This window comes from Streptomyces sp. x-19, assembly GCF_046549115.1.
Taxonomy (GTDB): Bacteria; Actinomycetota; Actinomycetes; order Streptomycetales; family Streptomycetaceae; genus Streptomyces; species Streptomyces albulus_C.
The window spans coordinates 112508-169484 of record NZ_JAJPWK010000012.1 but is presented as its reverse complement, the minus strand read 5'-3'; the positions used below and the strand labels follow the sequence as shown (position 1 = coordinate 169484).

Below are 56977 nucleotides of genomic sequence, written 5' to 3'. Positions count from 1 at the left end.
CGGACTGGGGATCGCGGTGGTGGTTCCGCTGGCGTTCGCGGCGGCCGGGCACAGTGGCCCGGCCCCCAGCCAGGCCATCGCCGGGGTGGCCACGATCACCTACACCTCGGGGCTGATCGCCCCCTCCGCGATCGGCGGAATCGCCCAGGCGACGTCCCTGACGGGCTCGTTCGCCCTGGTGGCGGTGTTGACCTGCGGCCTGGTGGCGGGGGCCCGGGTGCTGCGGGTACCGGCCCGGACGGCGTCGACGGGCGGGCCGGCACCCGCCGACCGCGGCAGCGGCCTGGAACGCTCCTGACCGCCGCCGCTCAGGCCGCGGCGGCCTCGTCGTCCGCCTGCTCCGGCCGGAGCAGGTCCGCGGCGATCGTCCGGGCCCGGTCCGACCACGGGGTGGGGCGCAGGGACTGCGGGTCGACGCGGACCAGCACGCGGTGGCCCTGGGCGTGGGTGTCGGTGCCGTCGGCGGAGCAGAGCCGGAAGCCGTAGGTCAGGCTGGTGCGGCCGAGGCGTTCGACCCACAGGTGCGCGGCGTAGTGGCCGGCGCGGGTGACCGGGCGCTCGTAGGAGACCTTCATCTCCTTGATGACGTTGCACATGTCGCCCGCGGTCGCCCAGTCACCGTCGAAGCCGAAGCCGAGGCCGTGCCAGTACTCCGCCCAGGCACGTTCGGCGAGCAGCGGGTAGCGGGAGTTGTGGAGCATGCCGAGCGCGTCGAGGTCGTCGAAGTGGACCGTGACGGGGACCAGTTGCCCGTAGGGGACGGGGGCGGCGGCCTGGAGGGGTTCAACGGTCACGGGTGGTGCTCCTGGGAAATCCGAGTGGGTGGTCCGGTGCGGGCGGCGCCGGCGGTCCGGCGCGACGAGCCCGAGCCATAGTAAGCGGCTGCTTAGAATGCTTTGCGTCCACCCGTGCACGACGGTCCCCGACGAGGCCCCGCCCGCGCCGCCGCACCGCCCGCGCCCGGCCCCTCAGGCGGCCACGGTCTCGACGAGCCAGGCCAGCCCTCCCACCAGCGCCCCGTAGCCGGGGACGGCCAGGAGCGGCCAGGGAACGGGGCGGGGGACCAGCACCTTGGCGTGGAAGGCGAGGTCACGGTATTCCGGCATGCCCTCGGTGCCGGGGAGCACCATGAAGCGCGGCCGCACGGTGCAGAACAGCAGCCAGTCGATGACCAGCAGGTCGAACAGGGTCAGGGCGAGGAAGCCGGTGGTCCCCAGGACGAACGGCGGCAGGAAGCCCAGGCGTCCCTCGGTCCGGCCGTGCAGGTCCAGCACGCCGACCACCGGAACGGCGATGAACAGCGCGAGGTTCAGCAGGCCGGCCACCGCCGCGGTCCGCCGGCCGCGTGCGCTCTGCGTCCCGTACCGCTCCCTGATCGCGGGCGGGTAGTCGGAGAGCAGGGCGTCCCGTGCCACGAACAGGGAGCCGATGACTATCAGGGTGAAGAGGGACACCAGGACGAGGGCATAGCCCATGCTGACGCGAGCGATCACTGTGAAGCCCATGGAATCGGAGCCTAACGAGTCCGTTGCCGCTCTCGACGCGGCGTCTGCGGCCTCCCGGATCGGTACGAACGCCGCGCCCGTACGTTTAGTGATCGTTTATTGCCGATCGACAGGATGTGCAGGGTCGAGAAGGATCGTTCACAGGGGACGGCATGGCCAAGCTGTATCTGGAGAAGCTCACGTGCGTCACGACTGAGGGCTGGGGCGGCTTCGACGAGCAGCGGCTCGTCGTCCAGGACCGCGGCACCGTCTGGAACGGAACGGTGCTGGGAGACCGGATGTACACCGTGAAGTACGACTGCGACTTCACGGGGACGATCGCCGTCTCCCTCGGGGAGACCGGCACCCCGGGCGGGGACGGCGGGCTCGGGGAGCAGTGGATCACGGACACGCCCGGCGAGCGCAGTCTGCGCTTCCGCGCGGACGGGGCGGAGTACCGGCTCCTGTACGCGGTGGAGTAGTAGACCGACGGCCCGGCGGGGCGACGCCCGCCGGGCCGAGGTCCCGCCGATCCGGCCCTGACCCGTCGGACACGCCCTAGTCCCGCCCGCCCGCGCGCGGCCAGCGCGCGGTCTCCTCGTCGCGCGCCACCGCATACGTCACGGTGAAGCGATCGGCGGACATCCGGGTGCGGTTCACCTCCACGACCTGCTCCCCGACCCGGGACACCCGCGTGATCACCAGGACCGGCAGGCCGGCCCCGATCCGCAGGAGCCGCTGCTCGCGGTCGTCGGCGGGCCGGGCGGCCACCGTCTCCTCCCAGGAGAGCGCGGCGCCGAAGTGCTCTTCGATCCGGTCGTAGATGCCCCCGGGCCCGGTCTCGTCCGCACCGAGGACCGGGAGCCGGTCGACGAGCGTCATCGGGAGGTAGGACGTCGCCAGTTGCCAGGGGTGGGAGGCGTCCGGCGGGCCGATGGCGCGGTCCCTGATCAGCACGGGTTCGCCCGCGGCGACGCCGAGCAGCTCCGCCGCGTCGGCCGGCGGCGGGCCCACTTCCTGGGTCGGAGTGCCGACGCCGCGCCAATCCGCCGCGTTCGGGCCGAAGAAGTAGCCCCGCGCGTCGCGGCGGACGTGCCGGTCCCGGGCCACCGTCCGCGCGGGGGCCGCGGGGCGGATGAACGTGCCGCGGCGCCCCTCGCTGTACAGCAGCCCCTCCGACACCAGGTGCTGGACCGCGCGGTTGGCCGTCTGGCGGGCCACTTCGTAGCGGTCCTTCAGCCGGTCGATGCCGGGGATCGGCCGGCCGGTCGGCCAGACGCCGGCCTCCACGTCGGCGCGGATGCGCGCCGCGACCTCCCGGTAACCGGTCCGGTCCGACTCCACGCGGGTCATCGTCCGTCTCCTATCGATCGTTGCGGTCGGCAGAACTGTCGTAGTCGCTGGTCCCCGCGTCCAGCAGGGGCATGCGGCCCTGGCCGGCCGCCTGGGAAAGCCAGCGCAGCCCGTGATAGCCGGTCAGCACGATGAGCGTGCCCAGTGCGATGCCACCGAGTTCGAAGTGCTCCGTGAACTTCAGCGAGACGCCGCCGATCGCGATGATGATGCCGGCCGCGGCGGGAATGAGGTTCAGCGGAACCGTGAAGTCGACCTTGTTCCGGATCCAGATCTGCGCGCCCAGCAAGCCGATCATGCCGTAGAGGATGACCGTGATGCCGCCGAGCACCCCGCCGGGGATCGCGGCGACCACCGCGCCGAACTTCGGGCACAGGCCGAAGAGGACGGCGAAGCCGGCCGCCGCCCAGTAGGCCGCGGTGGAGTAGACCCGGGTCGCCGCCATCACCCCGATGTTCTCGGCGTACGTCGTCGTGGCGGGACCGCCGACCGCCGTCGACAGGACCGTTGCCGTGCCGTCGGCGACGATGGCCAGCCCCATCTTGTCGTCCAGGGCGTCACCGGTCATCTCCCCGACCGCCTTGACGTGCCCGGTGTTCTCCGCGACGAGGGCCACCAGGACCGGGAGTGCCACCAACACGGCGGAGGCCGAGAAGTTCGGTGCGTGGAACGTCGGCAGCCCGATCCAGTCGGCCTTCTGGACACCGGAGAAGTCGATGCGCCAGTGGTCGGTCACCTTCCCCGCGCCGTTGGCCGCATGGATCATTCCGGTGGTGCGGTCGAGGATCCACGACAGCACGTAGCCGAAGACCAGGCCGAGGAAGATCGCGACCCGTGACCAGAAACCCCGGAGCACGACCAGGGCGAGGCCGGTGAACATCATGGTCGCCAGGGCCGTCCACTGGTCCTGCGGCCAGTAGGTCGAGGCCGTCACCGGTGCCAGGTTGAAGCCGATCAGCATCACGACGGCACCCGTCACGACGGGCGGGAGGACCGCATGGATCACCCGGGCCCCGAGGACGTGGATGACGATGCCGCAGCCCGCCAGACAGGCGCCGACGACGAGCATGGCGCCCGTCAGGGTGCCGGCGTCCCCGCCCTGACCGGCGATCACCGCGGACACGCCGACGAAGGAGAGCGACGACCCCAGGTAGCTCGGGATGCGCCCGCGCGTCACCACCAGGAAGAGCACGGTGGCGACGCCCGAGGCCATGAGGGCCAGGCTCGGGTCCAACCCCATGAGGACCGGGGCGACGAAGCACGCGCCGATCATCGAGACGACGTGCTGCGCGCCCAGCGCGATCGTGCGTCCCCACGTCAGGCGCTCCCCCGGCTTGACGACCTCCCCCGGCTTCAGGTGCCGCCCGTCCCCGTGAACCTTCCACCGCAAGCCGACCATGAACGCTCTCCACTTCTGCGACGCCCTGCACGTCACAGAGCCGAGGGGATTCATAACCGAACCGCGGCTTCAGGACAAACTCGACCGCGATCGGCCGGCGACCCGCGGCGCTGACCGCTTCCACCACGATGTCCGCCGTGCGGCGGACCCGGGGGCGCGGTGGGGCGGCCGGCCGCGCCCCCGGAGCGTCGCCGGGGTTACTTTCCGAGTTTCTTGACGGCCTGGTAATACGTCCAGGCAAGTCCGTTGCAGGACGTCTTCTGCGCGCCGGAATAACCGGCGCAGACCCGCTTCACATCCTCGTACAGGGCACGGTCCAGGCGGGTCTTGTTGGCGGCGAACGTGCCCGCCTTCTTGTAGTTGCGGTAACCGAAGTCGTGCCGGGCACAGGAGAGCTTGAAAGGGAAGCCGAAGGGGTTGTCCGGCGACTTGGAGCAATAGTCGGTGGACCAGTCGAAGGCGTAGACGGCCCATTTTCCCTGAGCGTCGCGGGCGGCCAGCCAGTTGCCGTAACTGGCCGCGCTGGTCTGCGTGAAGCCCGCCATCACCTGCGGCCTGTCGGCGGGGACGGCGTGGGCCGGAGCGGCGGCCGCGGTCAGCACCGAGACCGCGAGCAGCGGCGTGACCAGCGCGGCGGCACGTCTTCGGGACACGGATCAACCTCCGGAATTCCGCGCCGCGGTCATGCGGCGTTTCCTGGGATGCCGAGTGGATATTGTTTTCTCAAGGGACGCCGGATGCGCGGGAGGTACCGGGGAAGTACCTCAGGACGGCGCGCCGATTATTACGCCGATCCGGTCAACTCGCCATGTTCTTGGCCGTATTCGAGGTCGCGCCGATGTCACGCTGAGCGGATGACGACCCTTCAGCAGCACGGCGGCAACGGCCCGCAGCACACCGCCGCAGGACCCGCCGACGGCGCCGCGGGCCCCACCGGACCCGCGGAGCAGGCGGGGGTGGCGCACGTACTGGCCCGGATGCGGGCGCTGGACGGGGCACTGCCCGCCGACGACGGGGTGGCCGTGTTCAACCGGGTCTACTTGACCGTCACCGAGGCCGTCGCCCAACGGGTGGGGGGCGGTGCCTTCGAGGACCCGGTGGCCGCCGGCGAGTTGGACGTCCAGTTCGCCCGTCGCTACTTCACCGCGGTGGACGCCGACGCCACCGGGCGGCGACCGCCGGCCTGTTGGCGGCCGCTGTTCCAGCTGCGCGGGCATCCCCGGGTCCGTCCGCTGCAGTTCGCGCTGGCCGGCATCAACGCCCACATCGGGCACGACCTCGCACTGGCCGTCGTGGACACCTGTCGGGCGCTGGACTGCGAACCCCCCTCCCTGGAAGGCGACTTCGACCGCATCGGCACGATCCTGACCGGCCTGGAGGAGGGCATCCGGGAGACCCTGATGCCCGGCCCCGACCTCCTGGACGTCGCCGATCCGCTCACCCACCTGATCGGCTCCTGGAGCCTGGACCGGGCCCGTGACGGCGCCTGGGCCGCGGCCCGCATGATGTGGGGCGTCCGCCGGCTGCCGGACGTGGTGGAGGAGTTCGCCGACCGGCTGGACGCGAGCGTCGGGCTGATCGGCCGCTGCCTGCTGACCCCGCTGGGCTAGCCGGCGGGTCCGGTGCGGCGTCGGGAGCGGGCCCGCCACGTCCGGCGTCGGCTTCGTTCCGCCGCCGGGCAGCGCGTCGTAAGGTGCGCCCCATGACGTTACGACTGGGACTGGGGCTGCCCCAGATGCCGCAGTACGACCCGCGGCGCGCGGTGCGGGACGTGGCCCGCGCCGCGGAGGAGATCGGCTTCGACAGCGTCTGGGTCTTCGAGCGGACGGTGTTCCCGCGCGCGCCGCTCGACGGGCTCTACGGCGTGCCGGACCTTCCCTGGCCCGACTTCTACCAACGGTGCGCCGACCCGCTGGTGGCCCTCGCGCTGGCCGCCGCCGTCACCGACCGGGTCAGGTTGGGCAGCAGCGTGCTGGTCTCCGGGCTGCACGCGCCGTTCCCGCTCGCCCGGACGCTGGCGTCGCTGGACGCGGCCAGTGGCGGACGGGTGCTGGCGGGGCTGGGAACGGGCTGGTCGCAGGACGAGTACCGGGCCGCCGGGATCACCCCGTACGCCGACCGCGGCGCCCAGTTGGACGAGTTGTTGGACGTCTGCGCCGCCGTCTGGGGCCCCGATCCGGTCGCCTACCGGGGGCGCTGGACGGAGATCGCCCCGGCCTCGGTCGGACCCAAACCGGCCCGCCCGATCCCCGTCTACCTCGCCGGGGGCGGCGGCCGGGCCCTGGACCGGGTGGCGCGGCGCGCCGACGGCTGGCTCCCGGCCCACCTGACGGGCGAGCGGCTGGCCCCGCTCCTGGCCCGGCTGGCCGGCGCCGCCGAACGCCACGGCCGGGACGCGGCGGAGCTGGACGTCGTGCTGCGAGTCGGGGTCGAGCTGACCGACGCGCCGCTGCCGAAGGCCGGGCGCCCGCCGTACACCGGCAGTCACGAGCAGGTGCTGGCGGACCTGGCCGGTGCCGCGGACGCCGGGGCGCGGGAGGTGCTGGTGGACCTCCAGGTGCACTGCCGCGACGGCGCGGAGCTGGCCGACCGGGCCGCCGAACTCCACGGCCGCATCCGCGCGGCCGGCTTGTGACGGCGGTGGGTGGGCGCGCGTCGTGCGGGCCCACCCACCGGTACGGGGCTCAGTCCTCCGGGAGCTCCACCGGCGCGATCGCGTCGTAGACGTCGCCCGGGCCGGGGTTGGCCGCGTCGGTGCCGCCGCCGAGGTGGTGCATCACGCCCCACACCGCGTTCAGCGCGGTCTGGATGGCGCCCTCGGCCCAGCCGGCCGTCCAGGAGATGTCGTCGCCGGCGAGGAAGATGCCGCGCTTGTCCTCCGGGAGCAGCTCCTGCATGAAGTGGGTGAACAGGCGCCGCTGGTAGCGGTAGTGGCCGGGCAGGTTGGCCTTGAACGCACCCATGAAGTAGGGCTCGTTCTCCCAGGACACGGTCACCGGGTTGCCGATGATGTGCTTCCGGATGTCGACCTTCGGGTAGATCTCGCCGAGCGACTTGAGCATGACCTCCATGCGCTCGTTCGCCGACAGCGGCAGCCACTTCAGGCTGTCGTCGCACCAGGTGTAGGAGAGGCAGATGACGGCCGGCTGGTCCGGGCCGTTGTCGAGGAGGTACGTCCCGCGCGTCATGCGGTCGGTGAGGGTCATCGACATCACGTCGCGGCCCGTCTCGTTGCCCTCGTCGTCGACGGCCTTGTCCAGCCAGAACGGCCGGTCCACGGGCACGAAGAGCTTGCTGGACTCCATGTAGTGGGTGCGCTCGATCGCCGTCCAGTGGTCGATCGGGAACAGGTCGTCGTCGCAGTCGATCTTCGACAGCAGCATCCAGCTCTGCGCGGTGAAGACCACGGCCTTGTACGAGCGGATGTCGCCGGAGGCGTCGGTGACGGTGACGTGGTTGCCGGCGGTGCGGTGCAGCCGGGTGACGGCCGGCCGGGGGGCGCCGCCGTGCAGCGACGACAGCGAGGTGCCCGGGGCCCAGTGCACGATCTTGGCCGGCTCGCGCTCCCACAGGCGCAGCGGCAGCTGCTGGGAGCCGCCGACGATGCCGCGGTGGTGGTCGTCGGCCTCGGTGTAGACGACCCGCAGGATCTCCAGGATGGAGTTGGGGAAGTCGGTGTCCCAGCCGCCGGTGCCGAAGCCGACCTGGCCGAAGATCTCGCGGTGCCGGAAGGAGGTGAACGCCTCGGAGTCGCAGAGGAAGCCGTAGAAGGTCTGGTTGTCGAGCTTCTCGACGAGCTTCGCCCAGATCTCGCGGATGCGCGGCACGTCGCGCTCGCGCATCGCCTGGTTCATGTCGGAGAAGTCGGCGCCCTCCTCCAGGCAGGCGTTCCACGCCTCGGCGACCTGGCGGTAGACCGGGGGCAGGTCGTCGACGGTCTCCGCGTAGTGGGACTCGCCCTTGAGGTCGACGACGGTGGAGGGGGTGGACTCGGCGAGCGGGTTGGGGAACGGCGTGGTCGTCAGGCCCACCAGGTCGATGTAGTGCTGGAGCGCCGTCGAGGACGGCGGAAAGCGCATCGCGCCCAGCTCGCAGTTGAGCACGCTCTCGTCGGCCGCGGCGGAGCAGCCGTCGAAGCCGACGGTGCGCAGCCGGCCGCCTATCTGGTCCGCCTCGTAGACGACGGGCTTGAGGCCCATCTTCATGAGCTCGTACGCGGTGACGATGCCGGAGAGGCCGCCGCCGACGATGGCGACCTCGGTGCCGTGCTCGGTCGCCGGGATCTGGCCGAGGCCCGCCGGGTGGGCGAGGAAGTCGTCGTACGCGTAGGGGAAGTCCGGGCCGAACATGGTGATCGGCGGCTGCGCGGTGGTGTGCGGGACGGCGGGGGGCACCGTGGACGTCATCGGGGCGGACTCCTTGCGGGCAGGGCGGGCGTATCGGGGCGTATCGGGCACGGTCGGGCGTGCCGGGGCGCGGGCGTGCGCGGTGGGGCGGTCCGGGGCGCGACGGCGCCCGTCGCCACGGGGCGGGCGGGGCCGTCGAAGGCGGCGGGCGCCGGTCAGACGAGGTCGGTGTAGAGCTCCGGCCTCCGGTCGTGCAGGTAGGGGTTGTTCTCCCGGGCTTCCTTCAGGAAGGCCGGGTCGACCGCGGCCTGCACCAGTTGCTCGGAGCGTCCGGCGCGGGTGCGCACGACGCCGTCCGGTCCGGCCAGGCAGCTGAGGCCGACGAACTCGAACTCACCCTCCGCGCCGACCCGGTTGACGTAGGCGACGTACATCTGGTTCTCGAAGGCACGCACCGGGATCACCTGCTCCGGCACGATCTGGAAGGGGTGCATCTGCGCGGTGGGCACCAGCAGCAGGTCGGTCCCGGCCAGCGCGTGCGCCCGGACGTTCTCCGGGAACTCCACGTCGTAGCAGATCAACAGGCCGATCCGGATCCCGTCCAGTTCGGCCTGGACGACCGTGCGCTCCCCCGGGGTGAACCACTCGCGCTCGAAGCAGCCGAAGAGGTGGGTCTTGCGGTAGTTGGCGAGCGCCGTGCCGTCGGGGCCGATGAGCTGGGCCGCGTTGTAGACCGTGCCGGCCGCTTCGGGGTCGCGCTCGGGGTAGCCGTAGAGCACCGCGATGCCGTGTTCGGCGGCGATCCGGCCCACCGCCCGGGCGCTGTCGCCGTCGGCCGGCTCGGCGAGGCGGTGCACGTCGCCGCCGATCGCGTAGCCGGTGAGGAAGAGCTCGGGGCAGGCGAGCAGCCGGGCGCCGGTCGCGGCTGCCGTGCGGGCCGCGTCGGCGAGCACCCGCAGGTTGTGCGCGACGTCGCCGGGCCGTCCCGAACTCTGGAGCAGGGCGGTGTGCAGCGGCGACATGGGACCCCTCGGCGGTGGCGGTTCGGGTGGGACGCAATGACGGTACGGTCCGCTGCCAATTCCGGACAAGGCGCCACCGTTGCGTGCCGAGGAACGATTCGTTGCGCGTTCAAGGGCCATCGCGGCGATTCGTTGCACGGGGCATCCGGCCAGGTCGGGTGGGTCCCGACGGGGTGATTCAGGCCACCCCGGCGGCCAGCGTCGCGCGCACCAGGCCGCGCAGCCACCGGTGGCCCGGGTCGGCGTCCTGGCGCGGGTGCCAGGCCATCGCCATCGGCATCGGCGGCAGGTCCAACGGGATGGGCAGCGCACTCAGGCCCAGATCGCGGACCAGCGAGGCCGCGGTCCGCGCCGGCACCATGCCCACCACGTCGCTGTCGCGCACCATCATCAGCGCCGCCGTCACGGTCGGCACGGTGGTGACCACCCGGCGGCGCAGCCCGTGTTCGGCCAGCGCGGTGTCGATGGGGCCGGTCAGCCGGCCGCGCCGGGAGAAGTTGAGGTGCGGGGCGGCGGCGAACCGGCGGGCGGTCAGGGTCTGGTCGGTCAGCGGGTGGCCCGCGCGGACGACCGCGATCGCGTGGTCGTCGTAGAGCCGGGCCGTGCGGATCTCCGGCTCGCGGCTGTCGATCACGCCCAGTTCCAGGTCGGCCGCCCCGTCCCGGAGGACGGGCACGTCGACGTGGCTCTCGCCGAGGAAGCGCAGCACCACCCCGGGCGCCTCGCGGGCGACCCGGGCGACCAGTGCGGGCCCGAGGGCGGTGACGAACAGGTCGCCGGTGTGCAGCGCGAAGACCCGGGTGAGCTGCGCCGGATCGGCCGGGGCGGACGGGGCGAGCACCCCCTGCGCCGCCTCGACCAGCCGGCGCACCTCGGCCTTGATCTCCAGTGCGCGGGGCGTCGGCACCATGTGACGGCCGGCCCGGACCAGGACCGGGTCGCCGATGGTCCGGCGGATCCGGCCCAGCGCCCGGCTCATGGCCGGTCCGGAGAGCCCGAGCCGGTCGGCGGCGGCGGTGACGCTCTCCTCTTCCAGGAGCGCGTCCAGGGCGGTCAACAGGTTGAAGTCGATGTTTGCGTTTCGCGCAATCACGGAGTGCACACCTTGCATTTGAGATCAACTGAACGGCACCCTAGCGTCCCCGGCATGACCACGTCAGCACCGCCGCCGCCCGGCGGCCCCTCGCCCCGAGGCGCCGGTCGGCGCTCCGTCACCGCCGCGATGTGCGCCGGCGTCCTGGTGGCCCAGTCCCTGGTGGCCGCGATGAACCTGGCCATCCCGAAGATCGCCGCGAGCGCCCTGCACCCCACCCCCGCCCAACTCCTCTGGGTCGTCGACACCTACGTCCTGGTCTTCGCCGGGCTGCTGATCCCGGCCGGCGCGCTCGGCGACCGGTTCGGCCGCAGGGGCACCCTGCTCACCGGCCTCGCCGTCTTCGGCACCGGCGCGCTGCTGAGCGCACTCGCGCCGACCCTCCCCGTCCTGCTGGCGGGCCGCGCCGTCTCCGGGGCCGGCGCCGCGCTCCTGGTGCCGGCCACCATGTCGGTGCTGCTGTACGCGTCCCCGCCCGACCGGAAGGCCACCGCGATCGCGGCGTGGAGCACGGCGATGGGCGTCGGCGGGATGGCCGGCAACGCGGGCGGCGCACTGATCCTCCAATTCCTGCCCTGGCAGGGGCTGTTCTGGGGGTACGTGCCGCTGGCGCTGATCCTGTTCGGCTGGGTGGCGCGGTCCGCGCCACGGGTGCCACGACAGACCGCGGCGCTGGACCTGCCGGGCTCGGCGTTGCTGGTCGTGGGCTCCTTCGCGCTGCTCTTCGGCATCATCGAGGGCCCCGGGCTGGGCTGGGCCTCGGCCCCGGTGCTCGGTTCCTTCGCGCTGGCGCTGGTGCTCCTCGCGGTCTTCGTGCGCCACGGCCTCAGGTCCGCGCACCCGGTGCTGGACCCCCGGCTGTTCCGGCTGCCGCGGCTGCGCGCCGGCAGCGCCGGGATCGCCGTCGGCTTCTTCGGGATGTTCGCGCTGTTCTACGTCAACGCGCAGTTCCTGCAGTACGTGAAGGGCTACTCGCCGCTGCGGACGGGCTTCGCGCTCGTGCCGATGGCGTTCGGGATGATGGTGCTGACCCGGTACGGCATGCGCCTGGCCCGGCGGATCGGCGAGGCCCGGACCGCCGGCGCGGCGCTGGTGCTGATAGCCGCCGGCCTGCTGCTGCTAGCCACCTCCGACGCCGGCACCCCCTACCCGCGCTACTTGGCGTACCTGCTGGTGCTGGCGGCCGGCGCGGGCCTGGCGATGCCGACGCTGTCGCACGCGATCGTGGCGTCCGTGCCGGCCCACCAGGCGGGCATGGGCTCCGGACTCCAGGGCGCGGCACGGGAGTTGGGCGCGGCACTGGGCATCGCCGTGGTGGGCACCGCACTGTCGGTGCGCTACGCGACGGGCACTGCGCACGGGTCGTCAGCGGCGGTCGCGTTCGCCGACGCCGCGGCGCTGGGCTACCGGATCGCGGCCGTCGTGGTGCTGGTCGTGGGCGCCGCCGTGACGGTCGGGCTCCGGGCCCGGCGGCCCGCCGCCGGCATCCCGTCGAACGCGCCCGAAGTGCCCGCCTCGCCACCCCTTGACCTCAAGTCCACTTGAGGTCGCAGGATCGTCGCATGATCCCTAACGAGGCCACCACCGATCCGACCGCCGAGTCCACCGCGCTCCGCACGGCACGACAGCTCCAGCACCTCACCGACCGCGCCGACATCACCGACCTGTTGGACCGCTACCTGCGCTCGCTCGACGAGGGGGTCTTCGACGAGGCGTGGGGACGCGCCTTCTACACCGAGGACGCCACCGCCGAGATGCCCATCGGCACCGTCCGGGGACGGGACGCGGTGGTGCGGCGGATCCGGGAGGGGATGGCACTGTTCGACCGCACCGTGCACCTGGGCGGCAACCCCGTCATCGACATCGACGGGGACCGGGCCACCGTCCACGGAGCCCAACTGAGCACCCACGTCCTGGCGGACGGCTCCGGGGCCCTCTTCCTCTCGGGCGGTCGCGCCGACAACACCCTGGTGCGGACCCCGGAGGGCTGGCGGATCGCCACGTCCGCGCTGCGCGTCGCGTGGACGCAGGGCACCCCGCCGCACCTGCCGCCGGACCGGGGCCCGGTGGCGGCCGCCTAGGGCCACGGTGCCCGGCCTCCGGGCCGCCCGGCACAGCGGCAGCGGTCACGGCCGACTCACAGGAGCCGTCCCTAGCTCGGCGCGCCCGCCCCGTAGCGGCGCAGCAGCGGGGAGAGGACCAGGACGGACTTGGTGCGTTCGACGAACGGTTCGCCGGCGATCCGTTCCAGTACCCGCTCGAAGTGCCGCATGTCGGACGCGAAGACCTGCACGAGGGCGTCCGCCTCACCGGTCACGGTGGAGGCGGACGCCACTTCGGGATAGCGCGACAGACCGCGGTGGATCGCGTCGGGCGAGGTGTTGCGGCGGCAGAAGATCTCGATGAACCCCTCGGTCTCCCAGCCGAGGGCGGCGGGGTCGACGCGCACCGTGAATCCGGTGATCGCGCCGTCCGACCGCAGTCGGTCCACCCGGCGCTTGACCGCCGGGGCGGACAGCCCGACCTCCTGGCCGATGTCCGCGTAACTGCGGCGGGCGTCCTCGGCGAGGGCGTGGACGATGCGTTCGTCGAGATCGTTCAGTCGCACTGCGGGTGGGTCACTTCTCTGCGGTGGCCAATCGGGAGCGGCGCATGCCGTATCCGAAGTAGATCACAAGGCCGACCGCCATCCAGACACCGAAGACCACCCAGGTCACCGGGCCGAGGCTGCCCATCATGTAGAGGCAGAGCAGGAAGCCGATCGCCGGGAAGACCGGCGCGAACGGCGTGCGGAAGGCCCGCGGCATGTCCGGCCGGGTCCGACGCAGCACGATCACGGCCACGTTGACCAGCGCGAACGCGAAGAGCGTACCGATGCTGGTGGCGTCGGCGAGCTCGCCGAGCGGCACCGCGGCGGCCAGCACACCGCAGAAGAGGGAGACGAGGACGGTGTTCACCCGGGGGACGCCGCTCTTGGGGTGAACCTTGGAGAACACCTTGGGCACCAGGCGGTCCCGGGACATCGCGAACAGGATCCGGGTCTGGCCGTAGAGCACGGTCAGCACCACACTCGCGATGGCGACGACGGCGCCGAAGGCCAGCAGCACCGACCAGTAGCCCTGACCGGTGACGGTCTTGAGGATCCCGGCCAGCGCCGCCTCCGAGCCCTTGAACTCCTGCCACGGCAGGGCGCCCACCGCGATGGCCGCGACCAGGCAGTACAGGGTGGTGACGATGATCAGCGACAGCATGATCGCGCGGGGCAGGTCGCGCTGCGGGTTCTTGGCCTCCTCCCCCGCCGTGGAGGCGGCGTCGAAGCCGATGTAGGAGAAGAACAGCGTGGCGCCGGCGGCGCTGACCCCCGCCATGCCCATCGGCATGAAGTTGGCGTAGTTGCCGGACTTCACGCCCTGGATCGCGACGCCGCAGAAGAGCAGCAGCGTGAGGATCTTGACGATCACCATGATGGTGTTGGCCCGGGCGCTCTCCCTGGCGCCGCCCAGCAGGAACACCATCGCCAGCAGCACGACCAGGAGCGCCGGCAGGTTGAAGTAGCCGCCCTGGCCCGGCGGCGCGGAGAGCGCGGCGGGGATGGTGACGCCCACCGTGCCGTTGAGGAACTCGTTGAGGTACTGGCCCCAGCCGACCGCGACGGCGGCCACCGAGACGCCGTACTCCAGGATCAGGCACCAGCCGCAGACCCAGGCGATCAGCTCGCCGAGGGTGGCGTAGGCGTAGGAGTAGGACGAGCCGGAAACCGGGATGGTGCCGGCCAGCTCCGCGTAGGAGAGCGCGGAGAACAGGGCCGTGATGCCGGCGATGACGAACGAGAGCACGACCGCCGGGCCGGCGTCGGGCACGGCCTGGCCGAGGACCACGAAGATGCCGGTGCCGAGCGTGGCACCGATGCTGATCATGGTCAGCTGCCAGACGCCCATCGAGCGGCGGAGCGTTCCCCCCTCGCCCTGGCCGCCCTCGGCGACCAGCCGCTCGACCGGCTTGCGGCGCATCAACCGAGCGCCGAGTCCGCCGGCGGGCGGCGGGGAAGAGCTGCCTCCTGAGGGTGGGACGGCGCCGTTCTCCAACACTGGGGGCTCCTTCATCACTGCCGGTCAGACTGGCACATTCCGGCACATTCTGGTGAGAAGACCGCAGCGGTCGGGCAGGCAGGACGAACCACCCTGCAGCAGGAGACCGCCGAGCAGGCGGTCTCCGCCACTCCACGTACAGCGCATGACACTACGGCCCCTCGTTGACCTGCCGTAATGCAGGATCCTTGCGCAACCACGGTGGTTCGTTGCGCACGGCGGCGAAGGGCGGCGGAATGTTGCGCTCCGCTGCAGTCAATCACGCCGTTCGCCGTAGAACGCCACCGGCCCCGCACCAGGTCGGTGCGGGGCCGGTGAGCGGCGCGGGCGAAGCCGGAAGCCGGCTCGGCGGTCAGTTCCAGCTGTCGTGCAGCGGCTTGCCCTCGGCGTAGCCGGCGGCGCTCTGGACGCCGACCACGGCCTTCTCGGCGAACTCCGCCAGGGAGCCGGCGCCGGCGTAGGTGCAGGAGCTGCGGACGCCGGCGATGATCGAGTCGATCAGGTCCTCGACGCCCGGACGGGCCTGGTCGACGAACATCCGGGAGGTGGAGATGCCCTCCTCGAACAGCGCCTTGCGGGCTCGGTCGTAGGACGACTCCTCGCTGGTGCGGTTGCGCACCGCACGCGCCGAGGCCATCCCGAAGCTCTCCTTGTACGGCCGGCCGTCGGCGGTGTGCTGGAGGTCGCCCGGCGACTCCAGGGTGCCCGCGAACCACGAACCGATCATGACGTTGGACGCCCCCGCGGCCAGCGCCATGGCCACGTCGCGCGGGTGCCGGACGCCACCGTCGGCCCAGACGTGCTTGCCGTACTTACGGGCCTCGGCGGCGCACTCCAGCACCGCGGAGAACTGCGGACGACCGACACCGGTCATCATCCGGGTGGTGCACATCGCGCCGGGACCGACACCGACCTTGATGATGTCCGCGCCGGCCTCGATGAGGTCGCGCACGCCGGAGGCGGCGACGATGTTGCCCGCGACGATCGGGACCTGCGGGTCCAGCGCCCGGACCGCCTTGACCGCGCTGATCATCGATTCCTGGTGACCGTGCGCGGTGTCCACGACGAGGGTGTCCACACCGGCCTCCAGCAGCGCCTTGGCCTTGCCGGCCACGTCGCCGTTGATGCCCACGGCGGCCGCGATGCGCAGCTTGCCGGCGTCGTCGGTGGCGGGGCTGTAGAGGGTCGCGCGCAGCGCGCCCTTGCGGGTCAGGATGCCGACGAGCCTGCCGTCCGCGTCGACCGCCGGGGCCAGCTTGCGGTGGGCGGCGTCGAGGCGGTTGAACGCCTCGCGGGGGTCGATGTCGGCGTCCAGGACCAGCAGGTCCTTGGACATGACCTCGGACACCTGGGTGAAGCGGTCCACGCCGGCCAGGTCGTGCTCGGTGACGACGCCGATCGGGCGGCCGCCCTCGACGACGATGCCCGCGCCGTGCGCCCGCTTCGGCAGCAGCGACAGCGCATCCGCCACGGTCGAGACCGGGGACAGCACGATCGGCGTGTCCAGCACCAGGTGGCGCTGCTTGACCCAGGTGACGACGTCGGTGACGACGTCGATCGGGATGTCCTGGGGGATGACGACCAGACCACCGCGGCGGGCCACGGTCTCGGCCATGCGACGGCCGGCGATCGCCGTCATGTTGGCGACCACGAGCGGGATGGTCGTGCCGGAGCCGTCGCGCGAGGCGAGGTCCACGGCCTGGCGGGAGCCCACCGACGAGCGGCTGGGCACCATGAACACATCGTCGTAGGTCAGGTCGTAGGGCACCGAAGAACTCTCTTCGAGGGCGCCGTTCTTCGGGTTGAGGAATCGCATACCGCCAGGATACGGGCCCTGACCAGGACTCATGTGATGGTCCTACGACCGCGCGAGCCGTGTGTGCGATCCGCCAATCCGCCGTCCACCCACCGGACCGCCACCTCACGCGACGCACGCGTACCGTCGCAGAGCGCCGCCTCCAGGGGCGGCGCTCGTCCTACGCCCCCTGTCGTCCCCGCCCGCCGGCCATGATCACCGCGAGGCCGGTGTCGGTGTCCCGCCAGTGCCCGACGGCGTCCGCGAGCACCCCCTCCACCACGCTCCAGTCCTCCGGCGCGGCGGCCGCGTACCCCTGCCAGCCGGTGATGACCAGCAGCCGGCCGCGCGCCGGCGGGCACCAGGACAGATCGGAGAGGCAGTCGGCCAGCGCGTCCCAGTTGTGGCCGAAGTACGCGGGGAAGTCCAGGGCCGCCGCGCACCGCTGGAGGAAGTCGGCCTTGTCCGCGACGCCGGTGAGGTCGAGTGCGGCACCGGTCCACCCCGCGTCGCGGGCCGCGGCCAGGGCGTCCGCGATCGGGCGGTCCGCGGGCCAGGGCAGCACCCCCGCGGGCGTCCGCCCGTCGAGCACCGCGGCCAGCGCCCGGGGCACCTCGGCGCTCACCGCAGCACCGCCTTGAAGCTCTTGTAGTGGTCGTCGGTGTAGAAGAACTCGTGGTGCTTGCCGGTGATCAGGCGCCGGGCACCGCGGTTGCGGGCACCCGGGGTGTCGACCGTGTACTCGTGGTAGTAGCCGCGCGGTTCCTTGGGCAGCTGCTTCTCGTAGTTGCCGAAGACGGTGCCGTCCTTGGGGTACGGGAACGGCCCCCCTGCGTCGATCAGCTTCAGGGTGTGCTGCGCCTCGGCGGGCAGCCGGCCCGCCGGCACGGTCGGCAGGCCCTTCGCCCAGCCCGGTGCGGCGCCGTCGCCGGACGACCGGCCGCCGGCCGTGTTCGTCGCGGACGGCCGGTGCGTGCCGGCCGAACTCCCTTTGCCGTCACCGCCGGTGGAACAACCGGTCAGGACGAGCAGCAGCCCGGCGAGCAGCGCGCCGAGAACGGCGGCGGCCCGGCGCGGGGCGGTGTGGATCAGCATGCGCCGATGCTGTCACAGCCGCGCGCCGGCTGCCCGCCGACGAACGCGCCGGGCCCGCTCACTTGCCGTCGGGGTCCGCCCGGTCCAGGGCCGGCCGCGGACCGGGGCCGGTCTCCAGCAGCAGGTGGTCGGCGGCGGCGGTGTCGGTCACCAGGCTCGTCACCAGTCCGGAGCGCAGCACCGCGCCGATGGCCGCGGCCTTGCGGCGGCCGCCGGCGATCGCCACCACCTCCGGGATGCGGCGCAGCCGGTCCGCCTCGACGGTGATGCACCGCTCGCCCAGGTCCCGGCCGATCCGCCGGCCCTCGGCGTCGAAGAGGTGCGCGGACATCTCGGCGGCCGCGCCCAGCGAGGCGTAGTGCTCGCGCTCCTCCTCGGACAGCATGTCGTAGACGGTCGATACGCCCGGCTCCCACGAGCCGATGGAGACGCAGGCGACGGTGACCTTGTCGAAGTACTCGAAGGCGCGGGCGATGCCGGTCTGGCCGCGCAGCGCGGCGGCGGTCGCCGAGTCGGGCAGCAGCATCGGCGCGTAGATCGGGTGCGCCTCGCCGCCGGAGACGTCGGCCGCGCGACGGACCGCCTCGACCGAACCGCGGTCGGCGGTGCCGGCGTCGTAGACCCCGGTCAACTGCACGACGGTGCACGGCGGAAGCTGGTGCAGGGCGGCGGCCATGTGGATCGTCGAGCGGCCCCAGGCCAGGCCCAGCACGTCGCCCTCGGCGACGAGTTCGCCGAGCAGGTCGGCGGCCACCTCGCCGAGGTTCTCCGGGTCGGCGGCGTCCTCGGAGGCGTCCGCGGGCGATTCGACGACGACCGCGTGCCGCAGGCCGTAGCGGGCACGCAGGGCGTCGGAGCGCTCAGCGTCGAGTTCGGAGGGCACCCGGATCTCGATCCGTACGAGATCACGCTCCAGGGCCGTCTCCAGGACGCGGGCGACCTTGAAGCGGCTGACGCCGAACTCCTCCGCGATCTGGATCTTGGACTTGCCCTCAAGATAGAAGCGGCGGGCCATGGCCGCAGCCTGCACCAGCTCGGCGGGGCCCATTCCGGACTGCGGGCGGCTGGCTACCACGAAATTCTCCCCTTTTGCGCATCTGATCGAGTCTTTGCTCATCCTTTCAGAAACCCGAGGTGTACGGGGACCACGAGCGGCACGCCGGGCGTGAACGCTCGGTGGCCGCCAGGTCAACCAAGGGCACGGGGCACAGCGGACGCACTGCTTCCGGTCCCCGTACGGAGCGGGCCGCCCCGCTCAGTGGGCGCAGCCCCAACTCCCGGCCGTCGCCGCCTCGGCCTTCTCCCGCAGGTCACGGACGGCCTTGGCCGGATCGTCGGCGCCGTAGACCGCGGAACCCGCCACGAACACGTCGGCGCCAGCCTCCGCGCACCGCTCGATGGTCTCCGCCGAGACGCCGCCGTCCACCTGGAGCCACATCTGCAGGCCGTGCCGCGAGATCAGCTCACGGGTGCGACGGATCTTCGGGAGCATGATGTCCAGGAACGCCTGACCGCCGAAGCCGGGCTCGACGGTCATGATCAGCACCATGTCGAGCTCGGGCAACAGGTCCTCGAACGGCTCGATCGGGGTGGCCGGCTTGAGCGCCATCGACGCCCGCGCGCCCTTGGCCCGGATCTCCCGCGCCAGCCTCACCGGCGCCCCGGCCGCCTCCGCGTGGAAGGTGACCGAACCGGCCCCGGCCTCCACGTACTGCGGCGCCCAGCGGTCCGGGTCCTCGATCATCAGGTGCAGGTCGAGGGGGGTGTCCGTCGCCTTGCTCAGCGACTCGACGATCGGCACGCCGAGGGTGAGGTTGGGGACGAAGTGGTTGTCCATCACGTCGACGTGGAGCCAGTCGGCGCCCTCGACGGCCTTCGCCTCCTCGGCGAGGCGGGCGAAGTCGGCGGACAGGATGCTGGGGTTGATCAAGGCCATGCCCCCAGTATGGCGGTCCGTGCCCGGACCGACCGCGCCCGGGCGGGGAGAGCCCCGTCACCCGGCCCGCGGGCGCGCACCGGACCGCCCCGGCCGGACGCGCGGCCCGGCCGGGGCGGACGAGGTGCCAGAGCCGTCGCTCAGCCCTTGAGGGCCGCGAGCGCCTGGTTCAGCGTCTTCGACGGACGCATCACCGCGGACGCCTTGGCCGCGTCGGGGCGGTAGTAGCCACCGATGTCGGCCGGGGAGCCCTGCACCGCGATCAGCTCGTCGACGATGACCTGCTCCTGCTCGGCCAGCGTCTTGGCCAGCGGCCCGAACGCCTCCGCGAGCTGCGCGTCGTCGGTCTGCTTGGCCAGCTCCTGGGCCCAGTACAGCGCCAGGTAGAAGTGGCTGCCGCGGTTGTCGATGCCACCCAGCTTGCGGCTCGGCGACTTGTTCTCGTTCAGGAACGAGCCGGTCGCGCGGTCCAGGGTGTCGGCGAGGACCTGGGCGCGGGCGTTGCCCGTGGTCGTCGCCAGGTGCTCGAAGCTCACCGCGAGCGCGAGGAACTCGCCGAGGCTGTCCCAGCGCAGGTAGTTCTCCTTGACCAGCTGCTGGACGTGCTTGGGCGCGGAGCCGCCGGCGCCGGTCTCGAACAGGCCACCGCCGTTCATCAGCGGGACGACCGAGAGCATCTTGGCGCTGGTGCCCAGCTCCAGGATCGGGAACAGGTCCGTCAGGTAGTCGCGCAGGACGTTGCCGGTCACCGAGATGGTGTCCTCGCCGCGGCGGATGCGCTCCAGCGAGAAGGTGATCGCCTCGACCGGGGCGAGGATCTTGATCTCCAGGCCCTCGGTGTCGTGCTCCGGCAGGTACGCCGTGACCTTCTCGATCAGCTGGGCGTCGTGCGCGCGGGTCGCATCGAGCCAGAACACCGCCGGGTCACCGGTGGCGCGGGCGCGGGTGACGGCGAGCTTGACCCAGTCCCTGATCGGCGCGTCCTTGGTCTGGCACATCCGGAAGATGTCGCCGGCGCCCACGGTCTGCTCCAGGACGGCGTTGCCCGCACCGTCGAGGACCCGCACCGTGCCGGTGACCGGGATCTCGAAGGTCTTGTCGTGGCTGCCGTACTCCTCGGCCTTCTGCGCCATCAGGCCGACGTTCGGCACCGAGCCCATGGTGGCCGGGTCGAACGCGCCGTGCGCCCGGCAGTCGTCGATGACGGCCTGGTAGATGCCGGCGTAGCTGCTGTCGGGGAGCACCGCGAGGGTGTCGGCCTCCTCGCCGTCCGGGCCCCACATGTGGCCGGAGGTGCGGATCATGGCCGGCATCGACGCGTCGACGATGACGTCGCTGGGGACGTGCAGGTTGGTGATGCCGCGGTCGGAGTCGACCATCGCCAGCTCCGGGCCCGCAGCCAGCTCTGCGTCGAAGGACGCCTTGATCTCGGCGCCGTTCGGCAGGGCCTCCAGGCCCTTGTAGATGCCGCCGAGGCCGTCGTTCGGGGTCAGCCCGGCGGTCGCCAGCGCCTCGCCGTACTGCGCGAAGGTCTTCGGGAAGAAGGCGCGCACGACGTGGCCGAAGACGATCGGGTCGGAGACCTTCATCATCGTGGCCTTCAGGTGCACGGAGAACAGCACGCCCTCGGCCTTGGCCTTCGCGACCTGCGCGGCCAGGAACTCGCGCAGCGGACCGACCCGCATCACGGAGGCGTCCACGACCTCACCGGCCAGGACCGGCACCGACTCGCGCAGCACGGTGGTGCTGCCGTCGTCGCCGGCCAGCTCGATGCGGACCGCACCGTCCGCGGCGATCACCGCGGACTTCTCGGTGGAGCGGAAGTCGTCGGCGCCCATGGTCGCGACGTTGGTCTTGGAGTCGGCGGACCAGGCACCCATGCGGTGCGGGTGCGCCTTGGCGTAGTTCTTGACCGACGCGGGCGCGCGGCGGTCCGAGTTGCCCTCGCGCAGCACGGGGTTGACGGCGCTGCCCTTGACCTTGTCGTAGCGGGCGCGGATGTCGCGCTCCTCGTCGGTCTTCGGGTCGTCCGGGTAGTCCGGGAGCGCGTAGCCCTGCTCCTGGAGCTCGGCGATGGCCGCCTTCAGCTGCGGGATGGAGGCCGAGATGTTCGGCAGTTTGATGATGTTCGCGCCGGGCGTCTTGGCCAGCTCGCCGAGCTCCGCGAGGGCGTCGGCGATCCGCTGGTCCTCCTTCAGGCGCTCCGGGAAGCTGGCGATGATCCGGCCGGACAGCGAGATGTCGCGGGTCTCCAGCGTCACCCCGGCCGTCGAGGCGTACGCCTCCACCACCGGCAGGAACGAGTACGTCGCCAGGGCCGGGGCCTCGTCAGTGTGGGTGTAAATGATGGTCGAGTCAGTCACCGGGTACTCCGCTCCATCCACGTCGCAAATATTGCTCGACATCAAGATATCAACATTGCTCGACATCAAGATATCTCGTGCACCGGCCCGCTCCCCGGGCGGTCCGGCCCTCCTATCACGAGAACCGGCCACCGCGCGCCGGGCACGACTCGTGGACTTCTCGGACGCAGGCGAAGCGGTCCGCCCCGGTGGTCGCCGGGGCGGACGTCGACTCAGAAGAACGTCTTGTCCCACTCGCCCTCGACGAGCGCCCGGATCGCGGCGTCGAAGCCGTGGGCGACCCGCTGGATTCCGGCGTCGCCGGCCAGGTAGACGTCGCCGTCCTCGGCCAGCAGGACCGCCTCCTGCGTGTCGGTGGCCGTGCCGACGAGCAGGACCGGAGCACCGATCCGCTTGCCGAAGATCCCCACGCTCCGCGGCAGCGAGTGCGCCGAGTCCATCGTCTCCTCGACCGAGGTCGTCAGGAACGTCTCGCCGAAGCGGTAGGACCAGGTGACGGTGAACTCGCCGTAGGTCTCCAGGAATTCCCGGAGGCCGGCGGTGAACTCGAAGCCCTCCTCCTCGTACCGCTGCCGCGCCTGCTCGATGTCCGACGGGTGGATCTCGAAGCGCGCCCGGCCCGCGAGGGAGCTGCGCAGTTCGTCGAGTCCCCGCCGTTCGGTGTTCCCGCTCACCCCGTGATGACCTCTCCGCCGAAGTCGGGCACCCACGTCTGGCAGTTGGCGCACATCTTGAACTTCTTTCCCTTGGGGTTGACGGTCACCAGGTCGACGTTCTTGGGATCGGCGCCGTCCTTGATCGCATTGGTGAACATCCGCGGCTCGGCGCACACCCCCGGCGGCCGGCCGGACGGGTGGTGCGACTCCTTGGGCATCGCGTCGGTCACCGCCTGTTCGTGGCCGGTTTCGGGACCGCTGTCGCCGTAGTAGATCTTACCGGTGGTGCGGTCCTTGCCCACGGCGTAGGCGCCGGGCGCCTCCTCCCCCTCGCCCAGGCCCGCACCCACGTGCTGGACCCGCTTCTTCCCCAGGTCCATCAGCTCCTTCTTGAGCCCGTCGTTCCCGGCCGGCATGAGGCCGAGCGGGTCGCACCACGTGTGGGGGTTGTGGACGTAGGCGTCGGGGTTCGGAGCGGGGCTGAGGCCGAGCGGGTCGGGGGTGACGTAGCGGGCGGTCTCGGGGTCGTAGTAGCGGTTGAGGTTGTAGTGCAGGCCCGTCTCGGGGTCGAAGTACTGGCCGGGGAAGCGCAGCGGGGTGCTGGTGGTGCTGTCGGCCGCCCAACTGGTGTTGCCCCACAAGGTGGGCACGGTCCGCCAGGCGATCGCGTCGGTGGCCGTGTCGACGAGTTCGGTCGGAGTGCCGACGAGGTCGGTGACGATGGCGAAGAACCGGCGGTCGATCTCGTCCTGCGGCGCCTCGGCCGTCGCGGTGCGCGTGACGGTCTCGGTCTGGGCGAGCGGGTGCAGCCCCCGGTGGTCCCAGCTCATGGTGTACGGGCCGGGCAGGGAGGGCGCGTACGTCGTCTGTTCGGCGAGGTTCGGGCCGTCCCACGTGAAGTGGGTCCGCTCCTCCACGGTGCTGCCGTCCGCGCCCAGCCGCTCCTTGGCGGTGCGCCGGCCGAACGGGTCGTAGTGGTACCGCCAGTGGGCGCCGTCGGGGGTGGTGACGTGGACGAGGCGGTCCTCGGCGTCCCAGGCGTAGCGCCACGTGGCCGGCTTCTTCGACAGGCGCGTGACCTGGCGGAGCGTGGTGCGCCCGGCGGCGTCGTACTCGTAGCGGACCCGGCCGGCCGAGGTGAGCTGCGTGCCCTCGTATGTCCGGGTGCCGACGGCCGCGTCGCGGGAGCCGGACGCGGGCCAGTTCGCCTCGGTGAGGTTGCCCGCGGGGTCGTAGGCGTAGCGCTCGGTCCACTCGGCGGCCTGTACGGAGGTGACGCGGCCGCCCGGGTCGACGTCGAAGGAGCGGGCTCCGTTGAGCTGGTCGTCGACGCCGGTGAGGATGCCGTCGGCGCGGTAGGTGTAGCTGCGGCGCTGGAGCACCGACCCCGGGGACCGGACGACCTGGCCGGTGAGACGGTGCTCGGCGTCCCAGGAGTTGGCCAGCGTCAGGCGGTCGCCCAACGTGCGCTCGACCTCGCGGCCGGCGGCGTCGTAGGCGAACTCCAACCGACCGGCCGAGGTGGTCAAGGACGTGCGGCGATCGGCCCGGTCGTAGGTCCAGGAACTGGTGTGGCCGCCGGGGGTCGTCCGCCCGGTGCGTCGGCCGAGGCCGTCGCGGGTGTGGGTGAGGGTGCGGCCGTTGACGGTCTCGCTGACCAGGTTGCCGAGGGCGTCGACGGTGCGGAGCAGTTCCACGTCGGGGCTGCTGGCGCGGTGCAGGTGGCCGGCGGGGTCGTAGGCGTAGCTGGTGACGGCCCCCGCGGCGTCCTTCTCCACCAACTGGCCGAGGACGTCGTAGCGGAACGCGACCTCTTCGCCCAGCGGGTTGGTCCGTGCGATCAACTGACCTGCGGCGTCCAGCCGGTAGTGGACGCTGCGACCGTGGAAGTCGGTCTCGGCTGTCAGCTGGCCGGCGGCGTCGTAGACGTACTTCCAGGTCTGACCGAGCGTGTTGGTGACGCCGACGAGTTGCATGTTGGCGTCGTAGCTGAAGGTCAGACGGGTGCCGTCGGGCTCGGTGCGGGCCGCGAGGGTCTCGAACGGCGTGTACGCGAAGGTGGTGCGCCGGCCCAGCGGATCGGTGTGCGCGAGGAGGTTGCCCTCGTCGTCGTAGGCCCACGACTCGGTGCTCCCGTCAGGAGCCGCGTACGAGGTGAGGCTTCCCTCGACGCTCCAGGTCAGCCGGGTGACGCCGCCCACCTGGTCGGTGATGGCGGTGACGCGGCCGAAGGCGTCGCGCTCGTAGCGGCTGGTGGCGCCGGCCCGGTCGGTGACCTCGACGGGCAGGCCGGCGGCGTTGCAGCGGATGCGGGTGGAGTGGCCGAGGGCGTCGGTGACGGACGCTAGGTGTCCCGACGCGTCGTAGCCGTAGCGCGTGGTGGTGCCGTTGGGGTCAGTGAGCGAGGTGCGTCGCCCCGCCTCGTCGAAGGTCTGCCGCCAGGTCACCCCGCCCGGCCTGGTGATCAGCGTCGGGAGGCTCGCCGCGCCGAAGTAGCTGGCGGTGGACCGCTCGCCGTCCGGGCGGGTGACGGCGACGGGACTGCCCGTGTCGTCGTACTCGAAACGGGTCGTGCGCCCGAGCGGGTCGGTCCGGGAGACCAGGTTGTCGAACGCGTCCCGCTCGAAGCGCGTGGTGTTGCCGAGCGGGTCGGTCTCGGCGACGACCTGGGCGTGCTCGTTGATCTCGTAGCGGGTGGTGTGGCCGAGCGCGTCCGTCTCGGAGTGGACCTTGAGGCCGGTGACCGGGTCGGGCTCGCCGTACGCGAAGCGGAACCTGAGCGAACCGTCCGCCCCGCCCTCCTCCACGACCCGGTCGAGCGCGTCGTAGGTGTAGAGGTAGCGGGTGCCGTTGCGGTCGGTCCAGGACAGGATGCGGCCCTGGGCGTCGTTGGCGAACACCAGCGGCCGGCCGGAGGAGTTGTAGACCTCGGTCAGGTGGCCGTCGGCGTAGCCGTAGCGGGTCAGCAGGACGTCCTGGCCGTCCTCGCCCGCCCCGGCCAGGTGCAGGGCGGTGATCCGGCCCGCATCGGTGGTGACCAGGAGGCGGTAGCCGCAGGAGTGGGTCATGCTCGACGGCGTGCCGTCGGCGTCGTAGGCGAAGTCGACGCGGTGGTCCGCCTGGTCGCGGATCGCGGTCAGCAGGGCCGTTTCGCCGTCGGGCCGGCGGGTGAACTCGCGGACCAGGCCGGTGGTGACGTCCGTCAGGCAGTAGTCGCCGGTCAGCTCGTCGACGTCGAGGTCGAGGCGGGCACCGGCCGACGCCTGGGTGGGTTCGTCGGCGGTCGGGTGCGGGTACACCTGCGCCGTACGGTCGGCGCTCAGGTGGACCACGCCGTCCTCGTCGATCTCCAGCCGCTCGTCGAAGGTGCAGGCCCAGTGCGGACCCATCCACCGTCCGGCCTGGTAGCCCGACTCGAAGGAGCGCGTGAACAGCAGGGCCAGCGCGCCGGGGAGCGAGACGTCCGTCTGCTCGATGAACATCCGGCCCGTCGCCATGTCGACCGGCTCGCCGCCCTGGCACACGGAGTCCTTCGGGCGACCGGCCTCGCGCGGGTTGTCCGCCTGCGCACGGCCGCGGCCGCGACCCCCGGACGACTTGGGGCCGCCGGAACGGCCGCCGCCGCCCGTGGTGTGCGGGGCGCGCGGCATGTCCTCCTTGCCGCCCTTGAGGAGCTTGTCGAGTTCGGAGGCGTGCTTGGCGTCGTTCTCGGCGTGGTTGGTGGCGACCTTCTTCAGCCGGTCCCCCGCCCCGTGATACAGATCCTGAACAGCCTTGCTCGCATCCTTCGCGATGGTCTTGCCCAGCTTCTCGGCGCCGCCCTCCAGCGCCTTGACGATCCGATTGCTCACTCGAAACTCACCCCCGCAGCCTTCGACTCGAAATCGGCGGCGTGCGACGCCACCGTCCGCGCATGCCCACGCAACACCTCGGCGCGCTTGTGCAACTCCTCCGGGTGAATGGAGAAGCCCTCCCCCGTACCACCCCCGCCGCCCCCACCGGAGACACCCAGCGCGGACTCGGCAGCCTGGAAGACCATCCCGCTCACCGCCTTGCCCACCACCTCCACCAAGGGATTGATCGCCGCCTCGATGACCTGCCCGATGACGTACTGCTCCAACTGGTCCTCAAGGAAAGTGATCAGCTTCTTGCCCGCCGCGATGACCAGAGCCTCCGCCGCCTCCGCGATCCCGAACGTGACCACCGCAGCCGCCTGATCCGCCACGAACGTGATCGCCAACACGATCAGCTCGGCAATCGCCTCGACCTTCATCGCCACGATCGTGTCCGCCGCGAGGTCCAACGCGGTCGCCACCGTCTGACACGCATTGACCAGCTCGGTCATGTGCCCGTCCGACAACTGCCCCCACTTGGCCAACAACGCCTCGTACGACGCCCCCTGATACACCTCGGCCAACTGGTGGATCGTCGACGTAGAGTCCTTGTGCGTCTCATCCAGCTTCTGCGCGAAATCCCTCACGTGGGACGCGAATTCACGGACCTTGTCCTCATTGACGCTCGGCCAGTTCACCCCGACGAACTGAAGGAACGTCACCACCTCGTCCGGCAGCTCGATCGCCATGCGCATTCCCCCTGGTCATATCTGCGACAGCTCATCAGAGTCTCCTCAAGGGGCAGCAACGAACGGGCAAAAGCGCGTCCAGGGAACCGTCATGAATGCCCCCAGTCGTCAGGATCACGACCGTCGGATCTCCGCCGGCTCGCCACCGTCGGGCCGGAGCGCGAGCACGAGGGCCCGGACGACCACGTTCCGTCGACCGCACGGGAACGCCAGGTCATCCGGCGCGCACTGGCGAACCCCCACGGCGAACGGGACACCCGGCCCGCCCCTGCCACGAGGAAGCAGGTCCGTCATCCGGGCCCGAGGACGAACCACCAAAGCGGAAAAGGAATTTCACCCCTGCCGCAACGGATGCCACGACCAACGGCCGGCGATCCGGTCGCCGTCTCCACCGCTCCACGACAGCGCAGTTGACCAAACTTGACGCGGCTTTCGCGCACGGCGCCCGCAATTCGTTGACCTCCCTTCCACGTCCTCTTCCAAGCCTTCGGCACGTCATTGCCCCCTGGCGGCCCGTTCCGGCCAGGCTGACGCCGCCCGGCCCGCCCGACGATCGCGGGTGGGGAAATCCCCCTGCCGAAAAGGGTGTTCGCCCCCATGCGCCGGGCCTGCCGGGAACGACAGAGTGCCGGCATGAACGTTTCCCGGCTCCGCAAGAGATCGACCAAGCCCGTCGCCCTCGCCCTCGTGTGCGCCGTTGCCATGCTGACGGCGGCAGGGTGCGGCGACGGCCGTCAGCGCTCCGCCTCCCCCGCCGCACCGACCGGGTCCCGGCCGCCCGCGGCACGCGGCGCGGTGCTCTCCGCGACCCCCGTGGCGGACCTCGACGCCCAACAGGTCGTGGCGCGCCTGACGAAGGCCGGCATCGACCCGGCACGGGCCCGCTACGGCGTGCGCGCCCACCGGATCGTGTACCGCACCCTGGACGGCACGGGAAAACCCACCACGGCCAGCGAGTTGGTCGCGATGCCGAAGAGCGGCGACCGCGACCTCACGGCGGTGTCCTGGCTGCACGGCACGGAGGTGTACCGGGGAGAGGTCGCCTCGGTGAACGACGCGTCGCCCGACCGGACCACGGCGTTGCTCTTCGCCTCCACCGGCCGCGCGGTCTCCGCACCGGACTACCTCGGTCTCGGAAAGGGCCCCGGGATCCATCCCTACGGGGACCCGGAGGCCACCGTCAACGCTTCGCTGGACGCGCTGCGGGCGGCCCGCGCCTTCGCCCGGCGGAACGGTCGCGACCTCGACGAGCGCGTGCTGGTCAGCGGGTTCTCCCAGGGCGGGCCCGCCACGATGCTGGTCGGTCGGGCCCTGCAACAGGGCGTTGACCCGCATTTTCGTCCCGGTGCCCTGGCCCCGATCGCCGGCCCGTTCGACCTGAGCCGTTTCGAAGCCGCCGCGGCAGCCGACGAGGTCGCCCGGTCGTCGCTCTACCTCGCCTACTTCGTCACCGCGTGGAACCGGATGTACGGCCTGTACGCCACGACCGACCAGGCGTTCCGTGCGCCCTACGCCACGTCAGTGGAGACGCTCTTCGACGGCGACCACCAGGCGTCGCAGATCGCGGCCGCGCTGCCCCCGACCTCCAAGCGCCTGTTCACCGAGGCGTTCCTCCAGCAGGTGCGCCACCCCACGGGGACGCTGCGACGGAAACTGCGGGTGATGGACAACACCTGTGACTGGCGGCCCGACGTCCCGGTCCGCCTCTTCCACGCCAAGGGCGACAAGGACGTCGCCTTCGCCAACTCCCTGCACTGCCAACGTCAACTGACGGCCCACGGCGCGGACCAGCGACTCACCGACGTCGGGCGGCTCGACCACTCCGCGACGGTCCTCAAGGCCCTGCCGCAGGTGGTGCGTGCCTTCGACTCCACCCGCTGAGCCGACACGCTCGGCCGCCGGCCACGGCACGAAGGGACGGGACGGGACGGCAGGAGCGGCGTCAGCCGCGCAGCGTCCGTTGCGCCACGGCCAGCGTCACCTCGATGTCGTCGCTCCAGGAGCAGACCTCCAGCCACGACAGGTAGCCGGCCTGGGCGAAGAGCACCACCTCGCCGGGAAACCCGCCGGATTCGGTGCGGATCGTGGCCGAGGCCACCACCTTCGTGCCCGGCCCGGACGGCGCCGCCCCGACCGCGGTGTCGTCGACGCCGAAGTAGGCCGTGCCGCACCCGCACTCACAGCGCCCGTACACGCGCAGATGCGGCACCTGGTCGCGGAGCGCCACGTGAACGGGGTCGTCGCCACCGAGCAGCACACCGAGCACCTCGGCCACGTCGGCGGGCAGGGGATCTCTCATTCCCGCACCGTATCCGGGCCGCGTTTCCTCAACGAACCGGATTTTTCCGCCGCGGGGAACCGCCCGAGGGGCGGCCTCCCGCGCACGCCGCCGGTGTCCCCGGGCGTCCGCCCCCTACGTGCGAGGGTCCCCCGCACCGGGACGGCCGCCCGGCCGCCGACCGTCAGGCGGTCCGGCGCAGCAGCGCCAGGTACATCGCGTCGGTCCCGTGCAGATGCGGCCACAGCTGGACGTCCGGCCCGTCGCCGAGCTCCGGCACGCCCGCCATCAGCGGTCGCGCGTCGATCCACTCGGCCTCGGCCGCCGGACCCCCGCGGCCCTTCAGAACGTCCTCCACCACGGCCCGGGTCTCCGCCGGATGCGGCGAGCAGGTCGCATAGCCCACCACACCGCCGACCCGCACCGCCGCCAGTGCCTGCCGCAGCAGCTCCCGCTGGAGCGGCGCGAAACCGTCCAGGTCCTCCGGGCGGCGGCGCCAACGCGCCTCGGGCCGACGGCGCAGCGCGCCCAGACCGGTGCACGGCACGTCCACCAGCACCCGGTCGAAGGCCCCCGGCCGCCACGCCGGACGGGTGCCGTCGGCGGCGATCACCGCGTACGGACCGGGATTGCCGTCCAGCGACCGGGCCACCAACCGCGCCCGGTGCGGCTGCTTCTCCGACGCCACCAGCGCCGCGCCCCGCTGCGCCGCCAACGCGCCCAGCAGCGCCGCCTTGCCGCCCGGGCCCGCGCAGCCGTCCAACCACGTGCGGTCCGGGCCGTCCAACGGCGCGGCGGCCAGCGCCAACGCGACCAACTGGCTGCCCTCGTCCTGCACACCCGCGCGCCCCTCGCGCACCGCGTCCAACGCGCCCGGCTCGCCGCCCTCGGCCAGCCGGACCGCGTACGGCGACCACCGGCCGGGCACCGCGCCGTCCTCGCCGGCGGCCGCGAGCAGTTCCTCGGCGGTGGCCCGACCGGGCCGTGCCACCAACGTCACCTCGGGGCGCTCGTTGTCGGCCGCCAACAACTCCTCGATGCCCGCGCGCCCACCGCCCAAGGCGTCCCAGAGCGCGGAGACGACCCAGCGCGGATGGGCGTGCACAACGCCCAGATGGTCCTCGGGGTCCTCGTCGTACTCCGGGGCGACCCGCTCCAGCCAACCGTCCAGGTCGTGCGCGGTGAGCTTGCGCAGCACCGCGTTGACGAACTTCGCCCGGCCGTCGCCCAGCACCACCCGGGCCAGGTCGACGGTGGCGCTGACCGCGGCGTGCGGCGGGATCCGGGTGCCGAGCAGTTGGTGCGCACCGAGCGTCAGCACGTCGAGCACCGGCGGGTCCACCTCGCGCAGCGGCCGATCCACGCACTGCGCCAGGATCGCGTCGTAGGTGCCCTGGCGGCGCAGCGACCCGTAGACCAGCTCGGTGGCCAGCGCCGCGTCCCGGGCGTCGAAGTCGCCGGCCGCCCGCGCCTTGCGCAACAGCGGTGGCAGGACCAGGTTGGCGTATGCGTCCCGCTCGTCCACCGCCCGCAGTGCCTCGAACGCGAGGACCCGGACCGGGTCCTTCGTCGGGCGGCGGTAGGGCTTGCGGGTGCCGTGGCGACGCGGCGGCTGCTGACTCACAGAAAAGGTGCTCCGGGTGTACGGGACGGGGATGCTCCCCAGCCTACGCGGGCCCGTACCAGCGCCACGCACGCGGCCGCCCCGCGCACGCACCGCGCCCCCGGTCAGTCGCCCAGCTGCTCCCCGTCGGCGATCCGCACCCCGCGCGCCCAGTCCGCGGCCTGCATCGGCTTCTTGCCCTGCGGCTGGACCCAGAGCAGCTGCACGGGGTGGCTGCCGGTGCCCACGTGCACCGACTTCTTGGTGACGGCGAGTTCGCCCGCCGGCAGGGCCGACCCGTCGTACCCGGCAACCGGGGCGGCCGCCATCACCTTGAGCCGCTCGCCGCGGAAGACCGTCCAGGCGCCGGGCGCCGGCGCACAACCGCGGACCACCCGGTCCACCCGCAGGGCCGGTGCCGTCCAGTCGATCCGGGCGTCCGCCACCTCGATCTTCGGGGCCAGGGTGACCCCCTCCGCCGGCTGCGGCACCGGCTTGAGGCTGCCGTCCTCGATGCCGTCCATCGTGGCGACGAGCAGCCCGGAACCGGCGAACGCCAGCCGGGTCAGCAGATCCCCGCTGGTGTCCGTCGGCCGGACCTCCTCGGTGAGCACCCCGTACACCGGGCCGGAGTCCAGCCCCCGTTCGATCTGGAAGGTGGTGGCGCCGGTGATCTCGTCACCGGCCAGCACCGCGTGCTGCACGGGCGCCGCGCCCCGCCACGCCGGCAGCAGCGAGAAGTGCAGGTTGACCCAGCCGTGCGTCGGGACGTCCAGCGCCACCTGGGGCAGCAGCGCACCGTAGGCGACCACCGGACAGCAGTCCGGCGCGATCTCGCGCAGCCGGGCGAGGAAGTCCTCGTCCCGCGGCTTGACGGGCTTGAGCACCTCGATGCCCGCCTCCTCCGCGCGCTCCGCGACCGGGCTGGCCACCAACCGGCGGCCCCGTCCGGCCGGCGCGTCGGGCCGGGTCACGACGGCCACCACCTCGTGCCGGTCCGAGGCGATCAGGGCATCGAGGGCGGGTACGGCGACCTCGGGGGTGCCGGCGAAGACAAGCCTCATGGGTGACGGACTACCTCTCACACGCTGCGGAACGACGCACCAGTCTAGGGGCCTTGACGCAGGTCATGGGCCGGAACACCGGGGGGCGTGCGAAGTCGCCCGCGCCCCGCGCACACGCTCGTACGCCCCTGCACCGTGACCAGAGCCGCTCCTGACGCGTTGGTCAAACAGCATTGACCGATTCCGGGCCGCTTTGGCGGCCCGAACGCTTTCACCCATCCTTTCCACGCCGGTTCGAGAGGCTTGCTCATGGCCGACCACGCAACCCACGACGCCCAGGCGCGCGCCAGCCTGCATCTCCTGGTGCGGGACATCGAGCGGGTCCGCCGGCAGGTGGACGCCCTGCGCACGCTCACCGCACAGCTCGGCAACGTCTACCGGCCGCGCCGCACGGGCCCCTCCGCGGGCTTCGTCGTCTACGGACGGGCGCCCGCCCCCACCGTGCGACTCGCCCAAGAGCTGCGCGACAGCGTCGAGACGCTCGTCACCGCGGCCGTCGACTTCGACCGCTCGCTGGGCTTCTCCTGGGACGCGGTGGGCTCCGCACTCGGCGTCACCAAGCAGGCGGTGCACCGCCGTTACGGCGCCCGGCGGGCCACCGCCCAGCAGTCCGGCGACGCCGGCGAGAGCGCGGTGCGCCCCGCCGACGCCCCGGCCGCCCGCGCGGTCAGCATGGCCGGCGGCCTGACCGGGACGCCGGCCGTCCCCGCCGCCCGCACCATGCCCACCCAGCCCTCCGCCGCCTCCCGCGAAGAGGCCCGCCCCGGCGCCTTCCCCGGCCCCCGCAACGGCTGACGCCGCACCCCCGGACTCCCCCGACGTCGCCCCGCCCCGGAACCCGGGACCGCCCGCCGACCACGGTCCCGGGGCGACGCTCCCCGCCGACGCGCGGACACCCGGCCGACACCCCGAACGGCACCGCGGCAAGGATCCCGCGGACCGGCTCAGCCCAGGTCCGGCGGATCGATCCGCACCCGCACCGCCTCGCCCTCCCGCTTGACCAGCCGGGCCGCCCGCGCGGCCTTCAGCGCCGCCGCCAGCGCCGCGCCCTGCCCCGGACGCACCCGGACCAGCGCGCGCTCCCACACCTCGCCCGGCGGGGGATCCCCCGGCCGCCGCGGTCGCCCGGGATCCGGCACCGGCAGCGGCACCGGGCCCAGCACCTCGGCCCCCGCCGGGAGCTCGGCGGCCCCCAGCAGACCGGCCACGTCGTCGGACCGCCCCGCCACCGCAGCCATCCGCGACACCGGTGGAAACCCCAGCTCCGCCCGCTCCGCCAACTCACGCACCGCATGGCCGACCGGGTCCCAGCGCACCAGCGCCTGGACCGGCCGCAACGTCGGCTCGGCGATCACCGCGACCGCGCCGCCCGCCGCCTGGCCACGGACCAGGGCGGCCGCCCCCAGCCAACGGCGCAGCGCCTCCTCCCCGGCCCGCAGGTCCGGCCGGCCCAGCAACGCCCAGCCGTCCAGCAGCAGCGCGGCGGCATAGCCCTCGCCCTCGGCGACCGGTTCGGCGCCGGGGGTGCTCACCACCAGCGCGGGGGTGGCGGGCACCGACGCCAGGACGTGGTCGCGCCCCGACGTGCGCACCGGAACCGACGGGAAGGCGCGGCCCAGCTCCTCCGCCGTCCGACGGGCCCCGACGATCTGCGCCCGCAGCCGGGCTCCGCCGCACTCCGCGCAGTGCCAGTCCGACTCCTCGCGGCCGCACCAGGCACAGGCCAACTCGCCCGCCGCGCGCGCCTCCAACGGACCGGCGCAGGCTCGACAGCGGGCTGGTTCCCGGCACCGTTCGCAGGCCAGTCGGGGGGCGTAGCCGCGCCGGGGCACCTGCACCAGCACCGGCCCTCGGGTGAGCCCGTCCCGCACCAACTGCCAGGCCATGGAGGGCAGCCGGGCCGCGCGCGCCGCGGCGTCCCGGGCCTCGTCGCCGTCACCGATCGTGCGCACCAGGGGGGCGGCGGCCCGCACCCGTTCCCGGTCGGCGGCCAGCGGCCGGGCCCAGCCGGTCTCGACCAGTTGCGCCGCCTCGACCGTGCAGCTCAGCCCGCCCAGCAGGAATCCGGCCCGCTCGCCGACCGCGCGTTGCAGGAGCACTTCCCGGGCGTGCGGCTGGGGGGCGTGCGGATCGCTGTGGCTGCCGTCGCCGTCGTCCCAGAGCGCGACCAGCCCCAGCCCGGCCACCGGGGCGAACATCGCGGCGCGCGTCCCGATCACCGCGCGCACCGCGCCCCGGCTGACCGCCAACCAGCGCCGGTACCGCTCCTCGGGCCCGCACTCGGCCGTCAGCACCACGTGCCGGCCGGGCCCGACCAGGGCGCCGAGCGCCGCGTCCACCCGGGCCGCGGCCCGGCCGTCGGGCACCACCACCAGGGCCCCGCGCCCGCCGGCGAGCGCCGCGGCCGCCGCCCGCGCCAGTTCGTCCGGCCAGGTCGGTCCGGGCAGCGCCGTCCACACCGCCCGCGGCGCGTCCCCCCGCGCCAGTGCCGTCAGGAAACCGGGACCGGCTCCGTAGCGCTCCCAACTCCCGGGATCCGGTGGGGCGTTGGGGGGCAGCGGATCGGGGGACGACTCGGCCTCGACCCGGGCCCGGCGCGGCGGCACCGCCAGCTGCACCACGTCCGCCAGCGATCCGGCGTAGCGGTCGGCGACCGCCCGGCACAGCGCCAGCAGCTCCGAACTCAGCACCGGCTCCGGGGAGAGCACCTGAGCGATCGGCGCCAACACCCCCCGGAACTCGCTCTCCGCCACCCGCGCCACGATGAAGCCGCTGACCAGCCGGCCGCCCTCGCGCCGACCGCCCTTCTCCCCCGCACCGAACCGCACCCGGACCCGCACCCCGGGCCGGGCCTCCGCGTCCATCGCGGCCGGCACCGCGTAGTCGAAGAACCGGTCGAGGTGGACCAGCCCCTTGTCGACGAGGACCCGCGCCACCGGCAGCTCCGGCGCCAGCGCGGCCCCCCGCCACGTGCGCGGCTTGGCCCGCTCCGCCTTCGTCTCCCGCACGGTCTCCCGGATCAGGGCCAGCTGCTCGCCCTGCTCCCCCGGATCCCGCCCGTTCTCCCTGCTCACAGCATCCAGTCTTAGCAGACGCCACCGACAGCGGCCGGCCCCGGGAAAGCCCGAGGGCCCCGGACCGTCCAACGGTCCGGGGCCCTCGGGGGAAAGCCCTGGCGGTGCGGCGCCTTCTTACAGGCCCGTGGCCTTGCGGAGGGCGTCCACCCGGTCGGTGCGCTCCCAGGTGAAGTCCTCCAGCTCACGGCCGAAGTGGCCGTAGGCGGCGGTCTGGGAGTAGATCGGGCGGAGCAGGTCGAGGTCGCGGATGATCGCGGCCGGGCGGAGGTCGAAGACCTCGCCGATGGCCTGCTCGATCTTCTCGGTGTCGACCGCGTTGGTGCCGAAGGTCTCCACGAACAGACCGACCGGCTCGGCCTTGCCGATCGCGTAGGCGACCTGGACCTCGCAGCGCGAGGCGAGGCCGGCGGCGACGACGTTCTTCGCCACCCAGCGCATCGCGTACGCCGCGGAGCGGTCGACCTTGGACGGGTCCTTGCCGGAGAACGCACCGCCGCCGTGACGGGCCATGCCGCCGTAGGTGTCGATGATGATCTTGCGGCCGGTCAGGCCGGCGTCGCCCATCGGGCCACCGATCTCGAACCGCCCGGTCGGGTTGACCAGCAGACGGTAGTCGTCGGTGTCCAGCTTGATGCCGTCCTCGACGAGCTGGTTGAGGACGTGCTCGACGACGAACTCGCGGATGTCGGGCGCGAGCAGCGAGTCCAGGTCGATGTCGCTGGCGTGCTGGGAGGAGACCACCACGGTGTCGAGGCGGACCGCCTTGTTGCCGTCGTACTCGACGGTGACCTGGGTCTTGCCGTCGGGGCGGAGGTAGGGGATGGTCCCGTTCTTGCGGACCTCCGACAGCCGGCGCGAGAGGCGGTGCGCCAGGTAGATCGGGAGCGGCATGAGCTCGGGGGTCTCGTCGCAGGCGAACCCGAACATCAGGCCCTGGTCGCCCGCGCCCTGCCGGTCCAGCTCGTCGTCGTCGCCTTCGACGCGGTTCTCGTAAGCGGTGTCGACACCCTGGGCGATGTCCGGCGACTGCGCCCCGATGGACACCGAGACGCCGCAGGAGGCGCCGTCGAAGCCCTTCTTCGAGGAGTCGTAACCGATCTCCAGGATCTTGTTCCGGACGAGGTTGGGGATGTCGGCGTACGCCTTGGTCGTCACCTCGCCGGCCACGTGCACCAGGCCGGTGGTGATCAACGTCTCCACGGCGACCCGGGACGTCGGGTCCTCCTTGAGGAGTGCGTCGAGAATGGTGTCGCTGATCTGGTCAGCGATCTTGTCGGGGTGGCCCTCGGTGACGGATTCCGAGGTAAACAGGCGGCGGGACACATCGCTCCCTGGGGTTGCAGCGGCTGCTGGCTGATCACTTAGCGGAACGGCCGAGAGCTGCGCTCGGCCAAATCCACTGCCAGTTTATCGGTCGAATGTGGCGCTCGGGCACCCAGTCTCGATTTATGGAACCCCCGTGACCTGGGACACCACTGCCTCACGGTAGTGACGATCACCTTGAGAATCAGCCGGGTCAAGGGGGCACGCCGATTTTCGGGGGTCGGCGAGGAGCCTCGGCATCCCGCTCCGGGGCTCCTCCAGCGGGGTGACCGGTCAGGGTCGGGGCTGGTCCAGACGGGCGATGACCAGGTCCCACACGGTGTCGGCGAGGGCTTCCTTCGGGCCGTGGGGCACGGGGGTCTCGGTACCGTCCGTGGCCAGGATCACGGCCTCGTTCTCGGCCGAACCGAAGGTCTTGTGCTCGCCGACCTCGTTGACGACCAGGAGGTCGCAGCCCTTGCGGGCGAGCTTGGCCCGGCCGTTGGCGAGGACGTCGTCAGTCTCGGCGGCGAAGCCGACGACCAGCTGTCCAGGGCGGGCCCGGTCCGCGGAGAGCTCCGCAAGGATGTCCGGATTCCGTACCAGGGTGACGGGTTCCGGCTCCTGTCCCTCCCGCTTCTTGATCTTGCCGGTGGCGTAGACGGCGGGCCGGAAGTCGGCCACCGCGGCGGCCATCACCACCGCGTCGGCGTCCGCCGCGGCCTTCAGCACCGCCTCGCGCAGCTGCCGGGCGGTGCCGATGTGGATCACGTCCACGCCGGCCGGGTCGGGCAGCGCGGTGTCGCCGGCGACCAGCGTGACCCGGGCGCCCCGGGCCGCGGCGGTCCGGGCGAGGGCGTAGCCCTGCTTACCGGACGAGCGGTTGCCCAGGAAGCGCACCGGGTCCAGCGGCTCCCGGGTGCCGCCCGCGCTGACCACGACGTGCCGGCCGGCGAGGTCCTGTGACAGGCCCTCGGCTCCCCGGGCCAGCACCTGGCGGCACAGGTCGAAGATCTCCACCGGGTCCGGGAAGCGGCCCTTGCCGGTGTCGACGCCGGTGAGCCGGCCCACGGCGGGCTCGATGACCAGCGCGCCGCGGCGCCGCAGCGTGGCGACGTTCTCCTGGGTGGCGGGGTTCTCCCACATCTCGGTGTGCATCGCGGGCGCGAAGACCACCGGGCAGCGGGCGGTGAGCAGGGTGTTGGTCAGCAGGTCGTCGGCGAGGCCGTGGGCCGCCTTGGCCAGCATGTCCGCGGTGGCCGGGGCGACCACGACGAGGTCGGCGGCCTGGCCGATGCGGACGTGCGGGACCTCGTGGACGGACTCCCAGACCTCGGTGCCGGCCGGGTTGCCGGACAGCGCCGACCAGGTGGCCTCGCCGACGAAGTGCAGCGCCGAGGCGGTCGGCACCACGCGCACGTCGTGGCCGGACTCCGTGAGCCGGCGCAGCAGCTCGCACGCCTTGTAGGCGGCGATCCCGCCACTGACCCCCAGGACGACCCTGGGCCGCTCCCGCTTGTCCATCGTTTCCCCGCTCCCCGAGCCTCGGACCGAACGCATGTCCCTCAACCTATGCCCTCGTGACGCACCAAGGGCCCGGCAGGCACCCCCGACTTCGCGTCGGGAGAATCACCTGCCGGGCCCTTGGTGGGGGCTGCGGTGCCGCTTACTGGCCGACCGGGCCCTCGATGGCCTCCGAGGTCAGCAGACCGGCGTTGATCTCGCGGAGCGCGATCGACAGCGGCTTCTCGTGCACGTGGGTGTCGACCAGCGGACCGACGTACTCCAGCAGGCCCTCGCCGAGCTGGGAGTAGTACGCGTTGATCTGGCGCGCGCGCTTGGCGGCGTAGATCACAAGGCTGTACTTCGAGTCGGTGGCCTCGAGCAGCTCATCAATGGGCGGGTTGATGATGCCCTCGGGTGCGGTGATGGAAGAGGACACGCTCTACCTTCCGAAAGGGGATGAAGCAGGTGGGGGCGCGCAGGCGCCGAAATCCTTGGCGCCGCGGTCGGGACCGGAGTCAGTCGCCGGAGGTCCGGTCTTCAGGGCGGCGCAGCATCAAGGCTAGCAGCTCACGGCTGACGTCCTCGACGGAGGTGTTGACGAGCGTCACGTCGAACTCCTTCTCCGCCGCGAGCTCGATCCGGGCCGCCTCCAGGCGCCGCTCGATGACCTCCGGGGCCTCCGTGCCGCGGCCGGTGAGCCGGCGGACCAGCTCGTCCCAGCTCGGCGGGGCCAGGAAGACCAGGTGCGCCTCCGGCATGGACTCGCGCACCTGGCGGGCGCCCTGGAGATCGATTTCCAGGAGGACCGGCTCGCCGGCCGCCAGCCGGTCCAGCACCGCCTGGCGCGGGGTGCCGTAGCGGTTGCCGGCGAACTCGGCCCATTCCAGCAGCTCACCGTTGGCGATCAGCTTGTCGAATTCCTCGTCCTCGACGAAGAAGTACTGAACGCCGTGGCGCTCCCCGGGACGCGGCTTACGGGTGGTGGCCGAGACCGAGAGCCAGATTTCCGGGTGGACCTTGCGCAGATGCGCGACGACCGTGCTCTTGCCGACCCCCGAAGGGCCGGAGAGCACGGTCAGGCGCGGTTGTCTGGCCGGGGAGACGGGGGTGCTCCCCCGGGAGACTGCAGAACTCATGCAGCGATTATTCCAGCTTCCCGGCAGTGCCGAGAAACTCAGGAAGCAGCGCCGCCGAACTCACGCTCCAGGGACGCGATCTGGTTGGAGCCCAGACCGCGGACCCGGCGGCTCTCGGAAATGCCGAGCCGCTCCATGATCTGCTTCGCGCGGACCTTGCCCACGCCCGGCAGGGATTCCAGAAGGGCGGAGACCTTCATCTTGCCGATGACATCGTTTTTCTGGCCCTGCTGGATGACCTCGTGGAGAGAGGCCCCCGAGTGCTTGAGCCGATTCTTGACCTCGGCGCGCTCCCGGCGAGCCGCGGCGGCCTTTTCGAGCGCGGCAGCGCGCTGTTCAGGGGTAAGGGGCGGAAGAGCCACGCCTACGTCACCTCGGATGTCGAACTGTCGGATACGGACCGGTGTGGAACCTAGTCGCCCCGCATCAGCGGAGCAACGAGCAACGCGCTTACGTGCGGTGCTCTCGACGGAGACTAGCGGCCGACGGCGCTGGAGTCAGCGAGAACAGACGAAAAGTCCTGGTCAGACTCAGCTGACCAGGACATTTCGGGACCAAATGACCGGGTTACGTGAGCGCTGCACGCACTTCGTCGGCACAGCGGGCCGCCGCGGCGCGCAGTGCGCCGGTGTCCGGTCCGTGCTTGAGCACTCCCCGACTGACGCTCGGCACCACGTTGCGGACCGCCGCGCCGAAGACGGTGGGCAGGTCGGCGGGGGTGGCGCCCTGCGCCCCGATGCCGGGGGCCAGCAGCGGGCCGTTGATCGCCAGGTCGAAGGCGGAGAGATCGCCGAGCGTGGCGCCGACGACCGCGCCGAAGGATCCCAGCGGCTGGGCCCCGGCGTTCTCTGCGGCGAGGTGGCCGAGCACGGTGGCGGCGACCGTGCGGCCGTCCTCGCGGACCGCCCGTTGGACCTCCGCGCCCTCCGGATTCGAGGTCAGGCCGAGCACGAAGAGCCCGGCGCCGCTCTCCCGCGCCAGCTCCACGGCGGGCTTCAACGAGCCGAACCCGAGGTAGGGGGAGACCGTCAGCGCGTCGGAGAACAGCGGCGAGTCCGGGCGCAGGAACGCCTCGGCGTAGGCGCTCATGGTGGAACCGATGTCGCCGCGCTTGGCGTCCATGAGGATCAGGGCACCGCGCTCCCGCGCCTCCTCGACGGCGGTCTCCAGGACGGCGATGCCGCGCGAGCCGAACCGCTCGAAGAAGGCCGACTGCGGCTTGAAGACCGCGACCTGCTCGCCGAGCGCCTCCACCACGGTCCGGGTGAACCGCGCCAGGCCGGCCACGTCGTCGTTCAGGCCCCAGTCGGCCAGCAGCGAGGCGTGCGGGTCGATGCCGACGCAGAGCGGGCCGCGCTCGTCCACGGCGCGGCGCAGGCGGGCACCGAAGGGGGCGGGAGTCACGAGGAGGTCACCTTCTTGTGGTCGGCGCCGACCGCGTCGGCGAGGGTGGCGTACGGGCTGTTGTGCAGGCGCGCGGCGAGGCCCTTGTGGATCGCCCGGCACCAGAACGGGCCCTGGTAGATGAAGGCGCTGTAGCCCTGGACGAGGGTGGCGCCGGCGAGGATGCGCTGCCAGGCGTCCTCGGCGGTCTCGATGCCGCCGACACCGATCAGGGTGATCCGGTCGCCGACGCGGGCGTACAGGCGGCGCAGGACCTCCAGGGAGCGCTCCTTGACCGGTGCGCCGGACAGGCCGCCGGTCTCGGCGACCAGCTTCGGGTCGGAGGTCAGGCCCAGGCCCTCGCGGGCGATCGTGGTGTTGGTGGCGATGATGCCGTCCAGGCGCAGTTCCAGGGCGAGGTCGGCGACCGCGTCCACGTCCTCGTCGGCGAGGTCGGGGGCGATCTTGACCAGCAGCGGGACCCGTCGGTCGGTCACCGTGCGGTCGGCGGCCTCCCGGACCGCGGTGAGCAGCGGCCGCAGGTGGTCCGTGGCCTGGAGGTTGCGCAGCCCCGGCGTGTTCGGCGAGGAGACGTTGACGACCAGGTAGTCGGCGTGCCGGGCCAGGCGCTCGGTGGAGGTGACGTAGTCGGCGACCGCCTCGGCCTCCGGCACGACCTTGGTCTTGCCGATGTTGACGCCGACCGTGGTCCGGAAGACGGGGTTGCGGGCGGCCAGCCGGGCGGCGACCGCCGCCGAACCGTCGTTGTTGAAGCCCATGCGGTTGATCAGCGCCCGGTCCGGCACCAGCCGGAACAGCCGCTTCTTGGGGTTGCCGGGCTGCGGCTGGGCGGTGACCGTGCCGATCTCGACGTGGTCGAAGCCGAGCATGGCCATGCCGTCGATGGCGACGGCGTTCTTGTCGAAGCCGGCGGCCAGGCCGAACGGACCGTGCATCCGGCGGCCCAGGGCCTCGGTGCGCAGTTCCTTGTGGCGGGGGGCGAGGGCGGCCGCGACGAAGGTGCGCAGCACCGGGGTGCGCGCGGCCAGGCGGATCCAGCGGAAGGCCGTGTGGTGGGCCTTCTCGGGGTCCATGCGCTGGAAGATCAGCTGGAAGAACAGGCGGTACATGGTGGACGGGCCTTTGCGCGAGGGGTTCGGTGGGCTCATGAAGAGGGGGACACCGACCGGTGTCCCCCTCTCGGGCCTACTCCTCGCGCGCCGAGGTCAGATGTCGGGCGTGCTCCTGGAGGGAGCGCACCCCGACGTCTCCGCGGGACGTCGCCTCGATGCCCTGGACGGCGGCGGCCAGCGCCTGGACCGTCGTGAGGCAGGGAATGCCGCGGGCCACGGAGGCGGTGCGGATGTCGTAGCCGTCGAGCCGGCCGCCGGTCCCGTAGGGGGTGTTGACGATCAGGTCGACCTGGCCGTCGTGGATCAGCTGGACGATGGTCTTCTCGCCGTTCGGGCCCTCGCCCTCGGACTGCTTGCGCACCACGGTGGCCTTGATGCCGTTGCGGCGCAGCACCTCGGCGGTGCCGGAGGTGGCCAGCAGCTCGAAGCCGTGGGCGACCAGCTCACGGGCCGGGAAGATCATCGAGCGCTTGTCGCGGTTGGCGACGGAGACGAACGCGCGGCCCTTGGTGGGCAGCGCCCCGTAGGCGCCGGCCTGCGACTTGGCGTACGCCGTGCCGAAGACCGAGTCGATGCCCATGACCTCGCCGGTGGAGCGCATCTCCGGGCCGAGGACGGTGTCCACGCCGCGGCCCGAGGCGTCCCGGAAGCGCGACCAGGGCATGACCGCCTCCTTGACGGAGATCGGCGCGTCCAGCGGCAGCGTGCCGCCGTCCCCGGTCTTGGGCAGCATGCCCTCGGTGCGCAGTTCGGCGATGGTGGCGCCCAGCGAGATCCGGGCGGCGGCCTTGGCCAGCGGGACCGCGGTGGCCTTCGAGGTGAAGGGCACGGTCCGCGAGGCGCGCGGGTTGGCTTCGAGGACGTAGAGGATGTCCCCGGCCATCGCGAACTGGATGTTGATCAGCCCGCGGACGCCGACGCCCTTGGCGATGGCCTCGGTGGAGGCGCGCAGCCGCTTGATGTCGAAGCCGCCGAGGGTGATCGGGGGCAGCGCGCAGGCGGAGTCGCCGGAGTGGATGCCGGCCTCCTCGATGTGCTCCATGACGCCGCCGAGGTAGAGCTCGTGGCCGTCGTAGAGGGCGTCCACGTCGATCTCGATGGCGTCGTCGAGGAAGCGGTCGATGAGGACCGGGTGCTGCTCGATCAGGCCGGCGTGCCGCTCCAGGTACCCGGCCAGCGAGGGCTCGTCGTAGACGATCTCCATGCCGCGGCCGCCCAGCACGTAGGACGGGCGGACCATGACCGGGTAGCCGATCTCGGCGGCGATGTCCTTGGCCTCGGCGAAGGAGAAGGCGGTGCCGTACTTGGGGGCCGGCAGCCCGGCCTCGGTCAGCACCCGGCCGAACGCGCCGCGCTCCTCGGCGAGGTCGATCGCCTCGGGCGAGGTGCCGACGATCGGCACGCCGTTGTCCTTGAGGGCCTGGGCCAGGCCCAGCGGGGTCTGCCCGCCGAGCTGGACGATGACGCCGGCGACCGGGCCTGCCTGGGACTCGGCGTGCACGATCTCCAGCACGTCCTCAAGCGTGAGCGGCTCGAAGTACAGGCGGTCGGAGGTGTCGTAGTCGGTGGAGACGGTCTCCGGGTTGCAGTTGACCATCACGGTCTCGTAGCCGGCGTCGCTGAGCGCGAACGAGGCGTGGACGCAGGAGTAGTCGAACTCGATGCCCTGGCCGATGCGGTTGGGGCCGGAGCCGAGGATGATCACCGCGGGCTTCTCGCGGGACGCGACCTCGGTCTCCTCGTCGTAGGACGAGTAGAAGTACGGGGTCCGCGCCGCGAATTCGGCCGCGCAGGTGTCGACCGTCTTGTAGACGGGGCGCAGGCCGAGCGCGTGCCGGACCTCGCGGACGACGTCCTCGCGCAGGCCGCGGATGGCCGCGATCTGAGCATCGGAGAAGCCGTGCCGCTTTGCTTCCGCAAGGACTTCGGGTTCGAGCGTGTCGACGGCCGCGATCTCGTCCGCGGTCTCCTTGATCAGGAAGAGCTGGTCGACGAACCACGGGTCGATCTTCGTGGCGTCGAAGACCTCCTGCGGGGTGGCGCCGGCCCGGATCGCCGCCATGACGGTGTTGATCCGCCCGTCAGTGGGGACCTTGGCCCGCTCCAGCAGCTCGGCCTTGTCGCCCGGCTCGCCGGTGAAGGCGAACTGGCTGCCCTTCTTCTCCAGCGACCGCAGCGCCTTGTTGAGCGCCTCGGTGAAGTTGCGGCCGATGGCCATCGCCTCGCCGACCGACTTCATGGTGGTGGTCAGCGTGGCGTCGGCGGCCGGGAACTTCTCGAAGGCGAACCGCGGCACCTTGACGACGACGTAGTCGAGGGTCGGCTCGAACGACGCCGGGGTCTCCCGGGTGATGTCGTTCGGGATCTCGTCGAGGGTGTAGCCGACGGCGAGCTTGGCGGCGATCTTCGCGATCGGGAAGCCGGTGGCCTTGGAGGCCAGGGCGGAGGAGCGGGAGACCCGGGGGTTCATCTCGATGACGATGACCCGGCCGTCCTCGGGGTTGACCGCGAACTGGATGTTGCAGCCGCCGGTGTCCACCCCGACCTCGCGGATCACCGCGATGCCGATGTCCCGCAGGACCTGGTACTCGCGGTCGGTGAGGGTCATCGACGGGGCGACGGTGATCGAGTCGCCGGTGTGCACGCCCATCGGGTCGAAGTTCTCGATGGAGCAGACCACCACGACGTTGTCGTGCTTGTCGCGCATCAGCTCCAGCTCGTACTCCTTCCAGCCGAGGATGGACTCCTCCAGGAGCACCTCGGTGGTCGGCGAGAGCGTCAGGCCCTGGCCGGCGATCCGGCGCAGCTCCTCCTCGTCGTGGGCGAAGCCGGAGCCGGCGCCGCCCATGGTGAAGGACGGGCGGACGACGACCGGGTAGCCGCCGAGCTCCTCGACGCCCCCGAGGACGTCGTCCATGGAGTGGCAGATCACCGAACGGGCGGACTCGCCATAGCCGATCTTGGCGTTGACCGCCTTGACGACCTCCTTGAACTGGTCGCGGTCCTCACCCTTGTGGATCGCCTCGACGTTGGCGCCGATCAGCTCGACGCCGTACTTGGCGAGGGTGCCGGCCTCGTCCAGCGAGATGGCGGTGTTGAGCGCCGTCTGGCCGCCGAGGGTCGGCAGCAGCGCGTCGGGGCGCTCCTTGGCGATGATCTTCTCGACGAACTCCGGGGTGATCGGCTCGACGTACGTCGCGTCGGCGATCTCCGGGTCGGTCATGATCGTGGCCGGGTTGGAGTTGACCAGGATGACGCGCAGGCCCTCGGACTTGAGGACCCGGCAAGCCTGGGTGCCGGAGTAGTCGAACTCGGCGGCCTGACCGATGACGATCGGGCCGGAGCCGATGACCAGGACGGACTGGATATCGGTGCGCTTAGGCACGCTGGCCCTCCATCAGGGAAACGCTGTGCTGGTTGTTGTCTCGCATGAGCTCGACGAAGCGGTCGAAGAGGTACGCGGCGTCGTGCGGGCCGGCGGCCGCCTCGGGGTGGTACTGGACGCTGAACGCCGGCTGGTCGAGGAGCTGGAGCCCCTCCACCACGTCGTCGTTGAGGCAGACGTGGGAGACCTCGGCGCGGCCGAAGGGGGTGTCGGAGACCTTGTCCAGGGGCGCGTCCACGGCGAAGCCGTGGTTGTGCGCGGTGACCTCGACCTTGCCGGTCGTCCGGTCCTGCACGGGCTGGTTGATGCCGCGGTGCCCGTACTTGAGCTTGTACGTGCCGAAGCCCAGCGCCCGGCCCAGGATCTGGTTGCCGAAGCAGATGCCGAACAGCGGGGTCTTCCGGGAGAGCACCTCGCGCATCACGCCGACCGCGTGGTCGGCGGTGGCCGGATCGCCCGGCCCGTTGGAGAAGAACACGCCGTCGGGCTGGACCGCGTACACGTCCTCGGCGGTCGCGGTCGCCGGCAGAACGTGCACCTCGATGCCGCGCTCGGCCATCCGCTGCGGGGTCATGCCCTTGATGCCCAGGTCGACGGCGGCGACGGTGAACTTCTTCGCACCGACCGCCGGGACGACGTACGCCTCCTTGGTGGCGACCTGTGCGGAGAGGTCGGCGCCCTGCATCTCCGGCTGCTGGCGCACCTCGGCGAGCATCGTGCCCTCGTCGGGCAGCGCGTTGCCGGAGAAGATGCCGACCCGCATCGCACCGCGCTCGCGCAGGTGGCGGGTGAGCGCCCGGGTGTCGACGCCGCTGATGCCGACGACGCCCTGGTGGCGCAGCTCCTCGTCGAGGGAGCGGCGGGAGCGCCAGTTGGAGGGGACGCGGGCGGGGTCGCGGACGACGTAACCGGCGACCCAGATCCGCGCGGACTCGGGGTCCTCGTCGTTCACGCCGGTGTTGCCGACGTGCGGGGCGGTCATGACGACGACCTGACGGTGGTACGAGGGGTCGGTCAGCGTCTCCTGGTAGCCGGTCATGCCGGTGGAGAACACCGCTTCGCCGAAGGTCTCCCCCACGGCCCCGTAGGCACGGCCGCGGAAGGTGCGGCCGTCCTCCAGGACGAGTACGGCGGGGATTTTGGCGGTCCCCTTGGTGGAGGTCGTCATCGTGCGCCTTCCGTTTCGGTGTGCTCGGTGGTGTGCTCGGTGCTGCTGAGCTGGTTGATGGCCTCGACCCAGGCGGCGTGCTCGGCCGCCCGGTCGGAGCGGAAGCCGGAGTCGATCTGCTTGCCGCCGTGTTCCCACGTGACGACCAGCAGGCCGCCCTCGGGCAGGACCTTGCCGGCGATGCCCTTGTCGAGGCGGGCGCCGCGCAGGGCGGCGGCCGGTACGAAGAAGTCCGTGGCGCCCGGCCGTACGACGTCCAGGCCCCGGTCGGTGAGGGCCAGTTCGGCCCGGCTGCGGGTGCCCAGACCACGGGCGACGATCCGGTCGAGCCACTGCCCGGCGGTGGTCGAGCCGTGGTAGCGGCCGCTGAGGGTCAGCCGGGCCTCGCCCGCGTCGGCCGGGGCGGACGGCAGCTCGGGCAGGTCGCCCTGGAGGGTGCCGCGCCACTTCCAGCCCTGGCGCATCAGCCAGTAGACGAAGACGACGAAGACCAGCAGACCGACCACCCAGGCGATCCGTCCGGCCCAGTCGGTGACCGGGGCGGAGTGCGGTGCCGCAGCCAAGTGGATGAGTGAAGGAGTCACGCCAGGTTCCCGTCGACGAGCGTTGCGCGGCCCCGCAGGAAGGTGTGGGTGACGCGTCCCGGCAGCTCACGACCCTCGTAGGGGGTGTTGCGGCTGCGGGAGGCGAAACCGGCGGGGTCCACCTCTCCACGGTAAGCGGAATCGACCAGCGTGAGGTTGGCGGGCTCGCCGGCTGAGACCGGGCGACCGTGGCCGGCCAGCTGCCCGATCCGCGCCGGGGCGGCGGACATCCGGTCGGCGACGCCGGCCCAGTCCAGCAGCCCGGTCTCGACCATGGTGTGCTGGACGACCGACAGCGCGGTCTCCAGGCCCACCATGCCCATGGCCGCCGCGGCCCACTCGCAGTCCTTGTCCTCGTGCGGGTGCGGGGCGTGGTCGGTGGCGACGATGTCGATCGTGCCGTCGGCGAGGGCCTCGCGCAGCGCCAGCACGTCGCGCTCGGTGCGCAGCGGCGGGTTGACCTTGTAGACCGGGTTGTAGCTGCGCACCAGCTCGTCGGTGAGGAGCAGGTGGTGCGGGGTGACCTCGGCGGTCACGTCGATGCCGCGGGACTTGGCCCAGCGGACGATCTCCACGCTGCCCGCGGTGGACAGGTGGCAGATGTGGACCCGGGAGCCCACGTGCTCGGCGAGCAGCACGTCCCGGGCGATGATCGACTCCTCGGCCACCGCCGGCCAGCCGCCGAGCCCCAGCTCGGCCGAGACGACGCCCTCGTTCATCTGGGCGCCCTCGGTCAGCCGCGGCTCCTGGGCGTGCTGGGCGACGACCCCGCCGAACGCCTTCACGTACTCCAGGGCCCGACGCATGATCACCGCGTCGTCGACGCACTTGCCGTCGTCGGAGAAGACCGTGACGCCGGCCGCCGACTCGTGCATCGCGCCCAGCTCGGCGAGCTTCTTGCCCTCCAGCCCGACGGTGACGGCACCGATCGGCTGCACGTCGCAGTAGCCGTGCTCCTTGCCCAGCCGGTAGACCTGCTCGACGACGCCGGCGGTGTCGGCGACCGGGAAGGTGTTGGCCATGGCGAACACCGCGGTGTAGCCGCCGCTGGCCGCCGCCCGGGTACCGGTCAGGACCGTCTCGGAGTCCTCGCGGCCCGGCTCGCGCAGGTGGGTGTGGAGGTCGACCAGGCCCGGCAGCAGGACCTTGCCGGCGGCCTCGACGACCTCGGCGCCCTCGGCCGACAGGTCGGTGCCGACCGCCTCGATGGACTCCCCGTCGATCAGCACGTCCTGCGGGGCGCCGCCGAGCACCTTCGCACCGCGGATCAGGATCTTGCTCATGGTGTTACTTCTCCTCGGTACGGGGGTGGGTGACGGCGGGCTCGTTGCCGCCGAGCAGCAGGTAGAGGACGGCCATGCGGACGGAGACGCCGTTGGCGACCTGCTCCACGGCCGTGCAGCGGTCGGAGTCGGCGACCTCGGCGGTGATCTCCATGCCGCGGACCATCGGGCCGGGGTGCATCACGATGGCGTGCCCGGGCATCCGGGACATCCGGTCGGCGTCCAGGCCGTAGCGCCGCGAGTACTCGCGCTCGGTCGGGAAGAAGGCGGCGTTCATCCGCTCGCGCTGCACCCGCAGCATCATCACGGCGTCGGACTTGGGCAGCACCCTGTCGAGGTCGTAGGAGACCTCGCACGGCCAGGTCTCGACGCCGACCGGCACCAGGGTGGGCGGCGCGACCAGGGTGACCTCGGCGCCCAGGGTGTGCAGGAGGTCGACGTTGGAGCGGGCGACGCGACTGTGCAGCACGTCGCCGACGAGGGTGATCCGCCTCCCGTCGAGGTCCCGGCCGAGCCCGGCGTCCGGACCGACGAGCCGGCGCCGCATGGTGAAGGCGTCCAGCAGGGCCTGGGTGGGGTGCTGGTGGGTGCCGTCACCGGCGTTGATCACGGGGGCGTCGATCCAGCCGGAGGTGGCCAGCCGGTACGGGGCGCCGGACGCGCCGTGCCGGATGACGACGGCGTCCACGCCCATCGCCTCCAGGGTCTGGGCGGTGTCCTTGAGCGATTCGCCCTTGGAGACGCTGGAGCCCTTGGCGGCGAAGTTGATGACGTCCGCGGAGAGTCGCTTCTCGGCGGCCTCGAAGGAGATCCGGGTCCGGGTCGAGTCCTCGAAGAACAGGTTGCAGACGGTCCGTCCGCGCAGGGCGGGCAGTTTCTTGATCGGCCGGTCGGCGACCCGGGCCATTTCCTCGGCGGTGTCGAGGATGAGCACGGCGTCGTCCCGCGTGAGATCGGCGGCCGAGATGAGGTGGCGCTTCATCCGGTTTTCTCCGGGAGTGAGGGAGGTGTACGGGAATGCCCGTTGAGCAGGCATGGGTGCGGGCCCGGGGTCACCGGGTCCGTCCGCGCGTGCGCTAGCGCTCGCCGGCCGGGGCTGTCGGCTCGACCGTCGAGGCCGCCGAGGGGCCGGCCTCGGAGCCGGGGCGGGACGGCGCGGGGCGCATGCCGAGCAGCACGGCGTCGCGGCCGTCCTCCTCGGTCAACTGGACCTTGACGGCCTCCCGCAGCGACGTGGGGAGGTTCTTGCCCACGTAGTCGGCACGGATCGGCAACTCGCGGTGGCCGCGGTCGACCAGGACGGCGAGCTGTACGGCGCGCGGGCGACCGATGTCCCCCAGCGCGTCCAGCGCGGCGCGGATGGTGCGCCCGGAGAAGAGCACGTCGTCGACGAGGAGGACGAGGCGGCCCTCGATGCCGTCGGCGGGGATCTCGGTGCGGGCCAGCGTGCGGGCCGGGCCCAGACGCAGGTCGTCGCGGTACATCGTGATGTCGAGCGAGCCGACCGGAATGGCGCGGCCGGTGATCTCTTCGAGCTTGTCGGCCAGTCGCCGGGCGAGGAAGACACCGCGGGTGGGGATTCCCAGCAGCACCACGTCGTTGGCGCCCTTGGCGCGCTCGACGATTTCGTGAGCGATACGGGTCAGCATCCGCGCGATGTCGGGGCCTTCGAGCACCGGCCTGGCGGGAGCTTGATTCCCCGATACGGAACTACGTGCGTCCATACGAAACGGACCTCCTTCTCCGCCTCACGGGACGGACTTTAAAGGACGTCGGAATTACGAGGTTCAGGCTATCAGGAGGCCCTTCGGGACCCACACACCCCCCTGACGGGTGAGGGTCTGGCCCATTCGGCTTGACGAAGTCAGATTACGCTGCGTAACCTCACAGTGAGTTACCAGCCACGCGGCGGAGCCGCATGTCGATACAGCCGTCTGGGGAGCTTTATGTCCAGCGAATACGCTAAACAGCTCGGGGCCAAGCTCCGCGCGATCCGTACCCAGCAGGGCCTCTCTCTCCACGGCGTCGAGGAGAAGTCCCAGGGCCGCTGGAAGGCCGTGGTCGTAGGGTCGTACGAGCGCGGTGACCGCGCCGTGACCGTACAGCGCCTCGCCGAGCTTGCGGACTTCTACGGCGTGCCGGTGCAGGAGCTGCTGCCGGGCACCACACCGGGCGGCGCCGCCGAGCCGCCGCCGAAGCTCGTGCTGGACCTGGAGCGTCTGGCCCATGTCCCGCAGGAGAAGGCCGGCCCGCTCCAGCGCTACGCCGCCACCATCCAGAGCCAGCGCGGTGACTACAACGGCAAGGTCCTCTCGATCCGTCAGGACGACCTCCGCACCCTCGCGGTGATCTACGACCAGTCGCCCTCGGTGCTCACCGAGCAGCTGATCAGTTGGGGCGTGCTGGACGCGGACGCCCGCCGTGCCGTGCAGCACGACGAGATCTGACGGGCCCGAAGCCCGCGCTCCACACGCAGAAACGTACCGCCGCTCCGGGCTGCCCGGGGCGGCGGTCGGCGTTGGGGGACGGTGCCGCGGCCAGAGGCCGGTGGACGGGCGGCTGGACCGCCGCACGGCCGAGGATCGGGACGGACGACGACGGGCCCGGAGCGAGGTGCATCGCTCCGGGCCCGTTCCGTGCCTCGGCACTTCCGCCGGTCAGCGGCCGCGTGGCCGGATCAGCGGGTCTCCTCCCGGCGCAGCCCGGGCTTGAGCTCCTTGAACCGGGCGAGCAGGCCGTTGACGAACGACGGCGAGTCGTCCGTGGAGAACTCCCTGGCCAGCTGCACGGCCTCGTCGATCGCCACCGCGTCCGGCGTGCCGTCCACCCAGAGCAGTTCGTAGGCCCCGAGCCGGAGGATGGAGCGGTCGGCCGCCGGCATCCGGTCCAGGTCCCAGTCCACGGAGTAGGTGGAGATCAGCTCGTCGATGCGGGCGACGTGCTCCGCGTACCCCTCGACCAGTTCCAGGGTGTACTCGTGCACCGGCGGCTGGCGGGGGTCGGTCCGGGCGTGGCGCATCCAGTCCGCGAGCACGGACTGCACGTCGGCACCGCGCTGGTCGGCCTCGAAGAGGATCTGGAAGGCGCGCTTACGGGCCTTGGTGCGGGCAGCCACGGTTAGCTGTTCACCCGGCCGAGGTAGTCGCCGGTACGGGTGTCGACCTTGATCTTCTCACCGGTGGTGATGAAGAGCGGGACCTGGATCTCGTAGCCGGTCTCCAGCGTGGCGGGCTTGGTGCCACCGGTGGAGCGGTCGCCCTGGAGGCCCGGCTCGGTCTCCTTGATGACCAGCTCGACGGCGGCCGGCAGCTCGACGTAGAGGACCTGGCCCTCGTTCTGCGCGACGACGGCCTCGAAGCCCTCGAGCAGGAAGTTGGCGGCGTCACCGACGGTCTTGCGGTCGATGTGCAGCTGGTCGTACGTGTCCATGTCCATGAAGACGAAGTAGTCGCCGTCCATGTACGAGAACTGCATGCCCCGCTTGTCGACGGTCGCCGTCTCGACCTTGGTGCCGGCGTTGAAGGTCTTGTCCACCACCTTGCCGGAGAGCACGTGCTTGAGCTTGGTACGGACGAAGGCCGGGCCCTTACCGGGCTTGACGTGCTGGAACTCGACGACGGACCAGAGCTGGCCGCCTTCGAGCTTGAGCACCATGCCGTTCTTGAGGTCGTTCGTGGAAGCCACGGTTGCGGAATCTCCTGGACTGCAGGTGGTGGAAACCGAGGAACCGCCGACAGCGAGCACGGTGGCTCACAGGGCGAGCAGCTCCTTGGTCGTGATCGTGAGTAGCTCGGGTCCGCCGTCCGCCTCGGGGCGGACGACGAGGGTGTCGTCGATCCGGACACCCCCACGGCCCGGGATGTGAACCCCCGGCTCGACGGTGACCGGCACGCAAGCGTCCAGTTTACCCATGGCGCCGGGTGACAACTGAGGGTCCTCGTCGATTTCCAGTCCGACGCCGTGCCCGGTCCATGGTCCGAGGCCCTCGCCGTGGCCCGCGCGCTCCAGGATCTGGCGGGTCACCCGGTCCACGTCATGGCACTCCACGCCCGGCGCCAGCGCCTCGCGGCCGGCCTTCTGGGCTGCGAAGACCAGGTCGTAGAGGTCGATCTGCCAGTCCGCCGGGGTGGTGCCGATGACGAAGGTCCGGCCGATCTCGCAGCGGTAGCCGCGGTAGTTGGCGCCCAGGCCGACGGTGAGGAAGTCGCCCTCCTCGACACGGCGGTCGGTGGGCAGGTGGCCGGCGCGCCCGGAGTTCGGGCCGGTGGCGACCGAGGTGGGGAAGGCCGGTCCGTCGGCTCCGTGGTCGACCAGGCGGCGTTCCAGTTCGAGCGCGAGGTGTCGTTCGGTGCGGCCGACCAGGATCGACTCCAGGAGTTCGCCCAGTGCCTGGTCGCTGATCTCGGCGGCGATCCGCAGGCAGGCGATCTCGTCGTCGTCCTTCACCAGCCGCTGCGCCTCGACGGCGCAGGCCAGGTCGGCGAGGCGCATCCGCGGGGTGATCTGGGACAGCGCCCGGTGCCGGGTGACGGTGAGGTGGTGCTCCTCCACCGCGAGGGCCTGTGCGCCCGCCTTGGCGGCCAGGCCGGCGGCGGTCACCACGGGGTCGCCGCCCCGGGTGGGCAGCACCGCGACCCGCACGTCGTCGGACGGGCGCCCCTCGGTGGGGTCACCGGTGAGCGGCCGGCCGCAGACCAGGACGTCGTCGCCGGGGCCCAGCAGCAGGGCCGCGCCGGGCGGGGCGCAGCCGGTGAGGTAGCGGACGTTGGCGGGGCGCGAGATCAGTGCGGCGGTGCTTCCGGTTGCGGCGCAGCGGTCGCGCAGCTGCGTGCGTCGAACCGCGTACAACTCGGACATATCGCCAGCGTACGACCCCTCTCCCGGGCCGGCCGTTCGAGGCGGCCGGCCGGGGGACGGGGCGGCTACCAGCTGGGCGGACTGGCCAGGCTGCGGGCGACGACCTCGTCGAGGGCCCGCACGGTGCTGGCGACGTCGTGCTGGGAGTTGTCGATGATCGGCAGCCCGGAGCCGTACCAGCCGGCCATCCGGCCGTGGATGCGGGCCACCTCCTCGTCGGAGAGGCGGCGGTTGCCGCTGCGGCGGGCGTTGCGCTCCAGGACGACCTCCAGGCCCGGGAGCAGCACGATCGGCAGCAGGCCGGGGCCGACGTGGCGCTTCCAGCCGCCGAGGCCGACGACCGGGCGGTCCGGGAAGACCGCGTCGTCGAGGATGCAGGAGATGCCGTTGGCGAGGAAGTTGCGCGCGGCGAAACCGCAGGTGCGGCGGGCCAGGCGGTACTGCGCCTCGGAGTTGTCGTTCCAGCCGGCCTGCGGGTCGGCGAAACCGGACCGGACCCACTCGCGGACGTCGTCGAGGCTGATGTGCGCGGTCGGCACCCGCCGGCTGTCGGCCCAGTGCCGGGCGACGCTCGTCTTGCCGGCGCCGGCCGGGCCGATCAGCAGCACCGCGACGGCGGCGTGCGCGGCGTCCGGGGCGGCGTTGCCGGGCGGCGGGCTGGGCAGCGCGACGGGGGCGCCGGGGGGCAGCTGGACGTGGCCGGTGATGTCGTTGCTGTGCGGGGCGGGCGGGGCCTGCTGCGGAGCGGGGGCGTGCCAGCCCTGGCCCGGGGCGGGGTGGGCCGGCGGGGCGGGAGGCGGGGGCGGGGCCGCGGGGGTGTGCGGCGCGCCGGGGGGCTGGGGCGGGCCGGGGTGGGGCGTCCAGTTCATGGTCATGCCGGCGCCTTGGGGGTGAAGTGGGCCGCGGGGCGGTGGCAGCGGAGCCCCCACTGCGTACTGCATCCGGTGGCTCTCCGTCTCGTGCGGTCGACGTGGTGCGGGGCGGCGCACCGGGCGGGGTGGCGCACCGGGCGGGGTGGCCCGGTGCGCCGTGACGACAACTGCGGGGCGGGTACGGGTCGTTGCCGTCCCACCGCCGGGTGGTGCTGCGGTGAACCGTACTCCCCCGGCAACTGCCAGGAGGTCTCCCTACCCCCGGCGCACATCGAATGAACGGCCGAGGGCACGGGCGGGTGGCGACCGCGCCGATCAGCCGTCCAGTTCCTCGGCGAGGGCACGGAGCGCCAGGCGGTACGAGCCGATGCCGAAACCGGCGACGGTGCCGCTGGCGACGGCCGCGATGACGGAGGTGTGGCGGAACTCCTCGCGGGCGTACGGGTTGGAGATGTGCACCTCGATCAGCGGGGCGGTGCGCTGGGCCGCCGCGTCCCGCATCGCGTACGAGTAGTGCGTGAAGGCCCCGGGATTGATGACGACCGGGATCGAGCCGTCGGCCGCCTCGTGCAGCCAGCGGACCATCTCACCCTCGTCGTTGGTCTCCCGCACCTCGGCTTCAAAGCCCAGCTCCTTGCCGAGCCGGGCGCACTCGGCGACCAGCCCGGCGTAGGAGGTGGCGCCGTAGACGTCGGGCTCGCGGGAGCCCAACCGCCCGAGGTTGGGGCCGTTGAGGACCAGCACCCTGCGGCTCACGAGGCGATCTCCGCGTGCGCGGCGAGCAGCATCGCCGGGTCCGGGCCCTCCAGGACGGTCGGCTTGGCCAGGCCGTCCAGGACGATGAAGCGGAGCCGGTCGCCGCGGGACTTCTTGTCGACCCGCATGGTCTCCAGCAGCTTGGGCCACTGGTCGCCGCGGTAGGTCAGGGGCAGCCCGACGGAGGCCAGGACGGCGCGGTGCCGGTCGGCGGTGGCGTCGTCCAACCGGCCGGCGATCCGGCCGAGTTCGGCGGCGAAGACCATGCCGACGGAGACCGCGGCGCCGTGCCGCCAGTTGTAGCGCTCGTTCTTCTCGATGGCGTGCGCCAGGGTGTGGCCGTAGTTGAGGATCTCCCGCAGACCGGACTCCTTGAGGTCCGCGGAGACCACGTCGGCCTTGACCCGGATCGCCCGCTCGATCAGCTCGGAGGTGTGCGGGCCGTCGGGCCGCTTGGCGCCCTCCGGGTCCCCCTCGATCAGCTCCAGGATCGCCGGGTCGGCGATGAAACCGGCCTTGATGACCTCGGCCAGCCCGGAGACGTAGTCGTGGACCGGGAGGGTGTCCAGCGCGGCCAGGTCGCACAGCACCCCGGCCGGCGGGTGGAACGCGCCGACGAGGTTCTTGCCCTCGGCGGTGTTGATGCCCGTCTTGCCGCCGACGGCGGCGTCCACCATGCCCAGCACGGTGGTCGGGACGGCGATCCAGCGCACCCCGCGCAGCCAGGTCGCGGCGACGAAGCCGGCCAGGTCGGTGGTGGCCCCGCCGCCCACGCCGACGATCACGTCGGTGCGGGTGAAGCCGGTCTGGCCCAGCGCCTTCCAGCAGTAGGCGGCGACCTCGGCGGTCTTGGCCTCCTCGGCGTTGGGCAGCTGGATGGCGATCGCCTCGTAGCCCTGGCCGGCCAGGTCCTCGCGCAGCGCCTCACCGGTGGCGGCCAGCGCCTCGGGGTGCAGCACGGCGACGCGCTGGGCCGCGGTGCCGATCAGGCCGGGGAGTTCGCCCAGCAGTTGCCGCCCGACGAGGACCTCGTACGGATCGGTGCCGGCGGTACCGCCGACCTGGATGCGGGTGGCCTGCTCCGTCATGCCTGTTCCTCCCTGCCGGCGGGCCGCACGGCGTTCGCGGCCGACCGTAGCTCCAAAGCGTCCACGATCGCGTCGGCGACGTCCTCGGGGGTGCGGCCCCCGGTGGCGATCACGGCCCGGGCGACCTCGGTGTAGAGCGGGCGGCGCCGCTCCATCAGCTCGCGCCACTGCTTGCGCGGGTTGACAGCGAGCAGCGGACGGGGCGCGTCCAGCCCCACCCGCTTGACGGCGTCGGCGAGTTCGACGTCGAGGAAGACCACCGGCCGGCCGGTCAGCAGCTGCCGGGTGGCGTCGTCCATGATCGCGCCGCCGCCGAGGGCGAGCACCCCGGGGTGCGCGTCGAGAGCGGCGCGGACCGCGGCCCGCTCCAGTGCGCGGAAGTGCGGCTCGCCCTCGTCGATGAAGATCTCGGCGATCGGCCTGCCGGCGGTGGCGACGATGTCGGCGTCGGTGTCGCGGTAGCCGACGCCCAGCCGCTCGGCCAGCAGCGCGCCCACGGTGGACTTGCCGGCCCCGGGCGGGCCGACCAGCACGACGACGGGCGCGGTCACTTGATCGCCAGGTTGTCGAGGAAGCTGCGGACGTTGCGGCGAGTCTCCGGCACGCTGTCGCCGCCGAACTTCTCCACCACCGCGTCGGCCAGCACCAGCGCCACCATCGCCTCGGCGACGATGCCGGCGGCCGGGACCGCGCAGACGTCGGAGCGCTGGTGGTGCGCCTTGGCGGCCTCGCCGGTGGCGACGTCGATCGTCGCCAGCGCCCGCGGCACGGTCGCGATCGGCTTCATCGCGGCCCGCACGCGCAGGAGTTCACCGGTGGTCAGGCCGCCCTCGGTGCCGCCGGAACGGCCGGAGGCGCGCCTGATGCCGTCGTCGGTGGCGAGGATCTCGTCGTGCGCCTTCGAACCGGGCACCCGCGCCAGACCGAAACCGTCGCCGACCTCGACGCCCTTGATGGCCTGGATGCCCATGAGGGCGGCGGCCAGCCGGGCGTCCAGCCGGCGGTCCCAGTGGACGTGCGAGCCGAGGCCGACCGGCACGCCGTAGGCGAGGACCTCGACGACGCCGCCGAGCGTGTCGCCGTCCTTGTGGGCCTGGTCGATCTCGGCGACCATCGCCTTCGACGCGTCCGCGTCCAGGCAGCGCACCGGGTCCGCGTCCAGCTTCTCGACGTCGGCGGGTGTGGGGTACACGCCGTACGGGGCCTTGGCCGCGGCCAGCTCGACGACGTGCGAGACGATCTCGATGCCGGCCGTCTCCTTCAGGAAGGAACGGGCGACGGTGCCGAGGG

The 56977-nt window shown here is 72.2% G+C and carries 53 protein-coding genes (2 of these 53 cut by a window edge); 9 read left to right on the top strand and 44 right to left on the bottom strand.

The features are described from left to right. On the top strand, window positions 1-298 hold the 3' end of the coding sequence (locus ACLJT4_RS25580) for an MFS transporter (protein WP_411125543.1). 956 nt of this gene lie to the left of the window's left edge; 298 of the gene's 1254 nt are visible here — the last part of the coding sequence; its start codon lies off the left edge, out of view; its stop codon occupies window positions 296-298. Between the two features lie 10 nt (window positions 299-308). Here ACLJT4_RS25580 and ACLJT4_RS25575 read toward each other — a convergent pair whose 3' ends face one another. Both ACLJT4_RS25575 and ACLJT4_RS25570 read right to left on the bottom strand, forming a co-directional pair. Continuing rightward, window positions 309-794: an acyl-CoA thioesterase gene (locus ACLJT4_RS25575; protein WP_411125541.1), complete on the bottom strand. Its 486-nt coding sequence runs from the start codon at window positions 792-794 to the stop codon at window positions 309-311. 174 nt (window positions 795-968) lie between these two features. Further along, complete coding sequence (locus ACLJT4_RS25570) at window positions 969-1505, bottom strand: hypothetical protein (RefSeq protein ID WP_411125539.1); 537 nt, start codon at window positions 1503-1505, stop codon at window positions 969-971. Window positions 1506-1657: 152 nt separating this feature from the next. On the opposite strand from ACLJT4_RS25570, the gene ACLJT4_RS25565 reads away from it, so the two are divergent. Next, window positions 1658-1966, top strand: a complete 309-nt coding sequence (locus ACLJT4_RS25565; RefSeq protein ID WP_411125537.1) for a hypothetical protein — start codon at window positions 1658-1660, stop codon at window positions 1964-1966. Window positions 1967-2042: 76 nt separating this feature from the next. On the opposite strand, the gene ACLJT4_RS25560 is transcribed toward ACLJT4_RS25565, so the two are convergent. From ACLJT4_RS25560 to ACLJT4_RS25550, 3 genes are all read right to left on the bottom strand, one after another. Beyond that, window positions 2043-2837 (bottom strand): GntR family transcriptional regulator, encoded by a 795-nt coding sequence (locus ACLJT4_RS25560; protein ID WP_411125535.1) that lies wholly within the window; start codon window positions 2835-2837, stop codon window positions 2043-2045. 10 nt (window positions 2838-2847) lie between these two features. Beyond that, a complete protein-coding gene (locus tag ACLJT4_RS25555; RefSeq protein WP_411125533.1) occupies window positions 2848-4236 on the bottom strand; it encodes a uracil-xanthine permease family protein in 1389 nt (462 codons plus the stop codon). A 197-nt stretch (window positions 4237-4433) separates the two neighbouring features. Then, window positions 4434-4889 (bottom strand): phospholipase, encoded by a 456-nt coding sequence (locus ACLJT4_RS25550; protein ID WP_411125531.1) that lies wholly within the window; start codon window positions 4887-4889, stop codon window positions 4434-4436. 303 nt (window positions 4890-5192) lie between these two features. Between ACLJT4_RS25550 and ACLJT4_RS25545 the strand changes: the two genes are divergently transcribed. Continuing rightward, window positions 5193-5846 (top strand): DUF5995 family protein, encoded by a 654-nt coding sequence (locus tag ACLJT4_RS25545; protein ID WP_411125653.1) that lies wholly within the window; start codon window positions 5193-5195, stop codon window positions 5844-5846. Window positions 5847-5938: 92 nt separating this feature from the next. Then, window positions 5939-6871, top strand: coding sequence for a TIGR03619 family F420-dependent LLM class oxidoreductase (locus tag ACLJT4_RS25540; protein ID WP_411125529.1), 933 nt, complete (start codon window positions 5939-5941; stop codon window positions 6869-6871). Window positions 6872-6920: 49 nt separating this feature from the next. Here ACLJT4_RS25540 and ACLJT4_RS25535 read toward each other — a convergent pair whose 3' ends face one another. The 3 genes from ACLJT4_RS25535 to ACLJT4_RS25525 form a co-directional block, all read right to left on the bottom strand. Next, window positions 6921-8642 carry a flavin monoamine oxidase family protein gene (locus ACLJT4_RS25535; RefSeq protein WP_016573813.1) on the bottom strand — a complete coding sequence of 574 codons (1722 nt, stop codon included), beginning with the start codon at window positions 8640-8642 and terminating at the stop codon, window positions 6921-6923. Window positions 8643-8797: 155 nt separating this feature from the next. Further along, a complete protein-coding gene (locus ACLJT4_RS25530) occupies window positions 8798-9604 on the bottom strand; it encodes a carbon-nitrogen hydrolase family protein (RefSeq protein ID WP_016578553.1) in 807 nt (268 codons plus the stop codon). A gap of 178 nt (window positions 9605-9782) precedes the next feature. Next, the gene (locus ACLJT4_RS25525; protein WP_411125527.1) at window positions 9783-10697 is read right to left on the bottom strand and encodes a LysR family transcriptional regulator; all 915 of its coding nucleotides are present in this window, start codon (window positions 10695-10697) and stop codon (window positions 9783-9785) included. 54 nt (window positions 10698-10751) lie between these two features. Here ACLJT4_RS25525 and ACLJT4_RS25520 point away from each other — a divergent pair, with 54 nt between their 5' ends. Together ACLJT4_RS25520 and ACLJT4_RS25515 are read left to right on the top strand one after the other, a co-directional pair. Continuing rightward, a complete protein-coding gene (locus ACLJT4_RS25520; protein ID WP_411125524.1) occupies window positions 10752-12242 on the top strand; it encodes an MFS transporter in 1491 nt (496 codons plus the stop codon). Between the two features lie 17 nt (window positions 12243-12259). After that, window positions 12260-12778, top strand: a complete 519-nt coding sequence (locus ACLJT4_RS25515; protein WP_411125522.1) for a nuclear transport factor 2 family protein — start codon at window positions 12260-12262, stop codon at window positions 12776-12778. Window positions 12779-12849: 71 nt separating this feature from the next. Here the strand turns inward: ACLJT4_RS25515 and ACLJT4_RS25510 are convergent, their stop codons facing one another. The 11 genes from ACLJT4_RS25510 to ACLJT4_RS25460 form a co-directional block, all read right to left on the bottom strand. Continuing rightward, complete coding sequence (locus ACLJT4_RS25510) at window positions 12850-13305, bottom strand: Lrp/AsnC family transcriptional regulator (RefSeq protein WP_411125520.1); 456 nt, start codon at window positions 13303-13305, stop codon at window positions 12850-12852. Window positions 13306-13315: 10 nt separating this feature from the next. After that, window positions 13316-14785: an amino acid permease gene (locus ACLJT4_RS25505; protein WP_411125518.1), complete on the bottom strand. Its 1470-nt coding sequence runs from the start codon at window positions 14783-14785 to the stop codon at window positions 13316-13318. A gap of 352 nt (window positions 14786-15137) precedes the next feature. Next, on the bottom strand, window positions 15138-16601 hold the full coding sequence (locus tag ACLJT4_RS25500) for a GuaB1 family IMP dehydrogenase-related protein (protein ID WP_411125516.1): 1464 nt from the start codon (window positions 16599-16601) through the stop codon (window positions 15138-15140). 160 nt (window positions 16602-16761) lie between these two features. Beyond that, window positions 16762-17205 carry a barstar family protein gene (locus ACLJT4_RS25495; RefSeq protein WP_411125514.1) on the bottom strand — a complete coding sequence of 148 codons (444 nt, stop codon included), beginning with the start codon at window positions 17203-17205 and terminating at the stop codon, window positions 16762-16764. Further along, entirely contained in the window at window positions 17202-17675 is a 474-nt protein-coding gene (locus ACLJT4_RS25490; RefSeq protein ID WP_411125512.1) for a ribonuclease domain-containing protein, read from the bottom strand. Before ACLJT4_RS25490 ends, ACLJT4_RS25495 begins: the two co-directional genes overlap by 4 nt. Before the next feature lie 58 nt (window positions 17676-17733). Then, complete coding sequence (locus tag ACLJT4_RS25485) at window positions 17734-18723, bottom strand: sugar-binding transcriptional regulator (protein ID WP_016570653.1); 990 nt, start codon at window positions 18721-18723, stop codon at window positions 17734-17736. A gap of 207 nt (window positions 18724-18930) precedes the next feature. Then, on the bottom strand, window positions 18931-19611 hold the full coding sequence (gene rpe, locus ACLJT4_RS25480) for a ribulose-phosphate 3-epimerase (protein ID WP_016570654.1): 681 nt from the start codon (window positions 19609-19611) through the stop codon (window positions 18931-18933). A 140-nt stretch (window positions 19612-19751) separates the two neighbouring features. Further along, a complete protein-coding gene (locus ACLJT4_RS25475; protein ID WP_411125510.1) occupies window positions 19752-21974 on the bottom strand; it encodes an NADP-dependent isocitrate dehydrogenase in 2223 nt (740 codons plus the stop codon). Between the two features lie 212 nt (window positions 21975-22186). Continuing rightward, window positions 22187-22648 carry an SUKH-3 domain-containing protein gene (locus tag ACLJT4_RS25470; protein ID WP_411125508.1) on the bottom strand — a complete coding sequence of 154 codons (462 nt, stop codon included), beginning with the start codon at window positions 22646-22648 and terminating at the stop codon, window positions 22187-22189. After that, entirely contained in the window at window positions 22645-26481 is a 3837-nt protein-coding gene (locus tag ACLJT4_RS25465) for an RHS repeat-associated core domain-containing protein (RefSeq protein ID WP_411125506.1), read from the bottom strand. Before ACLJT4_RS25465 ends, ACLJT4_RS25470 begins: the two co-directional genes overlap by 4 nt. Beyond that, a complete protein-coding gene (locus ACLJT4_RS25460; RefSeq protein ID WP_411125504.1) occupies window positions 26478-27212 on the bottom strand; it encodes a WXG100 family type VII secretion target in 735 nt (244 codons plus the stop codon). Before ACLJT4_RS25460 ends, ACLJT4_RS25465 begins: the two co-directional genes overlap by 4 nt. A 633-nt stretch (window positions 27213-27845) precedes the next feature. Here ACLJT4_RS25460 and ACLJT4_RS25455 point away from each other — a divergent pair. After that, complete coding sequence (locus ACLJT4_RS25455) at window positions 27846-29093, top strand: hypothetical protein (protein WP_411125502.1); 1248 nt, start codon at window positions 27846-27848, stop codon at window positions 29091-29093. A 61-nt stretch (window positions 29094-29154) separates the two neighbouring features. Here ACLJT4_RS25455 and ACLJT4_RS25450 read toward each other — a convergent pair whose 3' ends face one another. The 3 genes from ACLJT4_RS25450 to fmt all read right to left on the bottom strand — a co-directional run bounded on the left by ACLJT4_RS25450 (window position 29155) and on the right by fmt (window position 32157). After that, complete coding sequence (locus ACLJT4_RS25450) at window positions 29155-29511, bottom strand: hypothetical protein (protein WP_411125500.1); 357 nt, start codon at window positions 29509-29511, stop codon at window positions 29155-29157. Between the two features lie 163 nt (window positions 29512-29674). Further along, entirely contained in the window at window positions 29675-31114 is a 1440-nt protein-coding gene (locus ACLJT4_RS25445; protein ID WP_411125498.1) for an RsmB/NOP family class I SAM-dependent RNA methyltransferase, read from the bottom strand. Window positions 31115-31218: 104 nt separating this feature from the next. Next, window positions 31219-32157 (bottom strand): methionyl-tRNA formyltransferase, encoded by a 939-nt coding sequence (gene fmt / locus ACLJT4_RS25440; protein WP_053163752.1) that lies wholly within the window; start codon window positions 32155-32157, stop codon window positions 31219-31221. A 249-nt stretch (window positions 32158-32406) separates the two neighbouring features. On the opposite strand from fmt, the gene ACLJT4_RS25435 reads away from it, so the two are divergent. After that, complete coding sequence (locus tag ACLJT4_RS25435) at window positions 32407-32952, top strand: hypothetical protein (protein ID WP_411125496.1); 546 nt, start codon at window positions 32407-32409, stop codon at window positions 32950-32952. 149 nt (window positions 32953-33101) lie between these two features. Here the strand turns inward: ACLJT4_RS25435 and ACLJT4_RS25430 are convergent, their stop codons facing one another. The 14 genes from ACLJT4_RS25430 to pyrR all read right to left on the bottom strand — a co-directional run bounded on the left by ACLJT4_RS25430 (window position 33102) and on the right by pyrR (window position 49838). Beyond that, window positions 33102-35231, bottom strand: coding sequence for a primosomal protein N' (locus tag ACLJT4_RS25430; protein ID WP_411125494.1), 2130 nt, complete (start codon window positions 35229-35231; stop codon window positions 33102-33104). Window positions 35232-35348: 117 nt separating this feature from the next. Continuing rightward, complete coding sequence (gene metK / locus ACLJT4_RS25425) at window positions 35349-36557, bottom strand: methionine adenosyltransferase (RefSeq protein WP_411125492.1); 1209 nt, start codon at window positions 36555-36557, stop codon at window positions 35349-35351. Between the two features lie 273 nt (window positions 36558-36830). Beyond that, window positions 36831-38060, bottom strand: a complete 1230-nt coding sequence (gene coaBC / locus ACLJT4_RS25420) for a bifunctional phosphopantothenoylcysteine decarboxylase/phosphopantothenate--cysteine ligase CoaBC (RefSeq protein WP_233659728.1) — start codon at window positions 38058-38060, stop codon at window positions 36831-36833. A 142-nt stretch (window positions 38061-38202) separates the two neighbouring features. Then, window positions 38203-38478 carry a DNA-directed RNA polymerase subunit omega gene (gene rpoZ, locus ACLJT4_RS25415; RefSeq protein ID WP_016572365.1) on the bottom strand — a complete coding sequence of 92 codons (276 nt, stop codon included), beginning with the start codon at window positions 38476-38478 and terminating at the stop codon, window positions 38203-38205. A 79-nt stretch (window positions 38479-38557) separates the two neighbouring features. Beyond that, window positions 38558-39178, bottom strand: coding sequence for a guanylate kinase (gmk, locus tag ACLJT4_RS25410; RefSeq protein ID WP_044373781.1), 621 nt, complete (start codon window positions 39176-39178; stop codon window positions 38558-38560). Between the two features lie 38 nt (window positions 39179-39216). After that, window positions 39217-39540 (bottom strand): integration host factor, encoded by a 324-nt coding sequence (locus ACLJT4_RS25405; RefSeq protein WP_411125489.1) that lies wholly within the window; start codon window positions 39538-39540, stop codon window positions 39217-39219. Window positions 39541-39745: 205 nt separating this feature from the next. Further along, window positions 39746-40582: an orotidine-5'-phosphate decarboxylase gene (gene pyrF, locus ACLJT4_RS25400; RefSeq protein ID WP_411125487.1), complete on the bottom strand. Its 837-nt coding sequence runs from the start codon at window positions 40580-40582 to the stop codon at window positions 39746-39748. Then, window positions 40579-41691, bottom strand: a complete 1113-nt coding sequence (locus tag ACLJT4_RS25395; protein WP_411125650.1) for a quinone-dependent dihydroorotate dehydrogenase — start codon at window positions 41689-41691, stop codon at window positions 40579-40581. The genes pyrF and ACLJT4_RS25395 overlap by 4 nt, the downstream gene beginning before the upstream one ends. 76 nt (window positions 41692-41767) lie before the next feature. Further along, window positions 41768-45079 (bottom strand): carbamoyl-phosphate synthase large subunit, encoded by a 3312-nt coding sequence (gene carB / locus ACLJT4_RS25390; RefSeq protein WP_411125485.1) that lies wholly within the window; start codon window positions 45077-45079, stop codon window positions 41768-41770. Beyond that, window positions 45072-46247, bottom strand: a complete 1176-nt coding sequence (carA, locus tag ACLJT4_RS25385) for a glutamine-hydrolyzing carbamoyl-phosphate synthase small subunit (RefSeq protein WP_411125483.1) — start codon at window positions 46245-46247, stop codon at window positions 45072-45074. The genes carB and carA overlap by 8 nt, the downstream gene beginning before the upstream one ends. Continuing rightward, the gene (locus ACLJT4_RS25380) at window positions 46244-46831 is read right to left on the bottom strand and encodes a hypothetical protein (RefSeq protein ID WP_016572358.1); all 588 of its coding nucleotides are present in this window, start codon (window positions 46829-46831) and stop codon (window positions 46244-46246) included. The genes carA and ACLJT4_RS25380 overlap by 4 nt, the downstream gene beginning before the upstream one ends. After that, a complete protein-coding gene (locus tag ACLJT4_RS25375; protein WP_016572357.1) occupies window positions 46828-48114 on the bottom strand; it encodes a dihydroorotase in 1287 nt (428 codons plus the stop codon). The genes ACLJT4_RS25380 and ACLJT4_RS25375 overlap by 4 nt, the downstream gene beginning before the upstream one ends. Window positions 48115-48118: 4 nt before the next feature. After that, window positions 48119-49096: an aspartate carbamoyltransferase catalytic subunit gene (locus ACLJT4_RS25370; protein WP_411125480.1), complete on the bottom strand. Its 978-nt coding sequence runs from the start codon at window positions 49094-49096 to the stop codon at window positions 48119-48121. 94 nt (window positions 49097-49190) lie between these two features. Continuing rightward, window positions 49191-49838, bottom strand: a complete 648-nt coding sequence (pyrR, locus tag ACLJT4_RS25365; RefSeq protein ID WP_411125478.1) for a bifunctional pyr operon transcriptional regulator/uracil phosphoribosyltransferase PyrR — start codon at window positions 49836-49838, stop codon at window positions 49191-49193. Window positions 49839-50060: 222 nt separating this feature from the next. Between pyrR and bldD the strand changes: the two genes are divergently transcribed. Then, the gene (bldD, locus tag ACLJT4_RS25360) at window positions 50061-50561 is read left to right on the top strand and encodes a transcriptional regulator BldD (protein WP_016572354.1); all 501 of its coding nucleotides are present in this window, start codon (window positions 50061-50063) and stop codon (window positions 50559-50561) included. Between the two features lie 230 nt (window positions 50562-50791). Here bldD and nusB read toward each other — a convergent pair whose 3' ends face one another. The 8 genes from nusB to aroC all read right to left on the bottom strand — a co-directional run. Beyond that, a complete protein-coding gene (gene nusB / locus ACLJT4_RS25355) occupies window positions 50792-51229 on the bottom strand; it encodes a transcription antitermination factor NusB (RefSeq protein WP_411125476.1) in 438 nt (145 codons plus the stop codon). Window positions 51230-51231: 2 nt separating this feature from the next. Continuing rightward, window positions 51232-51798, bottom strand: coding sequence for an elongation factor P (gene efp / locus ACLJT4_RS25350; protein ID WP_016572352.1), 567 nt, complete (start codon window positions 51796-51798; stop codon window positions 51232-51234). A 66-nt stretch (window positions 51799-51864) separates the two neighbouring features. Then, window positions 51865-52971 (bottom strand): M24 family metallopeptidase, encoded by a 1107-nt coding sequence (locus tag ACLJT4_RS25345; protein ID WP_411125474.1) that lies wholly within the window; start codon window positions 52969-52971, stop codon window positions 51865-51867. Window positions 52972-53036: 65 nt separating this feature from the next. Further along, a complete protein-coding gene (locus tag ACLJT4_RS25340) occupies window positions 53037-53912 on the bottom strand; it encodes a Pro-rich N-terminal domain-containing protein (RefSeq protein ID WP_411125472.1) in 876 nt (291 codons plus the stop codon). A 246-nt stretch (window positions 53913-54158) separates the two neighbouring features. Continuing rightward, window positions 54159-54599: a type II 3-dehydroquinate dehydratase gene (gene aroQ / locus ACLJT4_RS25335; protein WP_016575519.1), complete on the bottom strand. Its 441-nt coding sequence runs from the start codon at window positions 54597-54599 to the stop codon at window positions 54159-54161. Next, entirely contained in the window at window positions 54596-55687 is a 1092-nt protein-coding gene (gene aroB, locus ACLJT4_RS25330; protein WP_411125470.1) for a 3-dehydroquinate synthase, read from the bottom strand. Before aroB ends, aroQ begins: the two co-directional genes overlap by 4 nt. Continuing rightward, window positions 55684-56238, bottom strand: coding sequence for a shikimate kinase (locus ACLJT4_RS25325; RefSeq protein ID WP_411125468.1), 555 nt, complete (start codon window positions 56236-56238; stop codon window positions 55684-55686). Before ACLJT4_RS25325 ends, aroB begins: the two co-directional genes overlap by 4 nt. After that, window positions 56235-56977, bottom strand: the 3' portion of a protein-coding gene (gene aroC / locus ACLJT4_RS25320) for a chorismate synthase (RefSeq protein WP_233659718.1). The gene runs 442 nt beyond the window's last position; 743 of the gene's 1185 nt are visible here — the last part of the coding sequence; its start codon lies off the right edge, out of view; it ends in the stop codon at window positions 56235-56237. The genes ACLJT4_RS25325 and aroC overlap by 4 nt, the downstream gene beginning before the upstream one ends.

Excerpts from the sequence above, each read along its gene's own strand:
- ACLJT4_RS25570 (WP_411125539.1), bottom strand. The coding sequence starts at position 1,505 with ATGGGCTTCACAGTGATCGCTCGCGTCAGCATGGGCTATGCCCTCGTC.
- ACLJT4_RS25565 (WP_411125537.1), top strand. The coding sequence starts at position 1,658 with ATGGCCAAGCTGTATCTGGAGAAGCTCACGTGCGTCACGACTGAGGGC.
- ACLJT4_RS25560 (WP_411125535.1), bottom strand. The coding sequence starts at position 2,837 with ATGACCCGCGTGGAGTCGGACCGGACCGGTTACCGGGAGGTCGCGGCG.
- ACLJT4_RS25555 (WP_411125533.1), bottom strand. The coding sequence starts at position 4,236 with ATGGTCGGCTTGCGGTGGAAGGTTCACGGGGACGGGCGGCACCTGAAG.
- ACLJT4_RS25540 (WP_411125529.1), top strand. The coding sequence starts at position 5,939 with ATGACGTTACGACTGGGACTGGGGCTGCCCCAGATGCCGCAGTACGAC.
- ACLJT4_RS25535 (WP_016573813.1), bottom strand. The coding sequence starts at position 8,642 with ATGACGTCCACGGTGCCCCCCGCCGTCCCGCACACCACCGCGCAGCCG.
- ACLJT4_RS25530 (WP_016578553.1), bottom strand. The coding sequence starts at position 9,604 with ATGTCGCCGCTGCACACCGCCCTGCTCCAGAGTTCGGGACGGCCCGGC.
- ACLJT4_RS25520 (WP_411125524.1), top strand. The coding sequence starts at position 10,752 with ATGACCACGTCAGCACCGCCGCCGCCCGGCGGCCCCTCGCCCCGAGGC.
- ACLJT4_RS25515 (WP_411125522.1), top strand. The coding sequence starts at position 12,260 with ATGATCCCTAACGAGGCCACCACCGATCCGACCGCCGAGTCCACCGCG.
- ACLJT4_RS25500 (WP_411125516.1), bottom strand. The coding sequence starts at position 16,601 with ATGCGATTCCTCAACCCGAAGAACGGCGCCCTCGAAGAGAGTTCTTCG.
- ACLJT4_RS25490 (WP_411125512.1), bottom strand. The coding sequence starts at position 17,675 with ATGCTGATCCACACCGCCCCGCGCCGGGCCGCCGCCGTTCTCGGCGCG.
- ACLJT4_RS25485 (WP_016570653.1), bottom strand. The coding sequence starts at position 18,723 with ATGGGCCCCGCCGAGCTGGTGCAGGCTGCGGCCATGGCCCGCCGCTTC.
- rpe (WP_016570654.1), bottom strand. The coding sequence starts at position 19,611 with ATGGCCTTGATCAACCCCAGCATCCTGTCCGCCGACTTCGCCCGCCTC.
- ACLJT4_RS25460 (WP_411125504.1), bottom strand. The coding sequence starts at position 27,212 with ATGGCGATCGAGCTGCCGGACGAGGTGGTGACGTTCCTTCAGTTCGTC.
- ACLJT4_RS25455 (WP_411125502.1), top strand. The coding sequence starts at position 27,846 with ATGAACGTTTCCCGGCTCCGCAAGAGATCGACCAAGCCCGTCGCCCTC.
- ACLJT4_RS25450 (WP_411125500.1), bottom strand. The coding sequence starts at position 29,511 with ATGAGAGATCCCCTGCCCGCCGACGTGGCCGAGGTGCTCGGTGTGCTG.
- fmt (WP_053163752.1), bottom strand. The coding sequence starts at position 32,157 with ATGAGGCTTGTCTTCGCCGGCACCCCCGAGGTCGCCGTACCCGCCCTC.
- ACLJT4_RS25435 (WP_411125496.1), top strand. The coding sequence starts at position 32,407 with ATGGCCGACCACGCAACCCACGACGCCCAGGCGCGCGCCAGCCTGCAT.
- coaBC (WP_233659728.1), bottom strand. The coding sequence starts at position 38,060 with ATGGACAAGCGGGAGCGGCCCAGGGTCGTCCTGGGGGTCAGTGGCGGG.
- gmk (WP_044373781.1), bottom strand. The coding sequence starts at position 39,178 with ATGAGTTCTGCAGTCTCCCGGGGGAGCACCCCCGTCTCCCCGGCCAGA.
- ACLJT4_RS25395 (WP_411125650.1), bottom strand. The coding sequence starts at position 41,691 with ATGTACCGCCTGTTCTTCCAGCTGATCTTCCAGCGCATGGACCCCGAG.
- carA (WP_411125483.1), bottom strand. The coding sequence starts at position 46,247 with ATGACGACCTCCACCAAGGGGACCGCCAAAATCCCCGCCGTACTCGTC.
- ACLJT4_RS25375 (WP_016572357.1), bottom strand. The coding sequence starts at position 48,114 with ATGAGCAAGATCCTGATCCGCGGTGCGAAGGTGCTCGGCGGCGCCCCG.
- ACLJT4_RS25370 (WP_411125480.1), bottom strand. The coding sequence starts at position 49,096 with ATGAAGCGCCACCTCATCTCGGCCGCCGATCTCACGCGGGACGACGCC.
- pyrR (WP_411125478.1), bottom strand. The coding sequence starts at position 49,838 with ATGGACGCACGTAGTTCCGTATCGGGGAATCAAGCTCCCGCCAGGCCG.
- bldD (WP_016572354.1), top strand. The coding sequence starts at position 50,061 with ATGTCCAGCGAATACGCTAAACAGCTCGGGGCCAAGCTCCGCGCGATC.
- ACLJT4_RS25345 (WP_411125474.1), bottom strand. The coding sequence starts at position 52,971 with ATGTCCGAGTTGTACGCGGTTCGACGCACGCAGCTGCGCGACCGCTGC.
- ACLJT4_RS25340 (WP_411125472.1), bottom strand. The coding sequence starts at position 53,912 with ATGCAGTACGCAGTGGGGGCTCCGCTGCCACCGCCCCGCGGCCCACTT.
- aroB (WP_411125470.1), bottom strand. The coding sequence starts at position 55,687 with ATGACGGAGCAGGCCACCCGCATCCAGGTCGGCGGTACCGCCGGCACC.